Genomic DNA, 57,671 nt, shown 5'->3' with positions numbered 1-57,671 from the left:
ACGGCGATGGGCCGGATTCACGCGATATTACCCGACGGTACGACAGTTAAAAATGTGGAGGTTTTTCGCCGCACTTATGAGATTTTGGGTATGGGATGGATTTATGCTGTGACTAAATTGCCGATTGTTGGGGCGATCGCCAATTGGCTGTACGGAATTTGGGCAGATTGGCGGCTGAGGTTGACGGGAAGGCAGGATTTAGCAACTATTATGAGCGATCGAACTCAGCGGATCGAGTGCGAAAGTCAAGGCCGCTGCCAACCCAACTCAAAATGAGTCATATTTAATAAGTTCGATCGACCGATTTGCAGATTTCAGCAGGAACCCACTGCAACTAACATTAAAGATTGATTGAGCGAAAGCAGGTAAAAACAATGCAAGATGCAGGATATACAGTCTTCATGGGCTTTGGCGGCCTCTGGGTAGTCATGGGAATTATCGCTGTGATTGTCCTGTTTAAATCGGACGGTCAAAAGTTGAGGTTTGGTAAATGGGGATTGTTGGTTGCTATTCCGATCCTAGTGCCGATCGTCCTGGTTTTGACATATCAGATCGCCCGACCGTTTATGATCTCGCATCTGTGAGTACGATCGAACTCATTTTTGAGTGAGGTAATTTGCCAGTTCGGGAATTTCACCGGCTCGAATCCACTCAGCTTGTCCGCGCCGCACTTTGGTGCGATCAGTAATTTTTTGAATATCTCTCAGTTGATCTTTGGTATAAGGGCCTTCAGGTTGACCGGAGCGGAATACATACCACTGAGGTTTTTCTGGTTGAGGTTTTGGGGTTGGTGATGGTCGCCTTACCGGTCTCATGCGAGCGTCGCCGGATTCGGCCGAAAGCTGATTAAGTTCCACTTCAATTGGATTGACTGGGGTTAAGTTGGAATTGGGCGATCGTCTTTTTGCCGGTTCTTGAGCTTTGGTTTTAGCGGCTTGCTTGGCAGCGCGACGCTGGCGCGCCCATAAATCGTACTGGTAAAGGTAGGCTGAAATTATCACCATTCCGACCGGAATCAAGTCAAACCTTAGTCGAAGTGTCGCTTGCCTCAACAAATAAAGATCGTATTCGTAAGTAACTTGTTTGCCGGGAACAGGTACCAAAGACACGAGGAAAGCTGAAACAATAAACGCTACAAAGGTAACAATGAAAGCGTTTAGCCCTTCTCTCCAGTGCGATCGTTTTAAACCGAGAAAACGATCTTCCAGGTACTTACGAGGAAGGTCGAGTTTGGAGTGCGTCGGCAGGTGTGCCAGCAAAAATGTTACAACAAAGGCGATCGTCCAATGGAAGAAAGCAAACAGAAACGGTACTGTAACCCAAGCCCCAACTAAGGCGACCAAAACGCCACTACTGTGCCGGAAAGGGACGTGAGATTGGAACAGAGAGACAAGAATGAAATTGAGCGCAAAAGCCCTAATCCATGAGATAGGATAAGGGAGCCACGTGGGCCACGATGGAATTTTCATAAAGTTGGGTTTGATAGGGATCTCAACATTAATTGCATAAATATTTGATTAATAGGTCAGCCACAGATTTAAGGCAGATGCAACAGAGAGCAACGCAGATAATTTTAAGAAGAGCGAGGGACTGAATACAATGTAATTCTATTGAAAGCATTTGGAGTTTGCCTACAGTCGCATTTTTTTAACTCATATTACCAGACAAGTGCTGTAAGTTAAGTATTATTGCTCAGTTGATTCGGGCGATCGCAACTGCTCCCTTGCCCATTGACGCAAAGACCGAATTATGGCATTATCATCTTGAGTTTCTGCCATCTGCAAAAATTGATTGAGCATTGCGACAGAAAGGATGGGAAATGTCGGACTGCGATCGCAGATAATATATTCCCGATTTTGCCATTGATAAATTTGTACGCCGTCTCCCCTATACCGCCAAATTTCAGGAATTTCTAGCTGTGTATAAACTACAAACCGATTAGAAGAAGGACTGGTAATATCAACTTCTATCACCAAGTCTGGCGGCGGATCTGTTGAGATGTCAAGCCTTCTCCCTAGAATGCGATCGACATTTTGGATATAAAAACACGAATCTGGTTCTGCACCTTGTTTTAAATCTTCACGATTGAGAGTCGTCGAACCAAATCCCTTAATCTTCAAGTCCAACTCTTCAGTCAAAGCTGTAACAATCCGTTTTAGTAAACAATTAATTGTTTCATGCAAGTCTGATGGCATGATAATTTCTAAGACTCCTTGAGAATACGAAAATCGCGAGGATCTCTTGTCTCCCGCTTCTGCTAATAAGCTTTCGTAAGTCTGCCAACTGATATTAGATAATACTATCCGTTGTGTAGTTTTTTCCGGTGAGGGCTTAATGGGCGTAACGAGCATATTTTCCCACTCCTTAATCATGTCCGGTTATTTAACTATCATAAGTTCGCACTCAGGACTTTAGTCCTTGTTTACATTTTTGAGGACTAAAGTCCTTACTACAAACGAACTTAATCCACAAACAGGTTTATTAAAGCCTTAAACTTGCGATTTACGAGAGAACGGGACAGACGGGGCTCGAACCCGCAACTTCCGCCGTGACAGGGCGGTGCTCTAACCAATTGAACTACTGTCCCTCGTTTTGCCGTTTTTTCAGGCACAATTTCTATTATGCCTATAACTTCACCTTTTGTCAAGAGGTTTTTTGAACTTTTATTTGGAATCCCAAAATCTGAGTCTCTTGCAGGGGACTGAAGTTGTTGTCGCTCACCAAAATCAGACCTCTGCTACCATCGCCTAACACCGGGCCAAATGTCAACCCCTCAATGTTGTCTAGGGGAATTTTCAGGGTTTCCAAGTCCAGCAGCAGCCGTTTTTGAGCGGGAGAAACCTCGCCCAGACGGCTTTTGAGACTTTCGAGCGTTTCAATACGATCGCCCTTTTCCAGAGAAATCTCAAATAGTTTAACAGTAACGCCGGTTTCCAGGGAGAAAGCACGCTCTAAACTCAGCAAGCGGTTATCGTCGATCGCTAACAAATCCACTAAACCGTTGCTAGTTAATTTTCCCACAGGATTCGCACCAGCGGGTAGCGGTTCGGTGATGTAGAGAAACGATGCTTCTGGATTGCCGCTCACCGCATCGTAGCGCAAAATCCGGCACGGACTCCCGGTTTCGAGGGAAACTACGGCGCCATCTTGAACCAAGGCGTTTTCGGTAGCTGTAAATAGGTATTTGCGATCGGGCGTTAAAGTTAAACTTTCAAATGATAGATTGTTGCGGATGCCTTTACTGCCTTTGTCGTCGGGCAAAAACAGTTCAGGAATTGCCAGCGTTTTCAGGAGTTTACCATCGAGGGAGAACTCTTTGATGAAAGGATTGATGTTGCGATCGACATCTCCCTCCGAAGAAACAAACACGCTATTGCCCGCAAAAGCTATCCCCTCTGGATCTAAACTTAAACTCGGAAAACTTTCGCCCTTTTCATCTAATAAAGTAGTGACACCAGTAAATTCAATGTTGTCTTTTTCCAATTTACCCGATTTCAAATTTATTTTGAGAGTATAGAAACGCGCCGGACTCTTGCTGCTGCGGTCATCCGAAATGGCATAATAAACTTGTTTTTCGGCATCGTAAGTAATCCCCGAAAGTCCGCCAATCTCCGTCCCCTGAAACGGAGAACCAGTAGGAAATATTGCTCTGCCAATAAAATCTATTTTGGTAAGGGCGAAAGATTGGACTGACAAATTTATTAAAATTGCCACAATTGCTGCTATCAAAAAACAGGAAATAAATATAATTATTTTTGCTGACTTTCGCATCTTACTATCTTCTTCTCTTTCTAACTTCGCACCCTTTGCGCCTTCGCGGTTCGTTTAATCATAAAATCACTGTTTCTGATACAGCAAAAAATTAGTCAACCAATCTTTAACTACGTAAGTAGCGCGACAGTCGTCCTCATTGTAGCGGACGATCGCCTCTAAGATCGATCGATCGCCAGTTTTGAGCCAATCATCGTACCAACAGACACACTGAGCACCGTTAGCCTTAGCATCACGCCAGTCAAAACCCAGCCAGCGGGCAATAGGTTTGAGTGCATAACTTTCCACCGGCATAATCGCTTTTTGTGTCACTTGCTTGTGAATATCTACAAACCGTTTCAGCACTGGTTTCCACAAATAAGCTGGAGTGTTGTAAAGTCTTGCTAGGCGTTTAAAAGTCTTGACTTCGTAGTCGCAAAAGTGGAAAATCGGAGCAATAGGATAAGCCCACATTAATTCTAAAAATTGCTCCCAAATTGCACCTTCCTCTGCTGCTGATTCTGCCAGAAAACCGTGGAATTTTTCAGTTTTGTTGTACCTATCGACAACTAAGACTCCGTGGAGATAATCTAAATTCATCTCCGGTTCCGCTTCAATGTCAAAGTAGAGTTCGATTGGGGCGATCGGCAAAAAGACAGATTGGGAATACGGAATTGGTTTCTTGCGGAGAATTGGCGCAGGTATAGAAGATGTGGCCGGTTTGTTTTCTCTAATTGTTACTTCCTCAATTGCGATGTCATTCAAGATATTGTCTACAATATCTGGTACTATTTCAGATGAGTTAAGTTTTTCTGAATTCTCACTTCTACGTTCTTCTCGATCGTTAATCCCTGTATCCGTGTCGTGCCTTCCTTCTTCCTTCTTCCCTCTTCCTTCTTCCTTCTTCCTGACATCCGTTACATCCGTTACATCCGTTACAAAATCCGTTGCCGAACTTCCTTCCTCTCGCAACAACGGTTGATTTAGCAAATGAGATTGAGCTTGCCGCACCACATCAAAAGCCACTCCATCGGGAAATTCTGGATAATCAGCAAGCAATGCAGAACTAGCATTAGCGAGAGATTCTACATCAGTAATTTCGAGAGTTTTTAGTCTAGCATAGCGGCCAGCAGTGACTCCCGGCAATAAAGAAAGATGTTTAATAGATTCAGCTTCGGCATGACAGACAGTATACCAACCACAAAGAGTGCACTTTTGGCGGGAGATGAACACTTCTGGTTTATCCCGATTTTCGATCATCTGAATGCAGTCATCTAAAATCTCGAACATCTGAGGAGTTCGCTGATCGAGATTAACTTGCCAAAGCCCTTTTTTTCGCAGCATCAGCCACGCATAATCGGGCATTCTTTCCTGCACGGAAGCTAACACTTGGGCGTTAAAAGCTGCGATAATTTGATAGTCTAGTTTCGGTCTTTTGCTAAGCCAAATATCCGCAGTAGCATAACTCCAATCACCAAATTTTGATTGTCCGGGCTGTTTGAGCAATAAATGCGGGCGACTGACTAGGGTAATGTTTGAATAGTGCAGGATTGAGGAGGAAAGATGAACAGGAGTTTCGGAAATTTCGCCACTTGCGGGGGAATATTGACCGTCAATTTCTACTATAGAATCTGTTACACCCTGGGTTTTGCCCAATTCACCCTGGACAAGAACTCCTCGATAAATGCGATCGACCCCTTGCTGCATTAAACTCAAAGTAGCAGCCGCCCCAGCTTCCCAATCCCCTCTAGGATATGATGGTTGTTGGTAAGTTTCGTGTTCTAAAACCTGCTGCTGATACGTCCCGCTGTCGCGCATCAGTTTCAGCAAAAAGTCGCTGGGAGGATCTAGTTGTTTCCAGTCTCCGCAGGTGTCTAAAAATGCTCTGAGATTGCATCGCTGGTAGGAAAGTAGCAGTTTGTCTGTTATTAACATTTAGTGTTTGCAAGGCATAGAATAATTAGAAGTCATTAGTCATTAGTCATTAGTCATTAGTCATTGGTCATTGGTCATTGGTCATTGGTCATTGGTCATTGGTCATTGGTCGGGAGGATTTATGCGGCATCTAAAAAGTAGGTTTCAGGACGACTTACTGTGTTCAAATAGCACTACAAATGCCCAAAAGAGATGCTAGCGGAGGAAGAAGGAAGAAGAAGCCTTTGTTAGAGAGGTTTTTGACGATCGACATTTATGCAATATTAACGTTATCAATAATTCCCCAGAAAATATGACAAAGGACACTCACCGACAACAATTCCCAGCTTTGGCCAATAAAGCTTATTTTAACTACGGCGGACAAGGGCCGCTGCCTGAGTCTGCTTTAGAGGCGATTTATGAGGCTTACAAGCGGGTGCAGCTTGGGGGGCCGTTTTCGGGGGAGGTGGGGGCTTGGGTGGTTCAGGAGGCGATGCTGACGCGACGGGCGATCGCATCTGAGTTGGCCGTACCTGCTGAAACCATCGCCCTGACTGAGGATGTCACCGTGGGCTGCAATATTGCGCTGTGGGGCATTGATTGGAAAGCAGGCGACCATTTGCTGATTTCTGATTGCGAACATCCGGGCATTGTAGCTAGTGTAATGGAACTTCAGCGCCGTTTCAACATTGAGGTTTCGTTTTGTCCGTTGGCGGCAACTTTGAATGAAGGATCTCCAGTGCAGGTAATTGCTGATAGTTTGCAGCCAAATACTCGGTTGTTGGTTATCAGTCACATTTTGTGGAATACTGGTCAATTTTTGCCTCTGACTGAGATTGTGAATCTCTGTCATCAAACAGGAGTAAAAGTGTTAGTTGATGCGGCTCAATCTGTGGGGGTTTTACCTTTGGATTTGATTGAGTCTGGGGTTGATTTTTATGCTTTTACTGGTCATAAATGGTGGTGCGGCCCGGAAGGTTTGGGCGGGCTTTATGTGAGTGCGGCGGCTTTGGCAGATTTGCATCCTGTGTTTATCGGTTGGCGGGGAATTGTGACGGATACTAATGCTAAAGTTCTGGGGTGGAAGGCTGGATCGCAGCGCTACGAGATTGCGACTTCGGCTTATCCTTTGTATGCGGGTTTGCGAAGTGCGATCGCCCTTCAGCATGAATGGGGAACTGTTGAGGAAAGGTATGCAGAAATTTGCCGTTTGAGTAAGTATCTCTGGGAATGTTTGTCGGAACTAAGTCATGTAGAATGTTTGCGGACATCTGCGCCGGAAGCTGGTTTAGTTTCGTTTCGATTGACTAATGGGATGCCGCACAAGCAGTTAGTTGATTTGTTGGAAAAGCAGGGAATTATGGTGCGGACAATTCTGAATCCTGACTGCGTGCGGGCTTGCGTTCACTATTTTACCACTGAGGCGGAGATTGATAAGTTGGTTGGGGCGATCGCAAATCAATAAAGTTAGCTATAGAACTTACTTGGCAGCGAAGATGATGAGCTGCCCTGCTTAGCTTGTTAGCTATGACGATTATTATATATACGAGGGGTGCATCCTTTGAATTTTGATGAGATACTGTCACGAGCCAGTGAAGAAACGTTACAGAGTCTATTTGGCAGTTCAGCTTTCAGTTTAGTGAAGCTTTTAGATAGTCGCCTAGCAACTCCCACTAATCTGCGTGAAGTTTTGGTGAGTATTTATTCTCGTGAAAGCCTGCTTTTATCAAAAGACACTCGCACTATCCTATTTGAATTATTACGACCCAAACAAGCTGAAATTCTCGCTACAATTTTGTCAGCTTCAGACAACAAAGATGTCTTTCAAGCGCTGAAAGAAGTCAAAATACGTCGCGGCTCAGATCGCGAACGTGCCCTTTTCGACTTTTTTGAATTGGTTGTGCCATCAACTGAGGAATCTGAAGAAACACCCTCATCGGAGCTGGCTGCGCCTCAATACGCTTTGTTTGGTCATCAGCGTAGTGCAGCAGCCAAAGTCAAACAGTATCTCCAAAAAGAACCCCGGCGTGTTCTGCTTCATATGCCCACCGGAGCGGGAAAGACACGCACGGCAATGCACATTATCGCCGATCGCCTGCGATCGCAAGAGCCTACTTTAGTCGTATGGCTGGCATACAGTGAAGAACTTTGCGAACAAGCCGCCGCCGAGTTTGAACGCGCCTGGAAATACTTGGGCGATCGAGATTTACCCATCTATCGTTTCTGGGGAAACCACGAACTCGATCTTGATCAGGTGCGGGATGGCATAGTAGTTGCAGGTCTTTCCAAGCTTTACAGTCGTGCTAAACGTAGCATCCAATTCATTAACAAATTAGGTTATCGTTCCTCTCTTGTCATTATTGATGAAGCCCATCAAGCAATTGCAGAAACTTACAAGCTAGTCTTAGATGTTCTCGTTTTACCATACGAAAATACAGCAATGCTGGGGTTAACAGCGACACCAGGCCGCACTTGGGCAGACATTAGTGCTGACGAAGAATTAGCGGAATTCTTTGCACAGTGCAAGGTTACTTTGGAGGTTCCTGGCTACGATAATCCAGTAGACTACCTAGTTTCAGAGCAATACTTGGCACGAGTCAAATACCGCTCGTTGTTAAATCAGAGTGGATTGAATTTATCTAATAACGACTTGAAGCGTATTGAAGAAGAGCTAGAGTTACCAAAAATTATCCTGACTCGCCTAGCTGAAAACGAACAGCGCAATCTCAGCATTATTTTGGAAATTGAAAACTTAGCTAAGAATCACAAGCGTATTTTAGTGTTTGCCATATCTGTAGAACACTCAAAACTTCTAGCCGCTGTGCTGAAAGCTAGAAATTGGCAAGCATCTGCTGTAACTGCCAAGACTCCTGCTTCAGAAAGAGAGCGAATCATCGCGAGTTTTAAAGATGACAATCCAGAAACTAAGATTATCTGTAATTATGGCGTTCTTACAACAGGGTTTGATGCCCCGCGAACCAGTGCCGCCGTGATTGCTCGTCCCACCAAGTCGCTTGTTTTATATAGCCAGATGGTTGGACGTGCTATTCGCGGACTTAAAGCAGGTGGCAATGAAAGCGCTGAGATTGTTACTGTAGTAGACACAGACTTACCTGGCTTTGGCAGTGTTGCCGATGCCTTTAATAATTGGGAAGACGTTTGGAAATTAAAATGACACAACAACATGATATCGTTCCGGTACATTTAGTGGTTCAGGCAATGCGTGACAACGGTTATAAAAACGCAGCCTATGCACTAGCAGAACTCATAGATAATTCAATTCAGGCAGAAGCTACTGGCGTAGAAGTTCTCTGTGCTGAGCAAGAAATTCAGCTACAGCGACTTAGCTCTCGCATTCATCAAATTGCTGTTTTAGATAATGGCAGCGGCATGGATTCCACTGTTTTGCGAATGGCTTTACAGTTCGGTAATGGAACTCATCTAGCAGAAGAAAAACATACAGGAATGGGGCGCTTTGGTATGGGGTTGCCATGCTCTTCCATTTCCCAATGTAAACGGGTGGAGGTTTGGACTTGGCAGAGTGGTGTAGAAAATGCAATTTACACATACTTAGATTTGAATGAAATCAAAAACAAGCAGCTTGCTGAAGTTCCAGAGCCTCAAAAGCGCAATATCCCTGATATTTGGGAAAAAGTAACAACAGGTTTTGGGAGGACAGGAACATTAGTAGTCTGGTCAAATATCGATCGCTGTATGTGGAAGACGGGTAAGGCAATCATCGAAAATTCAGAACTCGTGATTGGACGAATGTATAGAAAATTTTTAGAGACTCAAGAAGTAGTCATTCGCATGGCAACTTTTGATATTAATGAACCTACCAACAGAAATAAAATGGTAGAAAAATTTGCACAGCCTAACGATCCCGGTTATCTCATGGCAGAAACTTCTTGCCCTGAGCCCTTCGACAAAATACCAATGTTTAGACCGTGGGGAGAAGATAGCTATGAAGCCACCTTTACCATTGAGTTTCGTGACCAGAAACACGAGGTAAAAATTCGCTTTTCTTATGCTAAGGAAGAAGCACGTCCTGGTAATAATCCTGGCAACCTTCCGCACGGACAGCACGCCAAGAAAAATGTAGGAGTTTCAATGGTTCGTGCAAAGCGTGAATTGGAACTAGACCAGTCTTGGGCACAGAAGAGAGCTACAGAGCGATGGTGGGGGGTCGAAATTGAATTTCCCCCAGCACTTGACGACTTGTTTGGGGTCACAAACAATAAGCAATCTGCTCGTAACTTCTCAGAACTGGCGAATCTAGATATCGAATCTATGCTAAAAGATGGAAAAACAATTAGTCAGCTTAAAGACGAACTAACCCAAGATGAAGACCCCAGAGGCCCATTAATAGAAATTGCCCAGAAAATCCATAATCAAATACGAATCATGCGAAGGCTGATTGATGCACAAACACCAAATTCACACACTGGGAAAAAACGGCATCAAGGATCTTCTGCGGAAAAAGTTGCAACTGACGTGACAGAGGAAAGGAAAAAGGAGGGGTACCAAGGGCAGAGCGACAAGGATGAGTCACTCGCTTCGGAGGAGCGAAAGGAAATTATTCAAATCACATTAATCGATACAGGTGTCAGTGAAACGAGCTCTGAAGATTTGGCAGCAAAAACTATTTCTGATGGCTCGAAGTACGTTTGGGCAAGTGGAGACATAGAAACAGCCGCTTTCTTTTCTGTAAAGCCCAGAGGAGGTGCAATTCTTATAACTTTGAACACACACCATCCTGCCTACAAACATCTTGTCGGAGTTTTAGAAGAGGAGGTAGAAGGCGTAGACCCTGAAACACTTCGCTCTCGTCTAACAAATTCTCTGGAAGGTTTGAAATTATTACTGATGGCTTGGGCTCGGTACGAGGATGAGGAGCTTTATCATTCTGCATCTAGAGGGCAAAAAGCACAGGATACTCGTGTTGATTGGGGACGTATGGCTCGACAATTTCTGGAGCGTGAGGAATAACTGAAGGCTCTATCCTTGTTTAGCTAGGGGTTCAGAGTTCACAATTTAGCTTCGCCACTGATTCAGCCAGCGAACTTGTCTTTTTCATAAAGTAAATCGCCATTTCAGCCAAAAACACCAAAAGTCGATCGCCATTTTCACCTAAATCAATCTCGATTTACCCACTCAAACAAAAGAAACCGGGTTTTTACTTAATCTGTCGTCTTCAACGCAGTATTCTCGCAAAAACCCGGTTTCTCAGATCCTAATTAATGAGAATGGCCGTGATCGTGAGAATGTCCGTGCCCGTGAGAATGGCCCCCATGAGAATGACCGTGATCTCCATGAGAATGACTGTGCTCGCCGTGTGCAGACAAACTCGGATTCACCGCCACAGCCGTCTCACTCAATAACGCTTCAATCTGCGGATTTGCCCACTCCGCCGCCATTTTCAAGAACTCAGGACGATCGTTCACACAAGGCAATTTGCGGTAAGTTACTCCTTTACGCTGTTTCTGCAAAGACTCAATAATGTGGTCAACATCTAACAAAGTTTCGTGATTTTCCGTCGCAAATCCGATCGGCATAAAGACGATCGCAGTTGCACCCAAATCAATCAAATTCTTCGCAGCCAACGTCGCATCCGGCTGTGTCCACTCAATCAGCGGCGTGTCGTGATTCAGCCAACCCACCGAAATCAAAGGATAGCGATACATCAAACGTTCCCGCACGCGATCGTACAAAGCTTGACTTTCCACAATACCCGAAGTAAAACCCTTCGCCTTGTGCGGACAACCGTGATTCATCAGCACAATCCCAATCTGAGAAGGCAAATGCGCGACAGCCAAATCGTTCTTAATTTCCTCTTCCACCAAATCCGCCATTAGCTGAATGTAAGCCGGTTCATCGTAAAAAGAAGGAATGTAGCGCTGTCCTTTTACCCAATGTTCCTTGCCATCAAAGGTTTGTGCTAAAGCTTTATTAACCTGTTCCACAGCAATGCCGCTGGTGAAAACAGAATCAACTACCAACAGCGGATAAATCAGAATTTTGTCAAATCCTTCTGCTTTAATTTGAGGGATTACTTGTTCCGGCAAAAACGGCGCGCAAAAGTTAAAAGCTTTGAACACTTTTACTTTATCGCCCCATTTCTCCTGTAAATTCTGTTCAATACCCGCCCGCTGCTGTTCAAAAATTGCATTGTGCGGCGAAACGAATTGACCGTGTTGGTGACTCCACTCGTGCAAGTCAAAGATTGCTAAAATCTTGGCCAGCGGCGGATAAATCCAAAGCGGTACTGGCGCAAACTTTGCCGTAAGCAAATTTAAAGCTTGTTCGTTGTAGTTGGCAAAATCGTCGTAGCTTTCGACTTCGCCGTAACCCATCAGCAATACAGCAACCCGATCGCTGTTTGCCGGTGCATCAGATGTTTTGAACTCAATTTTTTCGGGAGAAGCAACCACTTTGTATTCCTCAATTTGAATGATTTGGAGAGTCGCAGGAAGGATGAATCAGAATTGCGAAGAGAAACCCGGTTTCTAGACTCCCCGGAGATCCCCCTAAATCCCCCTTAAGAAGGGGGACTTTGAGACTCTTTCTCCCCCCTTAAGAAGGGGGGCTGGGGGGATCGGAATCTGATAGGAAAGGCAAGAGAATACGCCGCAGGGTCTGGGACAAAGGGCATTAAGTTTTATGTTTTCTTAAGACTTCCTCACCTTGCCTCCGGTTTCGGTGTCTCGGAGCGTTCCCAGCGTTTATTTTGGGGGGATACCCTTCAAACACGACTCTGTTATTAGTTTAACATCCTATCCCCCCGTATGGCATATAATTAATTATGGTGTACAATAAAGTAAAGTTATGTTAAGCTCTTAATTAATTTTCTTGAAGCACGATGAGACTGGTAATTTGCCCCGGAATCCACGACCCAAAACTAAACGATCGCTTCCTAGCGGGACTTTCGGAGGTTTGGGGAGACGCAGAACCCCGGCAAAATACCCAAACATTCTACCCTGTCAAGATTTTTCCCGCTCATAAATCTCCGCCTTTTTCAGCCATTGACATATTGCACTTTTTGTGCAACCAAGAATTAGCAGGAGAAAGTTTAGTATTTGTCAGCTTTTCGGCAGGAGTAGCCGGGGCGATCGGAGCGGCTTGGATGTGGCAGCAACTAGGTGGCCAAGTCGGGGCATTTTTTGCCCTAGACGGCTGGGGAGTACCCCTGGGGGGCACTTTTCCCATCCACCGCATCAGCCACGATAGCTTCACGCACTGGAGTTCAGCGATTCTCGGCCGCGGTGGAGATAGCTTTTACGCAGATCCAGCGATCGCACATTTAGATTTGTGGCGATCGCCCCAAACAGCAACAGGCTGGCACATCAGTCAAACCTGTGCCGGTACTGAAACGGCAAAACCCACAACCGCAGCAAAATTTTTAGTCCACCTATTGAAACAGTACGGAGTCCAATCAGTTGTTTAATTTAGATTTAGTATCATCATCGGCGATCGCACCTATTGTCACTGTTTCTAGCCTAGAAAATCCTCTTTCTTCAGGCAGAAAAAACAGCATCAAACAGTGGCTAATATTTTGCGCCTCAGCATTCTTAGTCTCAATTCCCGTCTTCGTGCAAGCACCCTTAGTTCGCTTGTATCCTACCATCAGCTTACTTTCCACAATTCCCTGGTTCGTCCTCAGTTTAATTCTAATTTTTCGCCCCAAAACCCAACTTTGGGGAGACTTATTATTAGGCTTTGCCGGATGTTGGCTGGCTGGTTCCATCTATTGGGGCTGGTTTAGATGGGAACCTATTTTACATCTACCTATAGAAGCAATTGGCTTGCCTTTTGCTATTTGGTGCTTGAACAAATCTTGGGGAAAAGTTGGCAGTTATTTTTACTTAGGCTCCCTATTTGGCACGGCTATTACTGATTTATATTTTTATTTGACTGGGTTGATGCCCTACTGGCGCAAAGTGATGCACGCGGAACCGGAATTCGCTATGCCGATTTTTCAAAGTGCGATCGGGCAAATCGACACTCCTTGGGGCATAGGCTGCGCTCTACTTTTAATTGCTGTGTTGCTAACCGTCGGTTTGTTGAGTTTGCGCGACGCACAATTGCACTGGCGCGCTTTCAGCGGTGCTGTTTTGAGCACGCTGTTGGTGGATGGTTTGTTTTGGCTGGCTGCTTCTGCTGTTTGAGATTTTTGGGGATTTTTGACCGCAGATGTGGGCGGATTGACGCAGATTAACGCCGATTTTTTTGATGGATGCAAAATTAAATTGCTTTGTGATTTCTGGTGGTTTCTATGTGTATGATTTTTGACCGCCGATGTGGGCGGATTGACGCAGGTTAACGCCGATTTTTTTGATGGATATAATCTTGAGATTCCTGATTTTTTTTTAAATAAGTCGGGATTTTGGGTATTTACTGAACAATTATGAGCTAAGATCTAAAATCTCAAATCTAAGAATCCAAATCAATATCATGTCTTTTATTTCAATTCGCGGTGTAGAACATTATTACGAGTGGATAACGGCAGATAACAGTGCTGCACACAGCGGCAAACCAGTGATGGTATTTCTGCACGGCTGGGCGGGCTCAGCGCGCTACTGGGAAGGCACGGCACGGGCTATTGCTGATGATTTTGATTGTTTGCTTTATGATATGAGAGGTTTTGGTCGATCGCCTTTGCCAAAAGAGCCTCCTGAGTCAAGCTACGAACTCGAAACCTACGCCCGCGACTTAGCTGAATTATTAGAATCTCTGAATTTAAGCCGCGTCTTTCTCAATGCTCACTCCACAGGTGCATCAATTGCTACTTTATTTCTCAACCTTTACCCCGAAAAAGTAGAAAAAGCAATTCTCACTTGCAGCGGGATTTTTGAATACGACGAAAAATCTTTTACAACTTTTCACAAATTCGGTGGCTATGTGGTAAAATTTAGACCCTCTTGGTTGGCATCCATCCCCTTTGCCGATCGGCTATTTATGGCCCGGTTTTTGCGCCGTTCCCTGCCCACAGAGGTCAGTCTGGCGTTTCTCAAGGATTTTTTAATGGCAGACGAGGAAGCTGCTATAGGTACAATGGTGACGGCAGTCAGCAAAAGAGCCGCCGAGGAAATGCCCCAAGAATTTGCGCGGCTGAGTGTTCCCACACTGCTTGTGGCCGGAGAATTCGACCAAATTATCCCCGCCGTCATGGGAGAGCAAGCAGCCTCCCTCAGCAAAAAAGTAGAATTTGTTATAATTCCGAATACGGCTCACTTTCCGATGCTGGAGGATGCCGCAACATACTTGCAGCGAATTCGAGAATTTTTGCCAGCAGCGGCTTAGCTGAGTTATTGTTCATCTAATGTACGATCGGACAAGCAAGCTTTGAGAACGGCTTTTGCTCCGATCTTAATTTTTAATTTCTAATTTCTTAAAGCGAAAGGTGGTACAATGAACGACCTCGACCAATACTATAAAGTGCTGGGACTGTTGCCGGGATCTTCCAGAGAAGAAATTAGCCAAGCCTACAAGGATTTAGCGTTCATTTGGCACCCCGATCGCATCCCCAAAGACAATCCCAGACTACTACAGAAAGCTGAAGAAAAGATTAAGGAAATTAATCAAGCTCGCGAACAATTGCGATCGATTCAACCAAGAGGTCAGAATCAGAACGCTCAGCACAAACATACTCAGCACAAACACACCCAGCAACAAAACACCCAGCACAAACACACCCAGCAACAAAACACCCAGCAACAAAACGCTCAGTACAGAAACACTCAGCAACAAAATACCCAGCAACAAAACGCTCAGTACAGAAATACTCAGCAACAAAATACCCAGCAACAAAATACCCAGCAACAAAACGCTCAGTACAGAAACACTCAGCAACAAAATACCCAGCAACAAAATACCCAGCAACAAAATACTCAGTACAGAAACACTCAGTACCAAAACACTCAGCCACAAAACACTCAGCCACAAAACACTCAGCCACAAAACACTCAGTACCAAAACACTCAGTACCAAAACAATCAGTACAGAAATACTCAGTATTCAAACACCCAGCACCAAAACACCCAGCCACCACCGGCCAACCCAAAAGAACCCCGCTACTCTTCTGAACCCTCTTCAGGAAAATATGCTGGAAATTATGCGGGAAACTATGGGGGAAACCCTGCAGGGCCATATTCAGAGGCGTCCCGCTACCAATCGCAGCCGCCGCCATCTCAGTCATCTCAGTCTTACCGCCAAGCTGGGCCACAAGCTCCCGATTTGAGCGGTTCCAACTTCAAAGGAGCTTCCTTAAAAGAAAAGGATTTTTCAGGAAGAAACTTGAGCAATGCAAACCTGAGTGAAGCCGACTTAAGCGATACTTTTCTGCACAACGTCAACCTCACAGGCGCGAATTTGCACAAAGCTAACTTGTTCAGGGCAAACCTGTTAGGGGCTTGTTTGATCAATGCCAATTTGACAGAAACAAATTTAATCGGAGCGGATTTGAGCGGTGCAGACTTGAGCGGTGCGGATTTAACAGGGGCTAAAATCGGTTATGGCGATCGAGTTATGGTAAAACTCACTCGAACTACATTAACAGGTACAATTCTACCCGACGGTACTGTTCATAGCTAAATGATTTAGTTTTTAGTCAGTTGTTGCAGGGTCGGGTTTTACCCGAAATATTTGCGGCAACCAAAAATACACAAAAATTCGTCCTTCGCCGCGAATTTTGGATAAAAACTTATATTATGTCCGCTAGAACAACCGCAATAAAATTGGTTGGTAGTGAGGACGTTCGTCGTCAGAATTTTATGAGGACTTGCATTCCTCGCTGCGTACCCATAGCGGTTACATTACTTGAGATGATATTACCCGATCGCGATCGCACAAACCGAGTTTTTTTTCCCGGTTCAAGAACTGCAACAAGGTCTTTTCGTTCATCAAACCCCGTTTTTGTCTCCAAGACGGCTAACCGAGATTCATATTACAGCAACCGCCAAAATGGTTCCTGTTCTGTTTTTTCCTTCTTCCTTCTTCCTTCTTCCTTCTTCCTTCCCTTATTAATTACTTCCGCCACGGCGATTGCGTAACTTTCGTCCAGCAGCCAGCATAGCGCCTCCCGCCATCAAACCCCCCACAGTCATCGGTTCGGGAACCGGCTCAGCTTGAACCGTCTCCACAGAACCGCCTTTAATAAATACAGCAGAATCTAACTTGCCATCGCCCACATCTTTAATGCGGATGCTGAGAACATTCGTCTGATTTTGCTTGAGCAAACCCTCAAAACCTAAAACTTTAGTAAAACCGTCGAGCTTAACGATGTTAGCAGCAATACCTGTCAAACTTGGGTTGTCAATATAGTCTGGGTGATATGTAGAACGATTATAGGGATCTGGAACAAGATTATTAATCGTAACTGTTTTTCCGTCGCTCAATTTTGCCAAATTAGTGCCGTTCAGCAGCAGTTCAAAATCGTCATTAAATTCAGAATTGCCGAACTCAGGAAACTCCTCAGAAGCAAATACATATTGAAAGACTAACTTTTCAACCGTGCTATTAGCAAAAAAGCTGAGGTTTAGCTGAGTCAAATCCCCCTCTTCACCTTCAGACCCAAAGTCCGTGCTTAAATCGCTGATATTTTTGGTCGTGAAGTTATCTTTCCGATTCTTACCCCGTATATCGGCGACTCTACCAGTGCTCAGAACAACACCTGATGTCAAACCGAAGGGGTCATTAGTGAAAGTACCAAAAGCAGCCGAATTACCCGTAGTTGAAACAGAGAAATTACTCAGCCCGGCTGTATTAGCCCCCAATAAATTATTTTTTAAAGTCTCAGCGTTATTAGTTGCCCCTACCGAAAATGCCATTGCTGGCGCTGCCAACAAACTCATAGCAGTAGTTAATGTAGCTGTTAAGGCAGCAATTTTGTGAGTAATTATCATAAATTTTTCCTGGAAGATACAAACCTGATCCTATGCACAACTTCATTTTTACATTATATAAGTATCAATGTCTAGTGCCTTTACAATAACTTTACACATAAGTGAATTTACGCTTTTGGTGATTATTCTTTTTTGTAAATGTTGGCAGTTAGTCAGCCAATAAACATCAGTGCAAAAATACGGATGCAAAAATACACGTACACAGACTAATAATTTCAGGACTTACGCACTGGAGACAAAAAAACGGGTTTTGATACCGTTGGCGATCGCCAAAATGACTAATGACTAATGACTAATGACTAATGACTAATGACTAATAGCTAATGACTCATGAAAGATGACCTTGCCCAAAAAACGGATACAAGCCCCCGAATCCTGTCGTGGAGAGATCAAAATTTTTGACCTTAGTTCAACATCACAGATTCATCTGTGGAGTCAATCTAAAATCGTCGAGTCGCCGAAGTCTCGCCCCCCTCTAAAATCTCAAATCTCTAATCGACTGACTGTTGACTAAAATCCCCTTACTTCTCCTTCCCCGCGCCGATCGGCAGCCCCTTCCAACCAACCGTCTGCAGTCAGGACGATCGCATTGGCATTGCCCCAGCCGTCGCGTTCGACAATCAGGTGTCCCCGTCGCCGCAACTCCGAAAGCGTCGCAGCCTCAAAACCTCCCCGTTCCACCATCAGGCGATCCGGCTGCCATTGGTGGTGAATTCTCGGTGCAGACACAGCATCGCCGACATTCATGTCGTAAACCAACACATTCAGAACAATTTGCAACACCGTGGTAATAATCGTACTACCTCCGGGAGCACCGGCAGCGAGGCGAAATTTGCCATTTTCCGTGACAATCATCGGTGTCATGCTGGATAAAGGAGTTTTTCCAGGGGCGATCGCATTTGCCTCACCGCTCACCAAACCAGACGACAAATTCGGCACTCCCGGCGCAGCAGCAAAATCGTCCATCTCATTGTTGAGCAAAATTCCCGTACCCGCGGCCACGACTCCAGCCCCAAAACCCCCATTCACGGTAAAGGTTAAGCTTACAACATTGCGATCTTTGTCAACTACCGTGAGGTGGGTAGTTTCGGGAGACTCCCACAGCAGACGGTTCAAAGTTTCAGCGTCAACAGCTTTTACCTCGCTAGAGGGTCTGGCTTTTGACATTTGGATTTGCGATCGTCTCAATTTACCATAATTGGTGCTAGTCAGAGCTTTGACCGGTACCGTCACAAAATCCGGGTCGCCCAAATACTCAGCCCTGTCAGCATAAGCAATCCTCATGCTCTCCGCCAGCAAGTGCAAAGTATCTGGACTTTGCCTCCCCAAACTCTTGAGATCCGTATCTCCCAGAATATTTAAGATTTGCAACAAATGAACGCCGCCGGAAGAAGGAGGCGACATCGCGCAAATTTCGTAAGTGCGAAAGTTGCCACAAACCGGATTCCGCCAAATCGGCGTATAGTTTTTCAAATCTTCCAGAGTGATAATGCCACCGTTTTTAGCCATGTCGGCTGCGATCGCCCGCGCAATGTCCCCGGTATAAAAACTCTGCGGATTTTGTGCAATCTGCCGCAAAGTCCGCGCCAAATCCCGCTGCACCAAAAGCTCACCCGGCTGGTATAAAATGCCACCGCGAGTAAAAACCTCCCGCGCCGCCCGGTTTTTTTTGAACACATCCTGTCGTCGCCCGGTAGCCGTGGTAAACCGCGAACTTACCGGAAAGCCTTTTTCAGCCAGGGCGATCGCCGGCGCCACCACCGCAGCCCAAGGCAACTTACCATACTCGCGGTGCACCGTATAAAGTCCAGCAACAGTACCCGGAATCCCCGCCGCCAAATGCCCGTCCCGACTTGCCCTTGGGCGCACCTTGCCTTCCTTGTCGAGGTACATATTCCGCGTGGCTCGTTTGGGCGATCGTTCCCGGAAATCCAGCGCTTGCACAGTCCCCGTTTCGACCCGCCGCAGGAGCAAAAAACCCCCGCCGCCGATACCCGCCGAAAAAGGCTCCACCACCGAAATCGCCAAAGCCGTAGCAGCCGCCGCATCCACTGCATTGCCGCCCTGTTGCAGCAGGGCCAGCCCCGCAGCGCTCGCCAGAGGGTGAGCCGAAACTGCCATCCCCTGTTTGCTGCGCTGCTGCTGCTGCAAGTTTCGCTCTAGCTGCTGCTGGCAGCCACCCAAAACCAAGACTGTTAGGCAACAAGTATAAATTTGCACTTTGCTCAAGAACTTTAAAAACATTTCCCCCCCCGATTTCTCAGTTCATTTTAAAACATAATTTGAATAACATCATCCTAACAATACTCCGGACAGTTTTTAGAACGATACTACAAGCTTTACAGGCTAAGGATCATGAAAAAGTCGAATTAAATGCAAGTCAGGGGTGGAGATGACTTTGATTTAATTATCCACAGTGGCTCAAAGCCCTAAAGGATAAGTCATTGGGCGATAGAAAAACTGTCCGAAGTATTGATCCTAAAGATATAGATTAAATTTTGATTTAGATAATAATTATTAATACCTACAAATTTACTATTTCAATTAGTCCGATAGTTTAATTACAATACTCCTGACAATTTTTGAGGTGGCGACCAAAACCCGCATTCAAGCGTTAATATTTCACAGAATGGGGAAGCTGAAACCCTAATTATACCGTTGGTGATTGAAAACTCTCCGCACTATTATGATCTAAAAAGTTAATTTAATGAATTTTATCTAAAAAAATTAACAAAGCTATATAATGGTCTAACTAGAGTCTTGTTAACAGTGCGTACAAAATATAATCAGACCAAAATAGCATGGGAGTATTTCCGACTTTTAAAAAAGCATTTTTTTACGACTTGCGAGCGTTAAAGCAAAACACACATCCTCCCAACAGCATCCTATTTGTGCCTGTGCGTGCCTAAACGCGAGGCGGTGGAAAGAAGCTGGAACGATCGAAACGATAACAACACTCTGGCTGGGAAGTTAACAGCTCAAACAAAGCCTGGGAAATCGCACTCGATCGCACTCGGTGGCTTTCAAAGCCTGCAATTTGCAGTTTCTGTATAAAACTAAAACTCCTACTTTCTAAGTATTTTCATGCAGGCTTCGTTCCTAAGTGGCGAAAACCCTACTTAAGAGAACAACTACCAAACCCTAGCTAATTCAATTTATGAACAACGAAAAAGTCAGTGTAATTATTCCTGCATTTAATGCAGCCGACACTCTAACCGAAACAGTTGTTTCCGCAGTCAACGGTACTCACAAGCATTTAGAAATTTTAATTATTGATGACTTCTCTACAGACGCTACTGCCCAAATTGCTGTTCAACTGGCCGAGCAAGATTCCAGAATTCAATACTTCCGAAATTCCGAATATTTTGGATTTTCTAAGTCGATAAATTTATTGATACATCGGGCAACGGGCAAGTATGTAGCCTTTCTCGACAGCGACGATACCTGGGAACCAAACAAGCTAGAAGTTTGTTTAAAAATGCTCGAAGACAATCCCGAAGTCAAAGCTGTGGATCATGCTTTGCGATATTTAGACAAGCACGGCAACAAGTTGGGCTATATTGCCACCTATCCTACAACTAAAGCAGAAATGCAGGCGATTAAGGAGACAGGCGAAAGTCCTTGGGTTTTTCCGTCTTCTGTGGTAGTCGATCGCTCTATTCTACTCCAAGAAGGCGGCTTTGCAGAAGATTGGCAGGTAGGAGAAGATACAGAATTATTTACCAAAATTGCTCAAAAGCACGGCTTGTTAGCGGCGAAGACACCTTTGGGAAATTATCGAATTAGAGGGAACTCTCTGACAGACAAACACTGGCTGAAAAAGCGCATAGCTGCTGATTGTGTCAAGGAAAACCAACTGCGACGCTTGCGGGGGGAAAAAGAGTTATCGCTCAACGAGTACGAACAGGTATGTTTTAATAATTTGCCGCAGTTGAAAAAATTTAACAAATTCCGAGAACTTTTGGCACTGCACTACATGAGAAAGCTGGGACAAAGCTGGTTAAATCGGGAGGTTTTGCCCACTCTAATTTACGGCATTGCTAGCACAGTGTTGTCTCCGAAAGGTGCTGTGAACAAATGGAAATGGATGAAGACTCACGATCCGTTGGGCGATTTAAATGCAGAAGACACCAGTGATTCGGTAGAATTGATCTCCCAGCAATCGTCCCAAATCGGCGGGATATCCTAGAGGGAATTGTATTTGTATCCAGGTTGTAGTCCAGAAATTAGCTGATCTTAATCTAGCGGTATCGCAGCCTTTCGCCACTGTTCGATGGTGATGAATGCAAGTCGTCTTCATCATCGAAGGACTTGCATTCATCACGATCAAACTAAGGAATGACAATTAAATAATACCAAGCCAGAAAAATCATTGCTACAATATAATTGTTGGTTTTTTTTGTTTGCGTCGAATGTGTAAGGTGCGTCGCCGGAGGTACAGTCGATGAAATGCGAGGACTCGCGCTGGCGACACACCCGAAGATTACGACTTTGCACGATCTTGGAAAAATGGTATTGGTAACAGGTGCCCGCCGTGCTATTTGCTGCCAAGACAGTTAGACTAAATAATTCCTTGAATAAAAAGCAAAGTTTTTTGAAGGATAAAACAGGTGTCAGATCGTGTCCTGTGGGTTGACCAATCTAAAATTGGTTCGCGCGTGCGGAATGCAGGTTCTCTGTCTGAGAGCGGACACCAGGACGCACTACGAACCTTTTTTTGTTACGATCGTCGATCGGACATCATATCAAGCCCCTTTTTTAGGCAGAAAGTAAAAGCAAAACTTTAGAAAAAATTCTGTTTTGTACCTTCTACTTTTCAGAGGACGATCGCCTTTTTACTTTGAACTTGATTAAATTTATGGACTGGCAAGAAATTTCTGGCAACTGGGTATTAATTCCTTCAAGACCGATCGCGATCGTACACTTTCTCGGCGGTGCATTTGTGGCGAGTGCGCCGCAACTCACCTATCGCTGGCTGTTAGAAGCTTTGGGAAATCAGGGATATGTTGTAGTAGCAACGCCGTTTGTCAATACTTTGGATCATATTGCGATCGCCCGCGATGTCCTCAACAAATTTGAAAATGCCCTCGATCGCCTGCGCGCCACTAAATTGCTCAAATCTTCCTATCTCCCCATCTACGGGATAGGGCACAGCATGGGATGCAAACTGCACTTGCTGATCGGTTCTGTATTTGACATAGAAAGGGCAGGCAATATTCTGATTTCTTTCAACAATTATGCAGCCTCCGAAGCCATTCCCATCGTCGAGCAAATTTCCCCCGTCTTTAAAGTAGAGTTTACCCCTTCCCCGCAAGACACCAATCGCCTAGTGCAAGATAGCTATCAAATCCGGCGCAATCTTTTAGTCAAATTTAACGGCGACAACATCGACCAAACCTTGCTGTTGACAAATCTGCTCAAACCGAGATTTCCCGACATGATTACAGTTCAAACCCTGGCCGGCAACCATCAAACGCCATTAGGTCAAGATGTTAGCTGGCCTGTGGGTCAAATTTTTACGCCCTTCGACGCGATCGGGCAATGGGTCAAACAAGAAGTGTATCGGGAATTAAATGAATTAAAACGGACAATTCTGCTGTGGCTTAATCCTACGTCCCGCGTTTGAGATTTGAGATTTGAAATTGTGGAAGTGATCCCACGGATAAATCTGGGGGCTGGTGATTCAGACACATAGCATAAAGTTACAGCTAACGTCCCAGAAAGCCTACCCCTGAGCGGGGTTGGGATGATGGACAGCATATAAAACAGACGCTCCCCTTAGCCTATATATCAGCCTGAATTCAGTATTAATACGGTGGCATTTTACCTGGCGGGTGAGCTTAAATTGTTAAAGGGATGTCTGAGCTATGCACTCATAGCAGCGATGATCCTACTTTTCCGACTTTTCCGACTTGAAAGATCCGACTTTTCCGACTTTACTTTAGCCTGAGTGGTAAGTCAACATGGTGATAGGTGCATCTGAGGCTAGGTAAATTACTGCCTCAATTAATCGCAAGTTGTTTGTCCACTTAGAGTTTCGGCACCCACAGATGTTAATTTCTAGTTCTGCATCAGTCCCTTGCTCATGCACCCAAGATATAGATTCAGCTTTTTGGAAATTATGGCAGGATAATCAAGATTATCTTTACCGTTGCTGTCGCAAGTGGATGGGCAACCCAACCGATGCTGAAGATGCCCTCAGTCGGGCGATGCTGAAAGCTTGGGAGAAAGCAAGAGATTGTACGGATGATATCAAAAACTTTAAGGCTTGGTTAACCAAACTGACTTATAACCTGTGCGCCGATATTCATCGAGAGCGCAACAGGGGTGCAGTAGGAGTTGACAGTTTAGACACCATTGCTATAGGAAACGAAACCGAATTAATTAGCCAAGAAGAAACACCAGTTCGCGCTGCTATGCAGCGCGAACTAAAATTATTTTTTCGTGGGGCAATAGATGAGTTGCCAGATAGATTGCGCGAGACTTTTATTCTCCATTTTGAATCAGGGCTATCTTATCCAGATATTGCAGAACAGCTTGGCATATCCTACGATAACGTCCGCAAGCGCATTTCGCAGGCGCGGGCAATTTTGCGTCAGCGGTTCAATGAAAATTTCGGGGAAGATGGGACTGACTCGGATTTGTCTAATCCTAAGTCGAGGGTTTCTCCTCAGTCTGCAAAACCACGGAAGTGGAAGAAGACTGCTCAAAAAGAACAGGTTGCGGGCGAGATAACCTTATCTGGGAAGTTAGAACAAGTACAAATTGTTGCTGGTGTAGAATTACCAGAGGCGGCGCTGTCTGTTACGCAGATTGAGCCTGTTTTGGTGGATGCTAAATTCGATCAGAAGTTAGAGGAAATAGAGATTGTTACTGATGGGGAACTCCAGCAGGTGGCGCTGTCTGTACCGCACAGAGAAAAGCTGGAACTAGAAGAAAGGATGAAGGGCGAGAAACCACGTCTCTTTAGCTTTAGCAAAGAAATCTCGGCTTTTCCCTCGTCTTCTCAATGGGCGATTCCGCTTAGGCGTATAGCTTCGCGAAGCGCTTTGAAGCAATTGCTAATCCGGGTTTCTATAGCTTGGAGTAGCGAAATTCCGGCATCCCCCATTCCAGAAACCGGGTTTCTGAGATTGCTAACACGGGGGGCGAGGAGTGTTAATAAAGGGATAGATTCAACCTAAATTCAAGCAATATATTTTCACTTGATAATTCTGTGGGGAGATTTCGCACTTCCACATCTTGTCGTGCGCGATAAATTTCTACTTGTTGCTGTTGGGGGTTAATCAACCATCCCAATTGCACCCCTGCATCCATATATTCCTGCATTTTGGAACGCAACATTTCCAAATCATCTGTTGCTGACCTTAATTCGATCGCAAAATCGGGTGCAATGGGGGGAAATTTGCGCCGTTCGTTGTTCGGGTGTGAGTGTTCCCAGCGTTCGCGCTGAATCCAAGCGGCATCTGGGGAACGGTTAGCACCATTGGGCAACTTAAATATCGGGTCGGAACTGAAGGTAACACTGAGGTTAATTTGTCGATTCCAGATTTCTAAATCAGCAATTAATTCTGCTTCATCCTGAACGGAGTGAAGGAGCTCGGTTTCGCCGCCAACGGGTGACATAATAATTAATTCTCCTTTGGCCGTTCGTTCAAAGTTCAATTCGCGGTTATTTTGACATAACTGATAGAACTGTTCGTCTGTCAGGTGAATGGTGTCTAGGTTTAATGTCAAAGAACTCGTAACCATACATTTAGCCTGAATAGTGATGGACATTATATCATGCTCTCCTTGACAAGAAAAGACTGGTGTGATACAGCCTCGTTTCTGCTTGCCCTAAAGAGGAAGAGGGGCGCATTTTTGGGTTGGTTTTATCGGGTGCAGCGAGTTTCAGAAATTTATGCCGTGTAAGAATTCACAATTTGGCTTCGGGAAGCGTCTAATAAATAGATGAGCAAGTGGGATGGATTTATCAACCGAACGCTATTCATCTCGCCTCAATTTAATACCTTAATCTGCAAAATTTGTCGTCAGCAAATCAGTGAAATAATTTAGGAGCCACATATGTTTTTTCGATTTAACAGAGCTATGACTGATCTTGAAAAATCTCAAGTAAGTGCTGCGATAAATGGATGGTTTGTCGCCATCTATCCAAATAGTCACTTTAATTTTGGTTACTTTGATGGAGCTGATTATCAAGGAAAAGTAACGAATCCTACACCCATTGGAAATGAGGCGAAAACACAAGTGATTGCTCCGCATATAGGCAATGCAGTAATAGCAGGAGTAACGTTGAATGAATTTGATGCGGAGATTGAGGGAGAAGTGACATCACTAATCCATACAAGTCAAAACAAAAGGTCATTGATCTTAGGGGGAGAGCAAGGATACACATTAAATGTCAAAAACCAATCGAGCCGGGATTGGGTATTTTATATTTACCAAACTTGTCCAAAGCAGACCAACAAAATGTTATCTCTTGCTTGGTTTGTCAGCCCTTATCCTATAGCTCCACAGGATGAAATCTCATTCACATGGTTTATAAATTACAACTTTGTCTGGGCTGATACAGGAGAACTAAAGCCGGGTATAACTTATAAAGCAAGAGGACCACGAGACGCGAATCTAGAAACCGCCAATAGCAGCACTTTTGGCTATAATTCAGCGGGCGCTCCTACTCTGACTAATCCGACTCAAGATTCATCAAGAAAGGGTGAGCTTGTCATTACAGATTTGGGCAATATACCAGATCTAAAATTCACAGTTGGTATTGGAATGTCTGGTAAAGGAACGTTTGTAGAACAAGCAGGGCCAAACCTTACGCACAGTTTCACTCCAACACCCGTTTATTGGGTAGGAGCTGCTACGGAAAAGAAGGAAGGAGAAGTATTGGATATACAGACGGTCACGAAAGTTTCGCTATTTAAGTTTAAATCAGGGGAATATGAAGTAGACATGACACTCAATGACCAGAACCAATGGGTGCAGAGTTAGGATAACCTGGGAGAGAAAAAACCCCATAAGGTGAAGTGGGGTATCTATGCCTCTTTTTGATTGCAGCAAAGCGATCCCACATAAGGAAAAAACCCACCAAATCCCGATCCAAACAACACCAGACTCAATGAGTCGCCTCTCACCCTAATCAAATTCACAGATCGCAAGAGCGATCGCCCCTCTAACCAACTTCCACATACCCGCGTCGGCGTAACAGGTAGGGACTGCACTATTTTCTAGCAGTCCCGCCACCTGAAAGGCGATCGCCCCCCGATTAAATTTCCACATCCGAAGGGCGATCGCCCTAACTAAAAACAAACTCTGAATTTACGGATATAGAAATACTATGCTAGAAATCAGATTAGCTCAAACCCCAGAAGAAAAAGAACAGGTTTTCAAATTACGCTATCAAATCTATGTAGAAGAACTAGGATATAGCCAACACTATGCAGACCAACAACAGCAAAAAATCGAAGAACCGCTAGATAGATCAGGCAACATTTTTGGAGCTTTTAAAGATGGTAAATTACTTGGCACTGTTAGATGTAACTATTCTAGCCAATCAGATTTAGGATACTATGTTTCTCTTTATAACATGAGTGAAATCACCCAAGATGCACATCCCATGAATGTGTCAGTTTCCACGAAATTTATGGTAGACACAAATTTCAGAAGAAAGGGGATAGGGCTAGTCCTAATGCAAGCCAATTACAACCAGCTCCTGCTAGATGGAGTCAAATTGGATTTTATAGACTGCGAACCTCACATGATTGGTTTCTTTCAAAAACTAGGCTATCAACCTATTGATATGATAAATCACCCCGAATATGGCAGTGGTCTTGCTCTGATGCTAGATGTATTTAATTTTGAACATTTACAGCGAGTTAAATCACCTTTTCAACGCCTATATAGAAACTTTTTGGAATCCAAAGAGTGCCAGTATAGTTTTTCATAAATTGCCCATAGGCTTTACCTAGAACTAAGGTATTGTTTTTGTCCACCTCAGCAATCCTGTTAACCCTCTCTAAAAAATGAAATCAATTCAACCAATCAAAAATTTACCGATTTCCGATAAAGAGATGCTTGTCTGGGCATTTATTCCCTATTCTTTATCTGCAGATTCAGATTTTTCTAACCAAGAATTCGATCCTGTATATTTTCAGCAAGAACTAGCAGAGGTTTTTGCGGAACTGGAAGTCGCATGGAAGTTTAAGCTAATCACCTTAAAAAATATGAAGGCAGCGATCGAAGAAGTCGCGGCTTCCCAAACCCATTATTTTCCAATTGTACTGAACTATTGTGCGGGACTCGATGAAATTGATGGATATCCAGGGGCTTCTGTTGTGAAATTATTGGAAGCTAAGGGTATTCTCTTCACTGGAGCAGATTCTCAGTTCTTTAAAATGGGTGACTCCAAGATACTGATGAAACAGGCTTTTGTTGAGGCAGGAGTTTCAACTGCACCCTATGAAGTGATTAAAGATGTGAATAGCATTCGGGGATTGTGCGATCGCCTTGTACCTCCACTGATTGTCAAACCTTCAGCTTCGTTTGGTACTAGAGGTATTTCCTTGCAATCTGTTATCCACACTGATGAAGAAGCGATCGCTCGATTTGATGATCTACAGCAAGGACAACATGGGATGCAGATTCCGGCAGGCAGTATCTTTGTCGAACGATTTATCAAAGGTCGAGAATTTACGGTTTTAGTCATAGGGACTGCTCAACATCCAGAGGGAATAAAGATTTATCCAGCCTTGGAAACAGTTTTTCACTCTGGTGTACCCGAAACTGAACGATTTTATACCCGTGAGCTATGGCTAGGAGAAGCAGAAGAACGAACTATCCTACCCCATCAGGAACCGTTATTCGGTTATCAATTAGCACCGATTGAATTGCAGGCTCGACTGAGCGAACTAGCTAAACGTGCTTACTGTGCAATAGGTGCTACTGGATATGGACGAGTAGATATCCGCATGGAGGAGATAACTCAAGAAATGTTTGTTTTAGAGGTAAATCCCTGTCCTTTTGTCACTTCCACGTCTCTCACGATGGGTGTAGAAAATCCAAATACATCCAAAGTCGGTACTATTTTACACCTTGCCAAAATTCCCTTTTCTCATCTGATGTCTGAAATAATTACAGAGGCTTTTTCAAGGAATTCCACAAAATCCCCTTCAGTAAATCAGGTAGCGTAAAGTTTACATCTTAGCAGCTAGCCATGCGATCGCTATCACTAAAGAACGTTTAGATAGTGCTTAAAAAGTTTCAAGAGTCAGAGAGACAGTAATCCAAAATCACCAGAACAGCAAATTTATAGAAGTGAACGTTTAGAGGGCAACAACAAAGCTATATTTGACCCAATACTTAGATTTATTGAGCCATATCAGCAGGTTGAATAGCAAGATTATATCACTATAACCTCGCCCTCTATACTTTACTCTTTGGCAACAGAATTAGTTATATCAACTAACCAACAAGGGGAATGTAATGACTTACTCCATCTTCAAAAACGACACCGCTCTGGTGAATAATCACCTAGAATCTCTCAAAACGGTGTCTGTAACCGATCAAATGTTGATACCCACCACTTCATACTGGAGTCTTCAAAAATCTATCACTAATCTTCAGGGCCTCACGGGCTTCTATTTTCCCTTGGTAGGTCTTTCGGAAGCCGATTTTTCGCAATTTATGCCTCTACTCATATTTGTTGAGGCGACAATCTATCAATTTGATGAAGAATACGAACGCCATGTTGACGATCCCGATTTTATCTCACCACATATGTTAACTCTGCGAGATGTATTATTTCAACTCAACCTCTTCGATGAGAAAATAGAAACTGAATTATTTACCAATGGATTGACCTACTACCGTCTGGAACAGCAGTTTTGTTCGGGAGGAAGTCCAACTGTAGAAGATATTGATAAAGCCAGTCTATTCAAATGTTTTGATTTTGCAATACTACAACGGATTTTATTAAAGTTAACCAATCAACCTTATGATGAAGAATTTTTACAAACCTGCCGACTATCAGATCAAATTTGCAAAATTTGTTGTGACCTCAGAGACTACAAAGAAGATATCAATCGCAACGTCATTAATACCTATCGAATGTTTGTGCGCCTCTATGGTGCTGAAGCTCCCCAACACCTGCGGTGGTATCTTGAAAGCTTGAACTCGAAACTGCAAGAGCGGCTCAAATTGCTAGAGAAAACTAGGCCGGAAATAGCTAAAATTTTTATTGAACTATGGATGGAAGATCTGAAATTCGAGAAAATGTGGAATGCAGAGACTGAAAGTTTTGCAGTACCCGAAATTCCTGAACCAATCCTAGAAGAAGGTACTACCATTTCACAATAATTTTTTTCCCTTTATAAAAGTAAGTAAATTGTCAAATCAAACAGCTAACAAAGCAACATCAGAACAAGCAACTCTAACCCAAACTCGGAAAGCCGACCATTTGCGAGTTTGCTTGGAAGAAGATGTACAATTTCATCAAACCACCAACGGACTAGAACACTATCGGTTTACTCACTGCTGTTTACCAGAAATAGACCGAAGTGAGATTAACCTGAGTACAACCTTTTTCCAGAAAAAACTAGGTGTTCCCCTCCTAATTTCCTCCATGACGGGCGGAACGGAACAGGCGAAAATGATTAATTATCGTCTGGCAGAAGTTGCCCAACACTACCGAATTGCAATGGGAGTTGGTTCTCAACGGGTGGCAATTGAAAACTCCCAGGTTGCACCCACATTTGCTGTACGTTCTATCGCCCCTGATATTCTGTTGTTTGCCAATTTGGGTGCAGTACAGCTTAACTATAAATACGGCATTGACGAATGCTTACGGAGTGTGGATTTACTAGAAGCCGATGCCCTAATCCTACACCTGAATCCCCTACAAGAGTGTATTCAAACCAAAGGAGATACTAACTTTCGGGGACTACTCGCCAAAATAGCGACCCTTTGCCAAAAGCTTCCTGTTCCCGTCATTGCCAAAGAAGTTGGCAACGGCATCTCGGCACAGATGGCTGAGAAACTCATAGAGGCTGGAGTAAGCGCCATTGACGTAGCCGGGGCAGGAGGAACATCTTGGGCAAAAGTAGAAAGCGAACGGGCATCAGAGGCACGACAACGCCGACTGGGAACAACCTTTGCTGACTGGGGATTACCAACCGCAGAATGCGTCACAGCAGTACGGGCGGTTTCTCCCCAGATTCCCATCATTGCTTCTGGTGGACTTCGCAATGGTGTTGATGTGACTAAAGTTATTGCTCTGGGTGCAGATTTAGCGGGTTTGGCGTTTCCCTTTCTCAAAGCTGCTGTTGAATCTGAAACTGCACTATCCGAGTTAGTGGAAGATTTACTGGCTGAAATGATTACGGTTTTATTATGTACTGGCAATGCCGCGTTAGCTGGCTTGAAAACTCCTGGTGTATTGGAGCGAGTCACCTTTTAATTTAAAAACAAATGAATCTAATTTGGTTTCTCAAAGAACTGAATAAATACATCGCTCCCTACAGATGGTTAGCAATTCTTCTCATCGCTCGTGGACTTTTTGAGGCCGCCTTTGAATCCTCAATCCGAATCAGCTTAAAATTTATTATTGATGCTGCCATTCTTCCCCAAAATTACCACCTCCTAGTTGTAATTCTATTATTGCTGGGTGCAGGAGCGATTTTATTTGTTTTCATCGGTTTATTAGGAGATTTTTGGGCAGCACGGTTTAACATTTCAGTCATCAACAATATACGCCATTCTATGTTCGATCGTCTGCAAAACCTATCTATGGAGTTTTTTGGGCGACGTTCAGCCGGAGATATTGTCAACTGTTTTTCAGCAGATACGGAAAAAATAGAAAATAGCTTGAGCTACGGATTTGTCCTGATTTTAGAACTCGGTAGTATTCTCTTTTCTGCTATCTTTATGTTTTCTCTCAACTGGCAGTTAGGTCTGATTAGTTGTATCGGGTTAACTTTATGTGTCCTTGCTCCCGCAAAAATTAGTCAAACAGCCACAGAGCAAAACTATCTACTCAGAGATAAAGAAGGACAAATTGCCAATGTAGTTCAAGAAAATATTATCTCTCAATCAGTTGTTAAACTCTTTGGCTTGCAAACCCGAACTCTTAATAACTTTTCCCAAGATTTGCACGCTCTAAAAAAAGTGTATGTTAAAGCCAAATTTTCCTCTTATTTAGTCCAAAGGATTCCAACTTTAGTCTTTGTATTTGTCCAGCTTGCCATCATCAGTATCGGCGCAGTAATGACCTACAGAAACATAATTACAGTAGGAACGCTTGTCTCTTTTCAGGTTTTATTAGTCGGTTTGAATCTAAACATCCTCAGCTTTACTTTTTCCCTTCCCTACCTAATAGACGGGATAGCCGCCATGCAGCGCATCTCCGTTCTTTTAGCTGAAGTTCCCCAAGTCCAAGATGCACCTGATGCCATTGAATTACCTCATTTTTCTCAAGAAATTCGCTTTGATAGTGTTAGTTTTAGCTATTCCTCAGAGAGAAAAGGAATTAATAACCTATCTCTAACCATCAAAAAAGGAGATTTTGTTGTCTTTGTCGGACATTCCGGTGCGGGTAAAAGTACCATCGTTAATCTCCTAACCCGTTTCTATGACCCCGATAAAGGTAGCATTCTATTTGATGGCATTGATTTGCGTTCCTGCGCTCAAAAATCCCTGCGCGAGCAAATTGGGCTGGTTTCTCAAGAAGTAATTTTATTTAATACTTCCATCCGTGAAAATATCAGAATGGGATATTTAGAAGCCACCGATGAACAAGTAGAAACCGCCGCCAAAAACGCCGAAATTCACAAGTTTATTCTTACTTTACCTCAAGGTTACGATACCCCTGTGGGTGACAGAGGCGGACAATTATCGGGGGGACAACGGCAAAGAATCGCCCTCGCTAGAGCATTAGTCAGAAATCCGGCTATTTTGATTTTAGACGAAGCGACATCCGCCCTTGACCCGGCAACAGAAGTTGAGATTATGAATACGATCGAGCACCTTACTAAAGAACGTACAATTATTATGATCACCCACCGTATGGCTCATGCCTTGCGTGCAGATAAGATGTTTGTGCTGGAAAATGGCAGTATTGTGGTATCAGGTTAGCCATACAGATTTGATTCAACAAGAAGGAATCTATAGCACACTTTGGCAACAAGTTAATGGGGGAAATACCGATGCTATGAGAATTGTCAGTATCTAGGGAAGCAGTCAAATCAAAATATAATAAACTGCTACGCAGCTTAACAGCCACGCACGGTTCTTAGGGAAGGGTTGAGGGGCTACCCTCAACCCTTACCCGCTAAAAATATTAGTGTTATTTTCGATCGTCGATACAGGGCGAATAATTTTTGACGATCGACAAACAGTTCCGTCCATCAGGCGTTCTCTCGTAACTAATACTGTCTGCGATGTCTTTGATCAATTTTAGGCCCCGCCCGCCCGGAGAGTGAACATCGACTTTTTCCGCAATATCTTTGATTTTTTTCTCTAAATCAAACGGATCGCCCGAGTCCCAAATTTTAATCTCTAAAGATTCAGCGAACACCGCCACCTGAATGTCAACAGGCAAATCCGCTGGTTTGCCCTTGTGGGCGTGACGCACCGCATTCGTAAAGCCCTCAGCCAAAGCTAACTGACACCGTATCCACACACTTGTAGGAATTCGCGAGTCGTACAATTGTGCAAACCACGACAAAACCCAGCTTAATCCATTCAGACCTGTATTGACTTGAAGATCCGCTTTTTTTAGCATCGGCAACTTTTCGGAACCCTTTAATTCAATCACGCTCACCACAGAAGTTCTTCATCGGCCGGTGGGCAAAATACAACCAGAAAAAATACGATGAGACAAAATACAACGGCGGCAAAATTGAATGGTAGTTTGAGGATACTAGCTTTGGTGGGCCGTCGATCAATGTCTAATCCACTAATCGGTGAGTCACTATACCATAAATAGCACTTCCATGTCAACCAGCGCCTGTGGCAAATAAAAATCTATAAAAATTTATATTCTGAGTATAAACTGAGTGAAGTTCGATCGCGCCAAATTTTCCTCAAATTTTAACGTAAATTGAACTCAACCACCCGCCGTCAAAAGCAATTACCTCGAAAGCGATGTCAATAAACTATACTCAATCTCAGACAAGGGCGCTGACAGGATATATTTTAAATGACCCCCAGACCTTGAAAAACTTGTAGTACCTAAGTGCCCATGTTTCAAATTCTGGTTATTGACGATGATACGGCTGTTCAAGAACTGTTGAGAAGAACCCTGAAAAAACAGGGTTACGAAGTAACAGTAGCAAGCAATGGCGAAGACGGTGTAGCCCAGGCGCAAAAATTGCGTCCGGCCCTGATAATTTGCGATTGGATCATGCCGCGCTTGACCGGCATCGATGTCTGCCGTCGAGTTAAGGCAGATCCGGATCTGTCAACTACACAATTCTTTTTGTTGACTTCTTTGGGTTCGATCGCCGATCGAGTCAAAGGGCTCGACGCCGGTGCCGACGATTTTATCTCGAAGCCGATCGAACTCAACGAGTTACAGGCGAGAGTGCGCGCCGGATTGCGGCTGCACCAACTCAGCCGAGATTTGAAAATTGCCAAGCAAGATCTCGAAGCCGAGTTAGCCGAGGCTGCCGAGTACGTGCAATCGCTGCTGCCAGATCCGATGAAGGAACCTTTCAGCATCGAGGCAAAATTCATTCCCTCCCGGCAGTTGGGGGGAGATTGCTTCGACTACAACTGGTTAGATGCCGATTATTTGGCGATTTACTTGCTCGACGTAGCCGGTCACGGTTTGCGGGCGGCGCTGCCTTCGGTGGCCGTGCTGAATTTGCTGCGATCGCGCACACTCCCCAACATAGACTACTACAAACCTAGCGACGTTTTGCGGGCCCTCAACACCACCTTCCAGATGAGCTACCAAAATGACAAGTATTTCACCATCTGGTATGGCGTTTACAACCGCATTTCTCGCCAGCTAGTTTATGCCAGCGCCGGCCATCCACCGGCCGTGTTGATTTCGCAGTCCCCTGCGAGCACGGCTAAAATCCAGCGATTAAAAACCCCCGGAATGCCAGTCGGGATGTTCCCCGACGCCCCCTATGTCGATAATTGCTGCGATGTCGAGGATTTGAGCACTCTCTACATCTTTAGCGACGGGGTATACGAGATCCACCAACCTGACGGCAATATCTGGGGGCTTGACCCTTTCATCGACCTGCTAGCAGCTTACAACAGTGCAAGTGCCGACCAGTTAGAGCTGGTTTTGAACTACATTCAAAAGTTGAACGCTAAAGCAGTTTTTGATGATGATTGGTCTTTACTCAAGGTAAACTTTGGCTAACTGACTTCTTGCATTGCATCTGCGACCAAATAGCAAGAAGGCAGCAGCCCAAAGATTTAGTTAGTTGAGAGAATTTTGCTATTAAAAGCATCGCGGGTCTGAAATATCTCGAAAACTCGATCCATGCTGGTGAGTTCAAATAAGATGCGGATTTGCTCGTTGATAGAACAGACAACTAATTGACTCCCAGCGGCCCGGACTGTTTTGAGCGCCAAGACTAAAGCGCCCAAACCAGAACTATCCATAAATGTCACATCAGTGAAGTCTATCAATACCACATCGGCTCCCGCTTCCACTAGGTCGCTAATCTCTTGGCGGAATTGACTTGCCTTGGTGCCGTCTAAAATGCCAGAGGGCTGAATAATTTTAACTACAGGACTCATATTTTGCGGTGTTAATGTCAGAATTTCTAGCCAGACTAGGCTAGTATAGCTGCGAGATGGACTCCGATCCAAATAAGAGAGGGGAAAAGTGCCAGAGCCTGAGAGCGGGAGAATAGTTTTGAGTGCAAAAGATGGTGCTCGTCGCGGATCGTAACGCTGATCAGAGTCGCAGCGCTTCGCCGAGAATGAATTTTGAAAAGGGGACAATCTTGGTTCTGCCGAATGCCTTCTGGTATTAATCAAACTGGGCTAACTTTGGCGCGGTAGAGCAGTTTGTCGCCTTGCCGGTAGCCTGTGTAGCGGACTTTGACGAGTTCTCCGGGTTCGGCTGTTCCTTCCATTAGCAGGTGCTGTTGGGGGTTGTAGGGAATCTGGGCTCCGACTGGGGCGATCGACTCTATCCCCCAATGCTCCAATAACTGCTCGACTGGCCGCAGCAAGGGCAGCAGTTTCTGAGCCCGCAAGTGGTGATTTTCCTGAGCTTTGCTCGCAGCAGTCGGCCACTGTAACATCCAAGATTCTAAAATTTGCACGCTAGAGAGCTGGAATTCCTGCATCAAAGATTCTCGCTGCTGTTCGATCGAAGCTTGCAGGCGCTGATATTCTTGTTCTAGGGCGGTCGGTGGTGCCTGTTCTAACTCTACATAGTTTGGCGTCAAGGTTGCGAGCAGTTCGGGTAAGGAAATTTGCAAAGCTTGACTGATTTTGAGCAGGATGTCGGCTCGGGTTTTCAAAGCTAAGCCGCGACGCAGGCGGCTTAGCTGAATTTCGGGAACTCCTGCTTTTTGGCTGAGTTCTCGATCGCTCGAAAGCCCCGCCTGTTCCATCAGGCGTTGCAGTTGAGGAGCATAATCTGGAATATTGGCAGTCACGAAAAACTCATCCAAATTAATAAATGGACATATTCTCGATCGTAAACTGTCACGAGCCTTAAGGAAATACATCTGTGGAGAGGGCTCCCGCGCCCACCCCACAACTTTTTTTGTGGCTATTTGACGGCAACTTTTTCGGCTGCGACTGTTGCAGTTGTGGCAGAACCTTGCAAATGTGCTTCTAGGAACCACAAACGCTTGTCAATTGTCCGCGAAATTTCGGTGTACAGATCAGCTGTATCAGCATCGCCGAGTTCGTCTGTTTTGTTGATCGCGACTCGCAGGTGTTGGGCGTAGGGTGCATAGCGATCGGCCAAAGCCGTCACGTATTCTTTGCCGTCTACAATGTCGAAAGGAAACTCTGGCAGGATCGAATCTGCGGCGGCTGTGCGGGCTGTTCCGACAGCCAAAGCGCCCAAAGCTGTGACTCGTTCTGCAACCAAATCAACGTATTCTTCGAGTTCTGTTGCCATTTCGTCAAACAGCAAGTGCAACTGGTAGAAGTCCATGCCTTTAACGTTCCAGTGAGCTTGCTTGACTTGAGTTTTTAAGTCCAGAGTCGTTGCCAGCGTGGCGTTGAGCAGCCCGACTACTTGAGAGCGGGTGGCGGCGGACATATCGATGCGGGTGGGGTAAAGATGTTGTTTGTGGTTGTTGGCAGTCATAGGTTTTTAGCTTGTTAGTAGTGATTGTCGATCGAACTTCTTAGAAAGCTTTGGGCGATCGAATGTTTGCCTGTCGTGAATTTCTATTGAGAGGCTCAGGCTAAGTGCATCTGCAACACGGCACGGGGAGCTCGGCGTACATTACAGCGGATAGTTTCTAAACCGAGACGCTGGCAAGCTTCGTAGCGGTGGCAGCCGGAAAATCCGTAATACTGACCATCTACTTCTAGCACATCGATGGGTTCGTTTAAACCTACCTCGCGGATGGATTCCATGAGGGCGGCGACTTTGGTTTGGTCGTTGACTCGCGGCAGGGGGCGGCGAATCTGGTTGAGGGGTATTTCTTCGATCCTCATGGCGTTGGTCTGTTTTGCTTCTTGCTTAATCATACTCGTAACGACTTCGACTTGGCAAGCAAAATCAGGACTTACGCAAAAACCTGCTTTCGAGATGATTACTCGGTAAGATGGAGACGAACAAAGCAACTTGCAGGCAACCCCTGATGAACTCAACGACTGGCTTGTTAACTCGCATTACCCAAACCCCCGGTCAGTGTGGTGGTCGTCCCTGCATTCGAGGAATGCGAATTCGAGTCACCGACATCTTAGAAATGCTTGCTGAGAACGTCAGCGTTTCTGAGATTTTAGAAGATTTCCCAGACTTGGAGCTGGCAGATATTCAAGCTTGCTTACTGTTTGCTGCACGACGTACCGATTTCCCAAGACTGACGGCATGAAGATATGGATCGATGCTCAACTGCCACCAACTCTGGCAAATTGGCTGACAGATAACTTTAATTTAGAAGCGGTTGCGTTGCGAGATATTCAACTGCGAGATGCCCAAGATACCGAAATTTTTGAATCAGCACAAGCCGAAAAAGCTGTGATTATGACTAAAGACAGCGACTTCATCGATTTGGTATGTCGATTAGGAGCGCCCCCTCAAATTTTGTGGTTGACCTGTGGCAATGTAACAAACCGTAACCTGCGACAATTGTTAACTGCCACTTTACCTGATGCAATAGAACGATTGCGTCAAGGAGAGGCGATCGTCGAAATCAGCAACAACCCTTAAAGCCAATATTGCTGATAAGGGAATAATGACTGCGTTCAGCGACTACTAAACTCTGCATCCACACCGAAATCGCTCAACCGTTCGTTGCGGCGGGATTTTTCGATTGCGGTCTACACTTTTCAAGTTTCGAGCTTTCAAACTATATTTTCTCTTGTCAATTGTCCATTTACTAAAAATTATTCTCATCTTCACTGAGATGACGGCCAACTACACTGTATGGATAATCATTTTGCTCAACATCTACCCCAATAACCACAACTCGGCTGACAGGAGAAATGCTCATAGCTTCATCCAGAGCATTTTCCATTGTTCGATTTCTTTTTTCTCTATCAATACGCTTATAGGCGAAGCCAACGACTGCTCCGCGCTCGGGAACTATTTCATTAGTCAAGATACAAGTATTATTGTGATCGGGTAGTTGCCAAAACTTATGGACAATTTTTTTAATTCGTTTGAACCCTTCTTCAAACTTTGTTTGATCGTCATGAGTAAAATTGAGAAGTACACAACCAACTTCAGTCCAACGCTCAGACTGCCGTGATTCAATATGCTGGATAATGCTTCTCCACCAACGTGTTAATTTACGCTGCGGTTTAGGAGTTTCACTTTTAGGTAATTCCTTCATGAAAAATGGATCAAAAATGTTAGACAGGCCAACTAAGGAAAGACCCTGTTGAGTAAACTCAGCATTCCCAATGTTAAACCCTGTATCAAGATAGAACGCAAGCAAATCAATCTCATCGCCAATATAATCAGCATTTTTCTCAAATTCAGCTCGCCGCACCAAATAATGTAGTTTCTCACAACTTCCCTCTAAAACTTCAAAGATTATTTCGAGATCCGCAAGACATATAGTTGGAGACATTTCAAGATCAGATGCAATTAAACCCGCTTTTTTTAGATCGGTTGAACGACAAAAAAGAGTACCTAATGACTCTAAAGTAATACTCAAGCGAACCACCTCACGTACTTTTGAACAGTCAACTTCATTTAATTCGCCTTTGCGAGTCTTCAACTGATGCAAACCTGGATTTTTTATTAGGTAATCAGAAAATCTTTTGGATTGAATGGATGGTTCTACTATTAATTTTTTGACAATATTCTTCAGGCTCTCAAATGCCCCACGCTTTGTCGCTTCAGTCACTCTACCTGATTTAGCCTCCACAACTAGCAAATAAGAGTCGAGTAAAACCAGAAGGTCAGTTTCAAAAGTCTGCTTGGTTGTAGGATCGAACCATTCGCTACCTTGATAAACCTTGGCAGATGGGAAAGCTTTTTGGAAAAGCTGATAAATCTCTTGCTCCAAAAACTTTCCCCTACGCTCTTCATATTTTCTATAAATTTCAGGATGAGGTTTAATAATAGCTTCCATAATATCTATGAAATAATTTAAGAAGAGTGTTATGACTGGGCAGAAATAAGTTCCAACCTCAAGCTTGATGAGAGGTTTCTGCCAAACAGGATTGCCAAGAAATAAATGTTCTGGATTCCAGTCTGATAAATCTCCGAAAGATAGCGACCAGGCATCCAGCACATTTTTTAATGCTTCTGGAGCAACAGCTTTTGGGTAAGCATCTACAAACGTATCGAGTGTTAATGTGTAAATATGTTTTAGTCGTAGATCACTTTGACTGAAAATAATAGCTCTTAAGCCGTCAAGAGTTAAATCTTTCTCCTGAACAAAGGCTGAGAGGTCTTCTGGAGATGAAGTAAGATCGGGAAAAGCTTGATAATATTCTTTGATAGCTGTTTCGATGTTTTTGGCGCGGAGCGCAGGCATAACCAAATTCCGATGCTGATTGATTCTGGATTCAACAACATCGAGTATTTTGAACCACATTTCTACTAAACATACAACTCGAACTCCAATTTTTTGCTCAATCGTATCATCCAGACTTGAGAATAAATCCGAAACAATCCGCTTAACTTGTTGGGGATATCCCCAGTTACGTACAGCTTGAGTATCTGCCCTGACCCTTTCTATTGCCATAAATTTCTGATGCTCTATGGTTGTCGATGGATCTGCTAGGGATAAAGACTTCATTTTAAATCCAAGCGTGACATCCTGAACCAGTTGGCGAGACTCAACAAAGTCTTGTGGTCGAGCTGGTCTGAAATCAAATAAATCTTGTGAATGCTGAAGAAGAAGACCTTGTAGAAATTCTACATGATGTTGAAGGATGGGATTTTTTTCAGCCCATTCACGATTTATACCAGGTGAAGTCGTTAAATCATAGTATGCAAAAAACGATAGTAAAGAACAAGGCTCAACCTGAAAAATTCGTTTTTGCAATATTTCAAAAGAGGTATTAAATTTTTGCTCGAAGTTTCTACCTAATTTCTTAATGGATTCAACTCTTTCGTTTTGAGTTATTCCCTCAGATAGTGAGGGTATTTTGTGATAAGTGAATCCAGTAAATTCTGTTGTGACGTGACGAGTGGCAAAACCTTTAGACTGGTTTTTATTATTTGCTTGGGCAGATGTTTTCTCTTTCTTCCGTTTCTTCTTGGTCACTGTAAAACTCACCTAAACCATGATACTTAGTTCTCCATCCCAATGATAGCAGGACTTTATTAAAATACTCAACTCGGACAGATAACTTTGATAGACCGCCCGATATAACCTAAACAGTCGAACTATTATTAGGGTGAAACTTTCCACTGGGACAGAATCCTATCCATTCAATCCAGCAATAATATTCACGCTCATAGCCAGAATAGCGGTGTTAAAAAAGAACGACAGCACGCTGTGAAAAAGCACGAGATACCTCGTGGAACGAGAAGTGATCTGCACGTCTGCAACTTGACAAGTCATCCCAATACCAAAGGAGAAATATAAAAAATCTTTGTAGTCTGGTTCGTCGTCGCCCGGAAAATCCAAACCATTCGCCTGCGAGTAGCTGCCGTGCTGCTTGTTGCGGTTTTTGTAGTAGCTGCGGGCATAGTGCATGGTGAAGATAGTGTGTACCTGCATCCAAGAGCCAACAATTGTTAGGACAGAAAGCCCCAAGTGCAGAAATAGCAAATTTGGGGACAGGCCTTTGGTATCGCGCAGCAAAAAGACGATCGCCAACAAGCTAGCACAAGCCGCTGCCACAATCGTACTTAAGATTGTTAAGCGGCCAGCATCCAACTGCTGAGCGTGGTGGCGCATCATTTCGGGAGTGCCTTGCAGCATCAGCATCCAAGTCAAAATCAGAAAACTGACCGCGCCCGCGTTCCAAATGCACAGCGTCCGAGTCAGGGGGAGATAGTCAGGCGGCACGAAAACAGCGACTGCTATAGCGAACAGAACAGACGCAAACACGCGGTGCCGGACGCTCCAGAGCCAGTGCATTTTAGATAGGCGAACGTTTTTCACCATGATTTAGTATAAGTTAGGCACGGTAAGGGTTATAAAATCTCAACTACTGCCATCTTCGCAGGAACTCCCAAAAAATAGGTATGAATTGGCAACACGCATCACAGCCAGGCTTTTTCATGCCTTTCGATAGATCGATCGACCTCAACGTTCTAGGTACAGTGGAAAAAAAGAGAAATTGTGGTTTGACATTATGGCATCCTCCCAACCCCTCAAAGGCATTGAATTGATCGACTGCGCCAAGGCTAACGCCCAACAAGGAATCGCCACAGCCGCGAAGCTTTGCGGCTACGGAGGCGACCTCAACACCTTCGAGCGGGAACTGAAACAGGCTTGCCAAGACATTGGCGTCGAAGTCAAGGAGTTAAACGACTTGATTACGACTCAGCAGATGATGAAACAAGGAATGGGCATTGAAATCGCTCCAGATACTCCCTCAGAACTCTAGACTCAATCTCCACCGCACCAGTTTTAGGGCTAAGATTGCCCCGACACCAGTATTTTGAGTCTGCTAGCTGAGGCAGGCTAGAATGTTTTGCATGGGAGCTTCCGACTTTTGGCAGGAGTCGCGTTTTCTCCCGCGAAGAGGGTGCTTTCTGGAGGGTGCTGAGATTGTTAGGAGGACTGTCGTGTCAGATCAGCAAGACCGAATTATGCGTTTGTTTATAGAGGAGGCTAAGGAGCACCTCGATACTCTAGAAAATGGTTTAGTGGATTTAAAGTCCACGATGAAAGACCCCGAAAGCGTCCAAGAGATGTTTCGAGCCGCCCATTCCGTGAAAGGAGGGGCGGCTATGCTTGGCTTAGATAGTATTAAAACAACCGCTCACCGCTTGGAAGATTGTTTTAAGGTGCTCAAGGACGGGCCCGTCAACCAAGTTGACCAAACGGCAGAATCCCTATTTTTAAAGGGAGTTGATACGCTTAAGGACTTGCTGGGGCGACTGGAGGGGCCTTTCGGCTTGAGGAATGAAGAGGGAGAAAAACTCGTGCAGCAGGTGATGCCTGTTTTTGCTCAACTCGAAACTCACCTCAATAAATTGGCGTCGGGCAAAGTGCAGGCTGCTCGGTCTGGTACGCCCGCTACTCCAACAGCGGGGGCTGTGCCGGCGAATTTTGCTGTTGAAGTGATGACTTTACTGAAAGAAATGTTGCAGGTGTTCAAGCAGAAAGAATCGGCTGCTAGTCGCTCTGAGTTGACGGCTGTGTGCGTTCGCCTCTATAAGTTGGGAGGTAAAATTGAGACTTGGCAAAATTTAGTAAAAACCGCTAGAGCAGCGATCGTTAATCCCAAAAACTCTTATAAAGTCTTAGCTCCGCTGATTATCAAAGAACTCAAGGAAGCTGGCGATTTAGTACAAGTGGGGAAAGTCAAGACGATCGTTCCGAGTAAAAATTTGCTACTTTTGGCAGCAAGCCCAAAACCTGCAGAGGCAAGCCCCCCAGCAGCCCCAGCCGCAGCGTTGAAGCAAGTAGCACTTCCAGCCGAACCGAAGGCGGTAGTCAAGCTTTTGCTCAAAACTTTCAACAAAAAGCAACTCTCGGAAATCGCCAAGTTACTGGTTAACGCCATCAAATCCTCGAACTAGGAGGTGTTGCAGTAGAAGATAGAGTCAAAGCAATATTTGTGAGGCGGAGAATTTTCTGGGGTGCTGGCAGCCTGGGTTGAGCAGCAACTCGAAAAAATTCACTCATTCGAGATTTTTGCCTTCTACCTTCTACTGTTGGGCAAGCCTGCGTTAGAATTAGTGGATATGTAGGCGTGCAATATTGTACCAGAATTAAAAATCGAGCAGGCTTTATAAGGCGGTAGCTGTGAAACCAATTCGTTCATTAGAAGATGCTTTAAACCGCTGTCAGGCGATAGGAATGCGCTTGAGCCGCCAGCGTCGATTTATTCTAGAACTTTTGTGGGAGGCAAAAGAACACCTCTCGGCTCGCGAAATTTACGATCGCCTCAACAAACAAGCGCATTCGATCGGTCATACTTCTGTGTATCAAAATCTAGAAGCTTTGTCGAGAGAAGGGATTATTGAGTGCATAGAACGCTCGGAGGGACGCTTGTACGGCAATGTCAGCGACTCTCACTCTCATGTCAATTGTCTTGATACGGCTCAGATTCTAGACGTTCATGTGGAATTGCCGATCGACTTGATCGAGCTAATCCAAGAGCAAACAGGTGTCAAAATTGTAGACTACCGGATAGATTTCTACGGATATCGATCGCCAGAGTCCGCCACGCAAGCATCGAGTGTCAGCAATAGGCCAAAGGCTTCGTAACGGATAAAGCAGCGGCGGTTGGAAGCAAAACCACTCTTTGTGATCGGCCTGTCGGTCGTATAAAATGATTTAAGTATTTTGCTGGGTGCGATAGTTTTTTTTGCCGTCGCCAGCCGGAATTCGGCACTGTAGAAAAAAAATGAAAACAGAAAAATGAAACTCGATCGACAAGTTTGGCGATCGGGAATAAAATTTACGACTAAACCAAAAAAATCATTTCTACCCGCTACACGTAAAAGTGTAGACCAAATCCGGCTGTAGTACCCCTTTATTTTAAATCGGCTTGGAGTAGACGAAAGTTAGTGTAGTTGCGGTTTCAACCGCTGAGTCTGATAAGGGAATTTCTAACCCGGATTTAATATTAGACCTTAGTTTAATCCCTCCCCCAATTCATCTGTGGAGTCAAATCTAGAATCTAAAATCTAAAATTGATGCGCGGTTTCAACCGCTGAGTCCGATCGTGGAATTTCTGACCCGGATTTAATATGAGAGCTTAGTTGAATCCCTCCCACAATTCATGTGCAGAGTCAATTCTAAAATCTAAAATCTAAAATCTAAAATCTAAAATTGATAGACTGACGGGGCTTTATACTGTTTTTTCTGTTAAACGGCCCCGGGATATGTCAATAACTGTTTGATAACTGGTATGATTTACGTGCTTCAAGAGCCTAAAATACTCTGAAGCAACCAGTGGGGCTGGACACGAACCTCACTATAAAACGCCGTAGAGGGAAAGATTGCCAGTACCTTGAAGGAAGTTCTCGATCTCCTTAACAGGAGTCAGAAGCCGACATCACAATCTATAGATTTGATGTGGGAGTGTCAAATGAAGAGTGCGCATTACAGGACAGGCTGAAGTAATGGCGAGACGACAATCTGACCAATTCCACACACCACCGCAATACAACCCATCCCCCAAACCGACGGCACAGTTCAGTGCAGAGGCGACAGGCGATGCGAGTTCCTCAGTAACGGCGCTGCCGAACGAGGGAAAAAGAACTTTTTGGCAGTGGCAGCTTATCTGGCTGAGTCTCCTGGTGGGATTTGGAGTAACCGGTGCGGCTGCATTTCTGTGGTTGCTGACTATGCCGCCACCGCCGAATTGCCAGCAACTGTCGCCGCTGGCGGCGGACGGAGAGCGACTTTACTGCGCTCAACAAGCTGCTAAGTCGGGGAAGCTAGAACAGCTAGAATCGGCAATGGCATTGGTGCAGGCTTGGCCGAAAGAACATCCGCTATACTCGCAAGGGCAACATTTGATCGGGGAATGGTCGAAAGCCATGCTGGGTTTTGCCAGGGCAAAAATTGAGCTGGGCGATTTGAAAGGCGCTCTGGAGATTGTGGCGAAAATTCCCAAAACCAGTCGGTCTTACCCAGAGGTACAGGAGGCTGTGACTGCTTGGGAAAAAAATTGGCAGGAGGGCCAAAAACTCTACGATACAGCCCTAGCAGCTTTGAAAAGTGACGATTTAAGGAAGGCTTGGGATTATGCTCAAGCTTTGTTCAAGCTGGAAAATGTTTTCTGGAGTCAGAAGCGTTACAACGAGCTGATCCAGCAGATTTCTTTGGAAAGAAACGGCTGGCAGCGCTTGCAAGAGGCTAGAGATTTGGCGAAGGACGAGACTCCGCAAAAGTTCGCTGAGGCGATAGTCCTGGCTCGCAAAATAGACTCGCAGCTTTTTGCCCGCGCTAAAGCTGAAAAGGAAATTGAGGGATGGAGCCGGACTTTGCTGGCAATGGCTACTAAGCGGTTGGGGGCGAAAGACCTGCCGGGGGCGATCGAGGCTGCTTCTGTTGTGCCGCAGGATTCCCCGCTGTTTGCCGAAGCTCAAGATTTGATGCAGTTGGGTAGGGCTCAGGCAGTGACGTGGAACCAGTCGATATCAACTCCGCTGCCACAACACATTTTTAGCTTGCTGGAAGGGCAGGGGGCTGCTAGCCAAATTGCTCCGGGTCGCCCTCTGTACAAGCAAGCTCAAGTTCAAATTGAAAATTTGCAGGTGCAGTTTCAAGATTTGCTGCGTCTGCAAGTGGCGAACACGATCGCTAGTTTTGGTCAGATAGGGACGTTTGGACTCGCGATCGAGCAAGCGCAAACTATCGGACTTAAGCAACCGCGGCGGATTCACGCTCAAACTTTGGTGGCTGCTTGGCGCCGGGAAATTCAGCGGATCGAAGACCAATCTTTTCTGACTCTGGCGAAGCAGTTGGCAGAAGCGCAAACGGTTGAAGGACTCAATGGGGGCATGGCTCAGGTAGTCCTGGTTGGTCAAAACCGTCCCCGCAGGATAGAAGCGCAAACTCTCTTGGCTCAGTGGACGAAACGCATAGAAGTTATTCAAGATCAGCCTTTTCTGGATGAAGCGATCGCTCTGGCGAAGCAAGGAAAACTGAGTGCTGCTATTGAAAAAGCTTCGGCAATTAAGAGCGGTAGGACTTTGTACGCGAAAGCTCAGGATAATGTCTATCAGTGGGTGAGTGAACTGCAAGTTGCTCAAGACAGACCGATTCTCGATCGAGCTGCGGAATTGGCATCTCAAGGCAGTCTAGGAGCGGCGATTGATACGGCTTCCCAAATCGGTTACGGTAGGGCGCTGTATTCAGAGGCTGCAGGTGCGATCGGGCGTTGGAGTGCTGAACTCAGAGCCAACAGTGCGCCGCCGCCGGAACCCGCTCGCGAGTACGCGCCGGAACCCGCTCGCGAGTACGCGCCAGCTCCTGCAGAGGAGTATGCGCCAGCTCCGCGACAGGAGGAGTACGCGCCAGCTCCGCGACAGGAGGAGTACGCGCCAGAGCCTGAGCCTTACTATCCGCCTGCGAGACAAGAGGCCCCGGCTCCCGAACCTTACTATCCGCCTGCTAGGGAGCCGGAACCTTACTATCCGCCTGCTAGAGAGCCGGAACCGGAACCTTACTATCCGCCCGCGAGGGAGCCGGAACCTTACTATCCGCCCGCGAGAGAAGAGGCCCCGGCTCCGGCTCCGGAACCTGCTCCTCCGGCTCCCGCTCCGGAACCCGCGCCGCCCTCGATTCCTGAATCGGCTGGGCCTCCTGATGCTAATTTGCTGCCCGAGTAATTGGGTGTTCGCGCGATCGGTCTCTAAAATCTCAAATCTAAAATCAAGTGAGTAATTTCCAAGTGCTGACGATCGAGGGCGACCCCATTTTTCGGCTGGGGCTGCGAGTCGCTTGCGAGCAGTATCCAGACTTGCAAGTTGTTGCAGAGGTTTCAACCGCAACCGAGGCTTTGCGAGTTCTAGAAGCTCGCTCGCTCAACTCGGTAGCAGCCAAGAAACCAGCAGATTTGGTAATTTTGGCTGTTGAGACTGTAAATTTGCGATCGGGTCAAACAGAGGCGCTGGCATTTTGTCGCGAACTCAAAAGTTTATACCCCAACCTGCCCCTGTTACTGCTAGGCGGGCCGCTGACAGCGGATCTGTTGGCGGATATACAGGCGACGGGCGCGAATGGCTATTGTCCTAAAGGTAGAGATATTTCTCTGACAATCGAAGCTATTCGCGCTGTGGCATCTGATCTCACTTATTGGGCGACGGATGCGGCCGCTAACTCGGAAATAGAACTAAATGCAGCGGTGGTTCAAACAGTAGAAAACTCCGCAGCAATTGCAGATAAAAATGCAGATAATTCGACAATTGATACGCCAGTACACAAAAAAATGCTGGCTTATTTTTGTCAGTCTGGAATACGGGAAATAGATGCAACTTTGGCGGTTGTCCAAGCTGATTTGCAAGATATCAGAGCCGCAGCTCCGACAGATTTGCCCTCTATTTTAGATGGGGTTGTACTCAGCGGGCGCCGCCGAGAATTGCTCGCAGCTCGTTGGATTGTCAGTCAGTTATTATTTGAAGGAAAAGGGGAGAAGGCAGAAGGAAGAAGGAAGAAGCAAGAAGCAAGAAGCAAGAAGCAAGAAGCAAGAGGGGAGAAGGCAGAGGCAGAAGGAAGACGGGAGAATTTGTTAAATAATTCTCAATTGCAATTAGCGAATTCCCAAGTTTTGGCTGAATCTTTGGTGGTTGCAACTAATTGGCAAGGTAGCTTGTTTGACTCGGTGGCAGCTAAATTGCAGGTTGATTTGGTGAATTTGACTGGCTTGCCTTTGGAAATCGATATTTTGCGATCGCCCAAAAAGCGTGAATTGATGAGTTCCATCCTGCGGAAGTTAAAGGATTTGCTGGAAGAATTGCGCTTTTCGCAAGTGCAGCAAACTCAATTGTCGCAAAAAATGCCTGCTATTTTACGAAATTTGTGGGAGGCGACAATCATAGATTTTTTTGGCAGATACTATACACTGCAAACGAAAGAAAATCTGGTTTTTGATGGCAGTCAAGCAAGCTTAAAACTGGAAGAAAGTCAAGGGGGAAGCGCGGCTTATCTCTTGGCAGGCAGCGGTGTAGAAGTTGTGCCGATGCTGCTGGCAGATGCTGATGTAGTTGCAGCACAAATCCTTGAAAAAATACCGATGACAGTTGATTTATTTGCACATTTGCTATTTGAAATTCCTCTAACAGTTGACAATATTTCTTGTGTTGCTGGCAGCCCGGAAGCGATGCAGCGAGCTGAAGCTTTGTTAGAAAATTTGGCAATTCAAGTTGCTAGCGGAGTGGTACAGCCTCTACTAAATAATTTGGCGAATATTGAGGAAATCAAGCAAATTTTTTACGATGGCAAGTTGATTTCGACGCGAGAAATTGAGAGATTTCGGAATGATTTGTCGTGGAGATATAGCTGGGATAGATATTTTGTGGAACCGAAAGCTATTTTTGAAAGCAGGTTTTGGCTGTTTGTTTTGAGCGATTCTGGAATTAAGAAAATTTCTATTTATGCTCCGAGAAATCTGGAGTTAGCACAGCTTTCGGGGTGGCAGTTAGCCTTGACTTTGCTGCTGGAAACTAGGGATGCGATCGCACCTAGAGTTCGCGCGGTTATTTCGCTGTTGGGTGCTGCTGTTGTTTACGTTTTGACTCAGGTTATAGGGCGGGGAATTGGTTTGATCGGGCGGGGAATTATCCAGGGAATTGGTAATTCTTTGCAAGATAGCAAGTTTGGGAAAAATGGGTGAGGGAACAGTTGACAGTTGACAGTTGACAGTTGACAGTTGACAGTTGACAGTTGACAGTTGACAGTTGACAGTTGACAGTTGATCGGAGGAAGAAGGAACAAGGAACAAGGAATAAGGAAGAGTTTACAGTTGACAGCTTGCCCGCTCGTTTAAAGAATGGTAAACCGAAGGAAGAATGAAGAATAAAAAATAAAGAATGAAGAATGAAGAATGAAGAATAAAGAATGAAGAATGAATAGGGGAATGTACGGGATTGAACGGATTGAGATGAATCACTCGAATTTCAGATAATTGGTAATTGCTAATTGGTGATTGGTGGTATTATAGATAATGACTTAATTATATAAGGTTGAATATTTATGAGTATTATGATATCGATTGATGCCGATCGCATAAACAGCTTAGATTTGTCTCCGGTGCGGACTGTGATTGAACAGTGGCTGGCGGCTGGGGCGATCGCCCAAAACGAACAACAGCTACAATTTGAAATTGAGTATCCGCGCGAAGAGTTAGATCCGCGAGAAATTTCAGAAATTCCCGAAGTGCGGCTGTGGTTTATTCGCTTGGATGCTTGTTATCCTTGGCTGCCATTTTTGCTGGATTGGAAAGCGGGAGAATTGGCGCGCTATGCGGCGATGTTGGTGCCGCACCAGTTCCACCGCACCCAAGGCATTCAGTACAATCCTGAAGCTTTGGAAATGTTTTTGATGAACAAAATTTTTGTGCTGACTGATTGGTTGAATCAGCAGGGAATTCCCAGTAAATCGAAGTTGATGGCGATGTCGCAGATGTTTGGTTATGATTTGGACGATGCTTTTTTTGATGTGATTTTGCCGCACAAATAAGCTGTAAGTAAGCCCACCTAAATTGTATTTTTTGGGCGGGCGGGACGCCCACCCCACAAGAATTCGCTCAAACTTGACTGTAAAATTTAGATGCTTCACACTATTGTGGGGTTGGCTTCTAGCCCGCCCAAAAAGGCGTAAGGTACGCACTGCGTACCCCACAAATAGCGTGGTAAGCCCTCTTCACAATTTTCTCAGAATTGAGAGCTAGTTTAAATAAACAACGATCGCCCGATTCAATCGATCGAGGAAATTTCCCATGAAAACAGATTACCTCATCGTCGGCAGTGGTTTATCAGCACTGGTTTTCGGAGCTTTGATGGCAAACTCCGGCAAAACCGTACACATCCTCGAAGCTCACGAGCATCCCGGAGGCTTTGGCCACACCTTTACGATGGCCAAAAAATACACCTTTAATGCCCAATTCCACTACGTTTGGGACTGCGGCGAAGGACATACAGTGAATCGAGTTCTCAAAAAACTGAGTCTCGATCGAGATGTCACCTTTGAGCGGTACGATCCGAATGGCTACGACCACATGAGAATGCCGGGGTACGCCCTAGATATTCCCTCGGAACCAGAGGAACTAATCCGGCGATTGTCGGCGCTGTTTCCCGAAGCCAGCGAGAGAATTCGCCAATTCGTCAACGAAGTCGAGAAAACCGGCGCAGGACTAAGAAAACTCGCTCCTCCCGTCAAACCAATAGAATTGCTCAAAAATTTCGGTGACGTATTCTGTGCTGTCCAACACCTCAACAGTACACTTCAGGACGTTTTCGACAAGTTCCAACTCCCGCAAGCCGCCCAAACCTTATTAGCCCTGCAATGGCCGGATTTTTTGCTGCCCCCAAATCAGCTTTCTTTCTATGCTTGGATTGCCTTGTTTAGAGGCTATCAAGAAGGTGCATTTTACCCGACGCAGCATTTTGAAGATGTCATCAATTCTTTAGTTAAAGTCATTGAATCCAACGGGGGGAAGGTGCTGCTAAACCATGAAGTCACGAATTTTAGGGTAACAAACAGAACAGTAACTGGTGTTGAAGCGATGGATTTGACCACCCATCAAACCCATGAATTCACGGGCGACACGGTGATTTGTAACCTTGACCCGAAAAGAGCAGCCAAGATGATTGGAGAGGAACTGTTCTCTAAAAAAGTGCGGCGGAAACTCAACTATGAGTATTCTGCATCTAACTACATGGTGTACTGCGTTGTCAAAGATATCGATCTCCGAGACTATGGATTTGGCAAGTGGAATACGTTTCATTCGGAACACCTGGATCTAAATGAAGCTTTTGCTCAAATGTATGAGCAAAATGATTTTTTTCGTCCGAGTTTTGCAATTACAACGCCAACTTTACTGACCCAAGCACGGCGGGATTGTCCAGAAGATTGTCAAATTGTCGAATTTCTGACTGTTGCTAATTACAGCTATTTTAAACAGCTTTGGGAGACCGATCGCAAAGCTTACAGACAGAAGAAACAAGAGATTCTGGACTCGATTTTAGATGTAGTTGAAAAACACTATGTTCCGAATTTCCGCAAACACATGGTCTTTCATGTTACCGGAAGTCCGACGACTAACGAGCGCTTCTGTTGGTGTCCTAACGGTAATTCCTACGGTTCCAGCCTGACGCCGCGCAACATGGGGGTCGATCGACTAAATCATGAAACATCCCTCAACAATTTCTATTTCTGCAACGCCTCCTCGGGCTATCCAGGCTTTGCGCCGACATTTTGGACGGGGGCGCTGCTTTATCAACGTTTATCTGGGGATGCGATTTTAGACTAAGCAATGCCAATTAAATAACTGCGATATTTTCTGATTGGGTTGAGTTTTGCGAAACCTACAATTGTCTGATATCTATGAGGAAACGGCAGATAAGACGGCGGTTGAAACCGCGTCTACAAAAACGATGTCCACCTCCGCGGACTGAATAAAATAACGTAATTTTAACCGCACAGTTCTTCAACCCGCGGAGGTGTTCGGCGAGCGAAGTCGAGTCGCGGGTTTTGTTTGTATAGACGCGGTTTCAACCGCCCAGTCTTCTATCTATTTAGGAGTGAACTATGAGAATTGCAATTGTTGGGGGCGGAGCTAGCGGTATGGCAGCAGCCTACTGGCTCGATAAACAGGGGCATCACGTCACTGTGTTGGAAAGGCAGCCGATTTTAGGTGGACACATTCGGACGCTGAATAAAAATGTTGCGCCAAATCAATCAGAGTGCAATGAAATATTAGAAAATGGAGTGCTGGAATTTCCGACTGTGTTTTATAATTTTATTGCTTTCATGCAGGAATTAGGCGTTCTATTAGAACCAGTGCAGATTGGTTCGGCACTATTTTTTAAAGATGGCAGTCACTTTTTGTCTGCGGTTTCAATCAAAAAGAATTTCACGGGAATCCAACGCCTGATAGAATATTTGCGACTTGATAGCCTGTACGCTCGTTCGGCTGGATTTATTTTAAAAATGCGGTTTGCCAAACAGCACGATTTCTACGATATAGCGCTTTCTCAGAGTTTGAAAAGTTCGTGCATCCGCAACGATTGGCTGAAGTTGCTGACGATGTACAGCTACTCGATACCGTTTGAATTGCTCGACGATTTCCCGGCCCAATTGGCGATGCCTGTTTTGTGCGATTATGCCTTGGTTAATTGGTTGAGGATTAAAGGGGGAGTATATTCTTACATTGAAAAGATTCTGGAGCGCTTTCAGGGCGATATACTGCTGAATGCGGAGATTGCCAATATTTTCAGAAGTGCTGATGCTGTAAAAATTGTGTTTTCTAATCAGGAGATTCAGGAATTTGATAAGGTGGTTTTTGCGATGCCACCAGACCAAGTGATGAGGCTGTTGTCTGATCCAACTGATGCGGAAAGGAAGCGGTTTTCGGATTGGAAAGGCAATTATGCAACCACTGTACTGCATTCGGATAGTTCGATGTACGATCGCTACGGTATCCGCAAGTTATCAGAATTTGATTTTTTCGAGACGAACAAAGGGTGGGGCTATAATGCGAGCCTGAATCAGCTTTGCGGCATCTCCTCGCCACGAGAGTACAGTTTAGCTTTTCAACTGCAGGAGTCGATCGCCCAAAAGCACATTATTCATATTCAGAAACATCACACCCCGCTTTACACTGTCGAGTCTTTTCGATATCGAGATGAAGTTATCGAGACTAATGGCGAGAACAACACTTATCATGCGGGAGCTTATTTGGGGGATGGTTTGCACGAAGGAGCCATTACCTCTGCTTTGCGAGTCGCGAAATTAATCGGGTGAACTCAATTGTGATGCTACAAACTCTCGCAAATATTAGTAAATTTCTTGCCGATGCAACACTCTCACAAAAGTAATGATGTCTGCATCAAAAGTTAAACCAATGCGAGAGTCGTCCACTCGGATGCGAAATTAATTTTTGGCGTTGCCTAAGCTGCTACACCACGTGCTGCAGTTAAGTAGACATCATTGCTCACAGATGGGGGCATTGTTGATCCGGCTAACTGAGTACCCTCAAAGTTGGTTCCCATGAACGTGGCCCCGCTCAAGTCGGCTTCGCTCAAGTCTGCATAGCACAGCCTAGCCCAATCGAGGTTTGCCTGCACCAAAGAAACTCCCACCAGATTTGCCCTGGTTAAATCTGCTCCCATCAACTGGACGCCCCGCAACTGAGCCCCGCTGAGATTGGCGGCTAACAAGTTCGAGCCTTCCAAGTTTACCCCGTTGAGTTTGGCTCCGCTCAGGTTGACGCCATTGAGATCCGTCCTGCTCAGGTCGATGCCATTGATGTAAGCTTTGCTGAGATAGATGCCTGTTAGTTGAGCGCCAAAAAGCTTTGCACCGCTGAGTTTTGCCCCTCCACAGTTTGCCCAGTTGAGGTTTGCTCCCGTGAGGTTGGCACCCCGCAGGTTGATGAATTGCAGGTCGGCTGTACACAAGTTGGCGTTCCAGAGGATGGCGCTTCGCAGGTTGCTACCGATGAGTTGGGCGCCACTCAATTTTGCCCTGGGGAGTTTTGCTTTGACGAGGAAAGCTCCGCTGAGATTGGCTTTGGTAAGCTCTGCGTCCGCTAGTCTGGCTTGGCCCATTTTGGCAAAACTCAAATTTGCCCTGTAAAGGTTTGCGCCGTTGAGTTCTGCTTTGGTCAGATGCGCCCGACTCAGGTTAGCTCCTGACAGGTTAGCCCTAGAAAGGTTTATGCCAACCAACATAGCTCCGCTGAGGTTTGCTCCGCTGAGGTTTGCGTCAGCAAAGTCTCTGTTTCCATTTTCGTACTCTTTGAGCAGCTCGGTTACTTCCATACGGGTCACATTCCTAATAGCGGAAATTTATCTAGAAATAAACACTCTTTATAGATATTTTATCTCAAAGGGAGCGGACTGGATCGCACTTTCAAGAAAGCGGACAATTAACTTTATGTTTATACATATACTTTGTGCTTTTTCCAGAGTCCCGACCGTTTTGAGGTCATAGTCTGAAACCCTTGATTTATCGTGGGTCTCTAGTGTGCTTTGGCAAGCGTTGCGATCGTACTGAGATCAGTGAAACCGTTATTCTCAATAGGTAAGCCATCACACACTGTCCGAAGTGTTAATCAATAGTAAAATCTATATTCTTATTGTCCACTGTGGTTAACAGCTTTTTTAAACCGAGACTGCAAATTTGTTGTTGTTTTTGCGCCCGGTGTCTCGAAGGCTGGGATGGTCATAGCTCCATATTTTATCTACGGTCATTTTTAATTAAAATTAGATGTGGAACAACAGCTTAATCAGCGAGAATTTTTCTCGATTGTCTCGCAGCAGTTAGACGATCGTGCTTTTCAATATTTCCTTTAGTCATCGGGGTTAAAAGTAATTTCAGACATTGTACTTCTGAGGAATTTATCGATATGCCTAACGGTAGAGGGTATTCGTTCAAAAGCTAGCGGATAATATACTGCAGATTGTACAAAACTAACAGCGAGTAATAGCTGTATAGGATTACCCCCCTCTACTGGCAGTTAGGCAAATGTGTCAATCTATGTTATGCTGAGTCAAAATTGAGGAAAGATCATGTCAAAAGAAAGAAAAAGCAATAAAGAAGTCAAAAAGCCAAAGAAACAACCTGATGGTGTTGCTAAGCCGAAGGATGACAAAAAAAATTATGGTAGCACGGACGGCCGCAAGTAGAGATAGCTGCCACTCTCGGAATTGCGATTAATTTTGTTTAAATTTTATTAGTATCAATTCTGAATAAATTACAATATCCTATTTTGGGATAATCCGAAAACAGGTTTATTATACCTAGGGTATATGCAGTGCTAAACCCAAAGTACAATAAAATCTGTTTTTAGCCATGAATATGGAACATTCTGTCGCCGATCGAATTTAACACCATTTATTTATACTTGGCAAAAAAAATATATAGCGGTTCTCAATAAAATGAGGTACACACCGCTCGCAACTGATGTCCTATGCCCTATGTCCGCGAGAGCACCTCATGTTGCTGAGAAAGGCTATAGTTCGATCGCCCAAATCTATCACAGCGATATCTCAGTCACCGCAATATTACCCCCAAAACACACGTCAACATCAGTCCCCGCCGCCCGATCGCGCGCTCCGTATTCTCCAACATAATAAAAATATTCTCCCTCCATTTTGTACTCAACCGGCAGCGGCTCAGTCGAAGGCTTGCAAAACACAATTTCCGGTTCCGCACTTCCGGGCGCTAAATGCGGCAAATTCACATTCCAGAAACACCCCGACTTTGGTTCCCGCTTCAGCAAATCCGCCAACACCCGCGATGTCCAGCGAGTCGCGACATCCCAGTCAATTTCGAGCGGCCTTTTAATCCGGTGGGAAATTGCGATTCCCGGAATACCGTGCATTGCTGCTTCGCGCACAGCCGCCACCGTACCCGAAATATACACGTCAACCCCCAAATTGCCACCCGCGTTAATACCCGAAAGCACCAAATCCGGCTTCGCACAAACGTGATGAAGAGCGATACGCACGCAGTCTGCCGGTGTTCCCCCTACAGCATATTCCACGGACGATCGCCGATCGACATGAATCGGACTGTGGGTAGTCACTTGATGCCCGCAGCCCGACAATTGCCCTTGAGGAGCCACCATAATTGTTTTGCCCTTTACTGCTTGCAAAAGTGCCTGAATCCCCGGAGCGTCTATGCCGTCGTCGTTGGTTAAAATTATCGTCATTAAAAATGTGTCGGTTTTATAGAACCGATTTGAGAGCGCAGAGGCTGGCAACCTTCTGGTAGCTCTAGCCCAAATTGGTTGTTGGTTGGTGGCGATCGTCAGTATTGTAAAACTTGATTAAGTTAATAAGCATTTATAAGCAATCATGGTAATATGTAGTCAGGAGGTCGCAAATGAAACTACCTGACTACGCCAAAGCGATAGGCATAAGTTACACAACTGCATGGCGGTGGTGGAAAGCAAACAAGCTGCCACATCCGGCACGACAAACAGAAAGCGGTTCGATCATAGTTGATTATTTGCCACCAGTATCATCGGCCCAAATCAAGAAAAACAGAGTTGCTATTTATAGCCGAGTCTCGTCTTCCGAAAACAAAGACAATCTCAATCGTCAATCAAAACGACTCACGGAATATGCAGTCGCTAACGGTTATCAAATTGTGAGAAATGTCAAAGAAATTGGCAGTGGATTAAACGATAGCAGAAAGCAGTTAGAAGCACTGTTACAGCAAAATGACTACGACATTTTACTGGTTGAACATAAAGATAGATTAGCTCGCTTTGGTACAAATTACCTAAGCGTATTGCTTTTTCGGTTGGGAATTAAATTAGAAATAGTCAATTTAGCGGAGAATGGAAAAGATGAGCTAATGCAAGATTTAGTGGCAATAGTTACAAGTTTTGCTGCTCGACTTTACGGACAGCGCAGTGCGAGTCGAAAAACCGAAAAAATAATCGCCGAACTGAAAGATGGAGGTTCTGAATGCAACTAACAGAACGACATATCATCAAATCCACGGAACATCGTTTCGCCCAAATTGACGAACTAGCTTTCTTGTCCAAAAACCTCTACAATGCCGCCAATTACGTCATTCGTCAGAGCTTTATTTATGGATGGGGTTATGTTAGTTACAATGAAATGAACCGCTTGATGAAGTCTCAGGTCGCGTACAAGGCAATGCAAGCTAAAGTTAGTCAGCAAATCTTAATGGTTTTAGACAAGAATTGGCAATCGTTTTTTGAAGCCGTCAAAGCTTACAAAACTGATTTTTCAAAATTCACTGGTCGCCCCAAACTACCGAAGTACAAAGATAAAGTTAAAGGACGAAACATCCTTGTGTACACGATTCAAGCAATTAGTAGCAAACAGTTAAAGAAAGGAATTATCAAACTTTCTGGCACTGAACTTTCAATTAAAACCAAGGTAAATCCCAACCAGATTTGTCAAGTTAGATTGGTTCCCAAATGCGATTCGTATGTAATTGAGGTAATTTATGATGAACCGGAGTCCACCGCCAGCAATGCCAACTCTATAGCTAGTATTGATTTAGGACTGGGCAATTTAGCAGCGCTAACTTCAAATCAACCGGGATTTATCCCTTTGTTGATTAACGGGCGACCATTAAAATCGATTAACCAGTTCTACAATAAACGCAAATCCCGATTACAATCCCAGTTAAAAGGAAATCGTCAAACCTCACCCAGAATTCAGGGATTAACTCGCTGTCGCAATCAGAAAGTTGATAATTACTTGCATCATGCTAGTCGTGTGATTGTTGACCATTTGGTAGTAAACCAAATTGGAACGCTGGTCATCGGCAAAAATGCACAGTGGAAAACTGAGATCAATTTAGGCAAACAAACTAACCAAAATTTTGTCAGCATTCCTCATTCTCGATTAATTGAGATGCTAGAATACAAAGCTCGGCTGGTAGGAATCACGGTAATTGTACAGGAGGAATCCTACACATCCCGTTCCAGTTTTTTAGGTTTAGACCCAATTCCTGTTTATGGAAAAACCGAAAAAGAGCCTGTGTTTACTGGAAAACGGATCTCACGAGGATTGTACAAAACATCGACTGGTCGGTTAATTAATTCTGATGTGAATGCTTCGTACAAGTGCGATTCGTTCAGTCGAAACCGAGAAATCGGGGGATGACTGGCTTCTACAGGGTAATCCATCAGGATTGA

49 protein-coding genes, 1 tRNA gene and 1 pseudogene (1 of these 51 running past the window's edge) are annotated in these 57,671 nt (G+C 44.9%); 32 read left to right on the top strand and 19 right to left on the bottom strand.

The genetic code is table 11. The features are described from left to right. Nucleotides 1-276 carry the 3' portion of a DUF393 domain-containing protein gene (locus QUA44_RS00255; protein WP_333247442.1) on the top strand. 207 nt of this gene lie to the left of the window's left edge, so only the last 276 of its 483 coding nucleotides appear in the window; its start codon lies off the left edge, out of view; the stop codon is at nt 274-276. 98 nt (nt 277-374) lie between these two features. Continuing rightward, nucleotides 375-584 (top strand): hypothetical protein, encoded by a 210-nt coding sequence (locus tag QUA44_RS00250; protein WP_333247444.1) that lies wholly within the window; start codon nt 375-377, stop codon nt 582-584. A gap of 12 nt (nt 585-596) precedes the next feature. Here the strand turns inward: QUA44_RS00250 and QUA44_RS00245 are convergent, their stop codons facing one another. The 5 genes from QUA44_RS00245 to QUA44_RS00225 form a co-directional block, all read right to left on the bottom strand. Continuing rightward, nucleotides 597-1,469 carry a DUF4339 domain-containing protein gene (locus QUA44_RS00245; RefSeq protein ID WP_333247445.1) on the bottom strand — a complete coding sequence of 291 codons (873 nt, stop codon included), beginning with the start codon at nt 1,467-1,469 and terminating at the stop codon, nt 597-599. Nucleotides 1,470-1,685: 216 nt separating this feature from the next. Further along, on the bottom strand, nt 1,686-2,372 hold the full coding sequence (locus tag QUA44_RS00240; RefSeq protein ID WP_333309440.1) for a Uma2 family endonuclease: 687 nt from the start codon (nt 2,370-2,372) through the stop codon (nt 1,686-1,688). Between the two features lie 141 nt (nt 2,373-2,513). Further along, nucleotides 2,514-2,587, bottom strand: a tRNA-Asp gene (locus QUA44_RS00235). 56 nt (nt 2,588-2,643) lie between these two features. Next, complete coding sequence (locus QUA44_RS00230) at nt 2,644-3,771, bottom strand: esterase-like activity of phytase family protein (protein ID WP_333276330.1); 1,128 nt, start codon at nt 3,769-3,771, stop codon at nt 2,644-2,646. A 66-nt stretch (nt 3,772-3,837) separates the two neighbouring features. After that, entirely contained in the window at nt 3,838-5,685 is a 1,848-nt protein-coding gene (locus tag QUA44_RS00225) for a TM0106 family RecB-like putative nuclease (protein ID WP_333247450.1), read from the bottom strand. A gap of 292 nt (nt 5,686-5,977) precedes the next feature. On the opposite strand from QUA44_RS00225, the gene QUA44_RS00220 reads away from it, so the two are divergent. The 3 genes from QUA44_RS00220 to QUA44_RS00210 all read left to right on the top strand — a co-directional run bounded on the left by QUA44_RS00220 (nt 5,978) and on the right by QUA44_RS00210 (nt 10,653). Further along, nucleotides 5,978-7,129, top strand: a complete 1,152-nt coding sequence (locus tag QUA44_RS00220; RefSeq protein WP_333247452.1) for an aminotransferase class V-fold PLP-dependent enzyme — start codon at nt 5,978-5,980, stop codon at nt 7,127-7,129. A gap of 174 nt (nt 7,130-7,303) precedes the next feature. Then, on the top strand, nt 7,304-8,839 hold the full coding sequence (locus QUA44_RS00215; RefSeq protein ID WP_333309437.1) for a DEAD/DEAH box helicase: 1,536 nt from the start codon (nt 7,304-7,306) through the stop codon (nt 8,837-8,839). Continuing rightward, nucleotides 8,836-10,653, top strand: coding sequence for an ATP-binding protein (locus tag QUA44_RS00210; RefSeq protein ID WP_333247456.1), 1,818 nt, complete (start codon nt 8,836-8,838; stop codon nt 10,651-10,653). Before QUA44_RS00215 ends, QUA44_RS00210 begins: the two co-directional genes overlap by 4 nt. Nucleotides 10,654-10,901: 248 nt before the next feature. Here QUA44_RS00210 and QUA44_RS00205 read toward each other — a convergent pair whose 3' ends face one another. Beyond that, entirely contained in the window at nt 10,902-12,095 is a 1,194-nt protein-coding gene (locus QUA44_RS00205; RefSeq protein WP_333247458.1) for a ferrochelatase, read from the bottom strand. Nucleotides 12,096-12,523: 428 nt separating this feature from the next. Between QUA44_RS00205 and QUA44_RS00200 the strand changes: the two genes are divergently transcribed. The 4 genes from QUA44_RS00200 (at nt 12,524) to QUA44_RS00185 (ending at nt 16,254) form a co-directional block, all read left to right on the top strand. Further along, nucleotides 12,524-13,108: a hypothetical protein gene (locus QUA44_RS00200; RefSeq protein ID WP_333247459.1), complete on the top strand. Its 585-nt coding sequence runs from the start codon at nt 12,524-12,526 to the stop codon at nt 13,106-13,108. Then, nucleotides 13,101-13,829, top strand: coding sequence for a DUF3120 domain-containing protein (locus QUA44_RS00195; RefSeq protein ID WP_333247461.1), 729 nt, complete (start codon nt 13,101-13,103; stop codon nt 13,827-13,829). Before QUA44_RS00200 ends, QUA44_RS00195 begins: the two co-directional genes overlap by 8 nt. Before the next feature lie 286 nt (nt 13,830-14,115). Continuing rightward, nucleotides 14,116-14,964 carry an alpha/beta hydrolase gene (locus QUA44_RS00190; RefSeq protein WP_333247463.1) on the top strand — a complete coding sequence of 283 codons (849 nt, stop codon included), beginning with the start codon at nt 14,116-14,118 and terminating at the stop codon, nt 14,962-14,964. 108 nt (nt 14,965-15,072) lie between these two features. After that, nucleotides 15,073-16,254 (top strand): pentapeptide repeat-containing protein, encoded by a 1,182-nt coding sequence (locus QUA44_RS00185; RefSeq protein ID WP_333247464.1) that lies wholly within the window; start codon nt 15,073-15,075, stop codon nt 16,252-16,254. Between the two features lie 428 nt (nt 16,255-16,682). Here QUA44_RS00185 and QUA44_RS00180 read toward each other — a convergent pair whose 3' ends face one another. Continuing rightward, the gene (locus tag QUA44_RS00180) at nt 16,683-17,564 is read right to left on the bottom strand and encodes a choice-of-anchor L family PEP-CTERM protein (protein ID WP_333247466.1); all 882 of its coding nucleotides are present in this window, start codon (nt 17,562-17,564) and stop codon (nt 16,683-16,685) included. A gap of 510 nt (nt 17,565-18,074) precedes the next feature. After that, nucleotides 18,075-19,808, bottom strand: coding sequence for a gamma-glutamyltransferase (gene ggt, locus QUA44_RS00175; RefSeq protein ID WP_333247467.1), 1,734 nt, complete (start codon nt 19,806-19,808; stop codon nt 18,075-18,077). 657 nt (nt 19,809-20,465) lie between these two features. On the opposite strand from ggt, the gene QUA44_RS00170 reads away from it, so the two are divergent. The 4 genes from QUA44_RS00170 to QUA44_RS00155 all read left to right on the top strand — a co-directional run bounded on the left by QUA44_RS00170 (nt 20,466) and on the right by QUA44_RS00155 (nt 24,748). Then, on the top strand, nt 20,466-20,618 hold the full coding sequence (locus tag QUA44_RS00170; RefSeq protein WP_333247469.1) for a hypothetical protein: 153 nt from the start codon (nt 20,466-20,468) through the stop codon (nt 20,616-20,618). Nucleotides 20,619-20,721: 103 nt separating this feature from the next. Next, a complete protein-coding gene (locus QUA44_RS00165; RefSeq protein WP_333247471.1) occupies nt 20,722-21,753 on the top strand; it encodes a glycosyltransferase family 2 protein in 1,032 nt (343 codons plus the stop codon). A 669-nt stretch (nt 21,754-22,422) separates the two neighbouring features. Then, nucleotides 22,423-23,190 carry a DUF1350 family protein gene (locus QUA44_RS00160; protein ID WP_333247472.1) on the top strand — a complete coding sequence of 256 codons (768 nt, stop codon included), beginning with the start codon at nt 22,423-22,425 and terminating at the stop codon, nt 23,188-23,190. A gap of 424 nt (nt 23,191-23,614) precedes the next feature. Then, nucleotides 23,615-24,748, top strand: coding sequence for a sigma-70 family RNA polymerase sigma factor (locus QUA44_RS00155; protein ID WP_333247474.1), 1,134 nt, complete (start codon nt 23,615-23,617; stop codon nt 24,746-24,748). Here the strand turns inward: QUA44_RS00155 and QUA44_RS00150 are convergent. Further along, nucleotides 24,723-25,343: a Uma2 family endonuclease gene (locus tag QUA44_RS00150; RefSeq protein WP_333247476.1), complete on the bottom strand. Its 621-nt coding sequence runs from the start codon at nt 25,341-25,343 to the stop codon at nt 24,723-24,725. The two genes, QUA44_RS00155 and QUA44_RS00150, sit on opposite strands and share 26 nt — an antisense overlap. A gap of 312 nt (nt 25,344-25,655) precedes the next feature. Between QUA44_RS00150 and QUA44_RS00145 the strand changes: the two genes are divergently transcribed. After that, on the top strand, nt 25,656-26,561 hold the full coding sequence (locus tag QUA44_RS00145; protein ID WP_333247478.1) for a hypothetical protein: 906 nt from the start codon (nt 25,656-25,658) through the stop codon (nt 26,559-26,561). 144 nt (nt 26,562-26,705) lie between these two features. On the opposite strand, the gene QUA44_RS00140 is transcribed toward QUA44_RS00145, so the two are convergent. Further along, on the bottom strand, nt 26,706-26,879 hold the full coding sequence (locus tag QUA44_RS00140; protein ID WP_333247480.1) for a hypothetical protein: 174 nt from the start codon (nt 26,877-26,879) through the stop codon (nt 26,706-26,708). 28 nt (nt 26,880-26,907) lie between these two features. On the opposite strand from QUA44_RS00140, the gene QUA44_RS00135 reads away from it, so the two are divergent. The 5 genes from QUA44_RS00135 to QUA44_RS00115 all read left to right on the top strand — a co-directional run bounded on the left by QUA44_RS00135 (nt 26,908) and on the right by QUA44_RS00115 (nt 32,696). Then, complete coding sequence (locus QUA44_RS00135) at nt 26,908-27,516, top strand: GNAT family N-acetyltransferase (protein ID WP_333247482.1); 609 nt, start codon at nt 26,908-26,910, stop codon at nt 27,514-27,516. A gap of 76 nt (nt 27,517-27,592) precedes the next feature. After that, nucleotides 27,593-28,759: a hypothetical protein gene (locus QUA44_RS00130; RefSeq protein ID WP_333247484.1), complete on the top strand. Its 1,167-nt coding sequence runs from the start codon at nt 27,593-27,595 to the stop codon at nt 28,757-28,759. Between the two features lie 292 nt (nt 28,760-29,051). Further along, complete coding sequence (locus tag QUA44_RS00125) at nt 29,052-29,924, top strand: hypothetical protein (protein WP_333247486.1); 873 nt, start codon at nt 29,052-29,054, stop codon at nt 29,922-29,924. Between the two features lie 28 nt (nt 29,925-29,952). Then, the gene (gene fni, locus QUA44_RS00120; protein WP_333247488.1) at nt 29,953-31,023 is read left to right on the top strand and encodes a type 2 isopentenyl-diphosphate Delta-isomerase; all 1,071 of its coding nucleotides are present in this window, start codon (nt 29,953-29,955) and stop codon (nt 31,021-31,023) included. A gap of 11 nt (nt 31,024-31,034) precedes the next feature. Beyond that, a complete protein-coding gene (locus tag QUA44_RS00115; protein ID WP_333247490.1) occupies nt 31,035-32,696 on the top strand; it encodes an ABC transporter ATP-binding protein in 1,662 nt (553 codons plus the stop codon). 211 nt (nt 32,697-32,907) lie between these two features. Here QUA44_RS00115 and QUA44_RS00110 read toward each other — a convergent pair whose 3' ends face one another. Further along, nucleotides 32,908-33,387 carry an anti-sigma regulatory factor gene (locus tag QUA44_RS00110; RefSeq protein WP_333247492.1) on the bottom strand — a complete coding sequence of 160 codons (480 nt, stop codon included), beginning with the start codon at nt 33,385-33,387 and terminating at the stop codon, nt 32,908-32,910. A gap of 417 nt (nt 33,388-33,804) precedes the next feature. On the opposite strand from QUA44_RS00110, the gene QUA44_RS00105 reads away from it, so the two are divergent. Continuing rightward, nucleotides 33,805-34,941, top strand: coding sequence for a SpoIIE family protein phosphatase (locus QUA44_RS00105; RefSeq protein ID WP_333247494.1), 1,137 nt, complete (start codon nt 33,805-33,807; stop codon nt 34,939-34,941). Between the two features lie 56 nt (nt 34,942-34,997). Here QUA44_RS00105 and QUA44_RS00100 read toward each other — a convergent pair whose 3' ends face one another. From QUA44_RS00100 to QUA44_RS00085, 4 genes are all read right to left on the bottom strand, one after another. Then, nucleotides 34,998-35,324, bottom strand: a complete 327-nt coding sequence (locus QUA44_RS00100; RefSeq protein WP_041623653.1) for an STAS domain-containing protein — start codon at nt 35,322-35,324, stop codon at nt 34,998-35,000. A 239-nt stretch (nt 35,325-35,563) separates the two neighbouring features. Next, entirely contained in the window at nt 35,564-36,268 is a 705-nt protein-coding gene (locus QUA44_RS00095) for a helix-turn-helix domain-containing protein (protein WP_333247496.1), read from the bottom strand. Nucleotides 36,269-36,312: 44 nt separating this feature from the next. Continuing rightward, nucleotides 36,313-36,861 carry a DNA starvation/stationary phase protection protein Dps gene (gene dps, locus QUA44_RS00090; protein ID WP_333247498.1) on the bottom strand — a complete coding sequence of 183 codons (549 nt, stop codon included), beginning with the start codon at nt 36,859-36,861 and terminating at the stop codon, nt 36,313-36,315. 95 nt (nt 36,862-36,956) lie between these two features. Continuing rightward, the gene (locus QUA44_RS00085) at nt 36,957-37,217 is read right to left on the bottom strand and encodes a sulfiredoxin (RefSeq protein WP_333076422.1); all 261 of its coding nucleotides are present in this window, start codon (nt 37,215-37,217) and stop codon (nt 36,957-36,959) included. A gap of 146 nt (nt 37,218-37,363) precedes the next feature. Between QUA44_RS00085 and QUA44_RS00080 the strand changes: the two genes are divergently transcribed. Beyond that, a complete protein-coding gene (locus tag QUA44_RS00080) occupies nt 37,364-37,597 on the top strand; it encodes a DUF433 domain-containing protein (protein ID WP_333247500.1) in 234 nt (77 codons plus the stop codon). Beyond that, nucleotides 37,594-37,935 carry a DUF5615 family PIN-like protein gene (locus QUA44_RS00075; RefSeq protein ID WP_333155903.1) on the top strand — a complete coding sequence of 114 codons (342 nt, stop codon included), beginning with the start codon at nt 37,594-37,596 and terminating at the stop codon, nt 37,933-37,935. Before QUA44_RS00080 ends, QUA44_RS00075 begins: the two co-directional genes overlap by 4 nt. A 169-nt stretch (nt 37,936-38,104) precedes the next feature. On the opposite strand, the gene QUA44_RS00070 is transcribed toward QUA44_RS00075, so the two are convergent. Together QUA44_RS00070 and QUA44_RS00065 are read right to left on the bottom strand one after the other, a co-directional pair. Continuing rightward, nucleotides 38,105-40,450, bottom strand: coding sequence for a hypothetical protein (locus tag QUA44_RS00070; protein WP_333247502.1), 2,346 nt, complete (start codon nt 40,448-40,450; stop codon nt 38,105-38,107). A 159-nt stretch (nt 40,451-40,609) separates the two neighbouring features. Further along, nucleotides 40,610-41,299, bottom strand: coding sequence for a DUF1345 domain-containing protein (locus tag QUA44_RS00065; protein WP_333247504.1), 690 nt, complete (start codon nt 41,297-41,299; stop codon nt 40,610-40,612). 190 nt (nt 41,300-41,489) lie between these two features. Here QUA44_RS00065 and QUA44_RS00060 point away from each other — a divergent pair, with 190 nt between their 5' ends. From QUA44_RS00060 to QUA44_RS00025, 8 genes are all read left to right on the top strand, one after another. Next, nucleotides 41,490-41,744 carry a hypothetical protein gene (locus QUA44_RS00060; RefSeq protein ID WP_333247506.1) on the top strand — a complete coding sequence of 85 codons (255 nt, stop codon included), beginning with the start codon at nt 41,490-41,492 and terminating at the stop codon, nt 41,742-41,744. Between the two features lie 82 nt (nt 41,745-41,826). Further along, complete coding sequence (locus QUA44_RS00055) at nt 41,827-42,885, top strand: Hpt domain-containing protein (protein ID WP_333247508.1); 1,059 nt, start codon at nt 41,827-41,829, stop codon at nt 42,883-42,885. Nucleotides 42,886-43,111: 226 nt separating this feature from the next. Beyond that, complete coding sequence (locus QUA44_RS00050; RefSeq protein ID WP_333247510.1) at nt 43,112-43,576, top strand: Fur family transcriptional regulator; 465 nt, start codon at nt 43,112-43,114, stop codon at nt 43,574-43,576. A gap of 860 nt (nt 43,577-44,436) precedes the next feature. After that, nucleotides 44,437-46,653, top strand: a complete 2,217-nt coding sequence (locus QUA44_RS00045) for a hypothetical protein (protein ID WP_333247512.1) — start codon at nt 44,437-44,439, stop codon at nt 46,651-46,653. Nucleotides 46,654-46,700: 47 nt separating this feature from the next. After that, nucleotides 46,701-48,656 (top strand): DUF3685 domain-containing protein, encoded by a 1,956-nt coding sequence (locus QUA44_RS00040; RefSeq protein WP_333247514.1) that lies wholly within the window; start codon nt 46,701-46,703, stop codon nt 48,654-48,656. A gap of 359 nt (nt 48,657-49,015) precedes the next feature. Beyond that, the gene (locus QUA44_RS00035; protein WP_333257217.1) at nt 49,016-49,501 is read left to right on the top strand and encodes a CRR6 family NdhI maturation factor; all 486 of its coding nucleotides are present in this window, start codon (nt 49,016-49,018) and stop codon (nt 49,499-49,501) included. Between the two features lie 259 nt (nt 49,502-49,760). Beyond that, nucleotides 49,761-51,293 (top strand): NAD(P)/FAD-dependent oxidoreductase, encoded by a 1,533-nt coding sequence (locus tag QUA44_RS00030; RefSeq protein ID WP_333257220.1) that lies wholly within the window; start codon nt 49,761-49,763, stop codon nt 51,291-51,293. 278 nt (nt 51,294-51,571) lie between these two features. After that, nucleotides 51,572-52,786: an FAD-dependent oxidoreductase gene (locus tag QUA44_RS00025; RefSeq protein WP_333257221.1), complete on the top strand. Its 1,215-nt coding sequence runs from the start codon at nt 51,572-51,574 to the stop codon at nt 52,784-52,786. Between the two features lie 146 nt (nt 52,787-52,932). Here the strand turns inward: QUA44_RS00025 and QUA44_RS00020 are convergent, their stop codons facing one another. Together QUA44_RS00020 and surE are read right to left on the bottom strand one after the other, a co-directional pair. After that, nucleotides 52,933-53,805 (bottom strand): pentapeptide repeat-containing protein, encoded by an 873-nt coding sequence (locus QUA44_RS00020; RefSeq protein ID WP_333257224.1) that lies wholly within the window; start codon nt 53,803-53,805, stop codon nt 52,933-52,935. Nucleotides 53,806-55,022: 1,217 nt separating this feature from the next. Continuing rightward, nucleotides 55,023-55,700 carry a 5'/3'-nucleotidase SurE gene (gene surE / locus QUA44_RS00015; RefSeq protein WP_333257227.1) on the bottom strand — a complete coding sequence of 226 codons (678 nt, stop codon included), beginning with the start codon at nt 55,698-55,700 and terminating at the stop codon, nt 55,023-55,025. Nucleotides 55,701-55,873: 173 nt separating this feature from the next. Here surE and QUA44_RS00010 point away from each other — a divergent pair, with 173 nt between their 5' ends. Continuing rightward, nucleotides 55,874-56,473 (top strand): IS607 family transposase, encoded by a 600-nt coding sequence (locus QUA44_RS00010; protein ID WP_333257230.1) that lies wholly within the window; start codon nt 55,874-55,876, stop codon nt 56,471-56,473. Continuing rightward, nucleotides 56,464-57,597 (top strand): annotated as a pseudogene (locus QUA44_RS00005) (RNA-guided endonuclease InsQ/TnpB family protein); the annotation flags it as partial. The gene QUA44_RS00010 and the pseudogene QUA44_RS00005, both read left to right, overlap by 10 nt. Nucleotides 57,598-57,671 lie beyond the last annotated feature (74 nt).

The sequence above is a fragment of the Microcoleus sp. N9_A2 genome, assembly GCF_036701775.1.
In the GTDB taxonomy this organism is placed as follows: domain Bacteria; phylum Cyanobacteriota; class Cyanobacteriia; order Cyanobacteriales; family Microcoleaceae; genus Microcoleus.
Note: the sequence above shows the minus strand (reverse complement) of the source record. Positions and strands in the feature narration are given on the sequence as shown.

Excerpts from the sequence above, each read along its gene's own strand:
- QUA44_RS00250 (WP_333247444.1), top strand. The coding sequence starts at position 375 with ATGCAAGATGCAGGATATACAGTCTTCATGGGCTTTGGCGGCCTCTGG.
- QUA44_RS00245 (WP_333247445.1), bottom strand. The coding sequence starts at position 1,469 with ATGAAAATTCCATCGTGGCCCACGTGGCTCCCTTATCCTATCTCATGG.
- QUA44_RS00240 (WP_333309440.1), bottom strand. The coding sequence starts at position 2,372 with ATGATTAAGGAGTGGGAAAATATGCTCGTTACGCCCATTAAGCCCTCA.
- QUA44_RS00230 (WP_333276330.1), bottom strand. The coding sequence starts at position 3,771 with ATGCGAAAGTCAGCAAAAATAATTATATTTATTTCCTGTTTTTTGATA.
- QUA44_RS00225 (WP_333247450.1), bottom strand. The coding sequence starts at position 5,685 with ATGTTAATAACAGACAAACTGCTACTTTCCTACCAGCGATGCAATCTC.
- QUA44_RS00220 (WP_333247452.1), top strand. The coding sequence starts at position 5,978 with ATGACAAAGGACACTCACCGACAACAATTCCCAGCTTTGGCCAATAAA.
- QUA44_RS00210 (WP_333247456.1), top strand. The coding sequence starts at position 8,836 with ATGACACAACAACATGATATCGTTCCGGTACATTTAGTGGTTCAGGCA.
- QUA44_RS00200 (WP_333247459.1), top strand. The coding sequence starts at position 12,524 with ATGAGACTGGTAATTTGCCCCGGAATCCACGACCCAAAACTAAACGAT.
- QUA44_RS00190 (WP_333247463.1), top strand. The coding sequence starts at position 14,116 with ATGTCTTTTATTTCAATTCGCGGTGTAGAACATTATTACGAGTGGATA.
- QUA44_RS00185 (WP_333247464.1), top strand. The coding sequence starts at position 15,073 with ATGAACGACCTCGACCAATACTATAAAGTGCTGGGACTGTTGCCGGGA.
- QUA44_RS00180 (WP_333247466.1), bottom strand. The coding sequence starts at position 17,564 with ATGATAATTACTCACAAAATTGCTGCCTTAACAGCTACATTAACTACT.
- ggt (WP_333247467.1), bottom strand. The coding sequence starts at position 19,808 with ATGTTTTTAAAGTTCTTGAGCAAAGTGCAAATTTATACTTGTTGCCTA.
- QUA44_RS00165 (WP_333247471.1), top strand. The coding sequence starts at position 20,722 with ATGAACAACGAAAAAGTCAGTGTAATTATTCCTGCATTTAATGCAGCC.
- QUA44_RS00160 (WP_333247472.1), top strand. The coding sequence starts at position 22,423 with ATGGACTGGCAAGAAATTTCTGGCAACTGGGTATTAATTCCTTCAAGA.
- QUA44_RS00155 (WP_333247474.1), top strand. The coding sequence starts at position 23,615 with ATGTTAATTTCTAGTTCTGCATCAGTCCCTTGCTCATGCACCCAAGAT.
- QUA44_RS00150 (WP_333247476.1), bottom strand. The coding sequence starts at position 25,343 with ATGTCCATCACTATTCAGGCTAAATGTATGGTTACGAGTTCTTTGACA.
- QUA44_RS00145 (WP_333247478.1), top strand. The coding sequence starts at position 25,656 with ATGACTGATCTTGAAAAATCTCAAGTAAGTGCTGCGATAAATGGATGG.
- QUA44_RS00135 (WP_333247482.1), top strand. The coding sequence starts at position 26,908 with ATGCTAGAAATCAGATTAGCTCAAACCCCAGAAGAAAAAGAACAGGTT.
- QUA44_RS00130 (WP_333247484.1), top strand. The coding sequence starts at position 27,593 with ATGAAATCAATTCAACCAATCAAAAATTTACCGATTTCCGATAAAGAG.
- QUA44_RS00125 (WP_333247486.1), top strand. The coding sequence starts at position 29,052 with ATGACTTACTCCATCTTCAAAAACGACACCGCTCTGGTGAATAATCAC.
- QUA44_RS00115 (WP_333247490.1), top strand. The coding sequence starts at position 31,035 with ATGAATCTAATTTGGTTTCTCAAAGAACTGAATAAATACATCGCTCCC.
- QUA44_RS00105 (WP_333247494.1), top strand. The coding sequence starts at position 33,805 with ATGTTTCAAATTCTGGTTATTGACGATGATACGGCTGTTCAAGAACTG.
- QUA44_RS00100 (WP_041623653.1), bottom strand. The coding sequence starts at position 35,324 with ATGAGTCCTGTAGTTAAAATTATTCAGCCCTCTGGCATTTTAGACGGC.
- QUA44_RS00095 (WP_333247496.1), bottom strand. The coding sequence starts at position 36,268 with ATGTATTTCCTTAAGGCTCGTGACAGTTTACGATCGAGAATATGTCCA.
- dps (WP_333247498.1), bottom strand. The coding sequence starts at position 36,861 with ATGACTGCCAACAACCACAAACAACATCTTTACCCCACCCGCATCGAT.
- QUA44_RS00085 (WP_333076422.1), bottom strand. The coding sequence starts at position 37,217 with ATGAGGATCGAAGAAATACCCCTCAACCAGATTCGCCGCCCCCTGCCG.
- QUA44_RS00080 (WP_333247500.1), top strand. The coding sequence starts at position 37,364 with ATGAACTCAACGACTGGCTTGTTAACTCGCATTACCCAAACCCCCGGT.
- QUA44_RS00075 (WP_333155903.1), top strand. The coding sequence starts at position 37,594 with ATGAAGATATGGATCGATGCTCAACTGCCACCAACTCTGGCAAATTGG.
- QUA44_RS00065 (WP_333247504.1), bottom strand. The coding sequence starts at position 41,299 with ATGGTGAAAAACGTTCGCCTATCTAAAATGCACTGGCTCTGGAGCGTC.
- QUA44_RS00060 (WP_333247506.1), top strand. The coding sequence starts at position 41,490 with ATGGCATCCTCCCAACCCCTCAAAGGCATTGAATTGATCGACTGCGCC.
- QUA44_RS00055 (WP_333247508.1), top strand. The coding sequence starts at position 41,827 with ATGTTTTGCATGGGAGCTTCCGACTTTTGGCAGGAGTCGCGTTTTCTC.
- QUA44_RS00045 (WP_333247512.1), top strand. The coding sequence starts at position 44,437 with ATGGCGAGACGACAATCTGACCAATTCCACACACCACCGCAATACAAC.
- QUA44_RS00035 (WP_333257217.1), top strand. The coding sequence starts at position 49,016 with ATGAGTATTATGATATCGATTGATGCCGATCGCATAAACAGCTTAGAT.
- QUA44_RS00030 (WP_333257220.1), top strand. The coding sequence starts at position 49,761 with ATGAAAACAGATTACCTCATCGTCGGCAGTGGTTTATCAGCACTGGTT.
- QUA44_RS00025 (WP_333257221.1), top strand. The coding sequence starts at position 51,572 with ATGAGAATTGCAATTGTTGGGGGCGGAGCTAGCGGTATGGCAGCAGCC.
- QUA44_RS00020 (WP_333257224.1), bottom strand. The coding sequence starts at position 53,805 with ATGGAAGTAACCGAGCTGCTCAAAGAGTACGAAAATGGAAACAGAGAC.
- surE (WP_333257227.1), bottom strand. The coding sequence starts at position 55,700 with ATGACGATAATTTTAACCAACGACGACGGCATAGACGCTCCGGGGATT.
- QUA44_RS00010 (WP_333257230.1), top strand. The coding sequence starts at position 55,874 with ATGAAACTACCTGACTACGCCAAAGCGATAGGCATAAGTTACACAACT.